The 54,873-nt window shown below is 68.9% G+C and carries 54 protein-coding genes (2 of these 54 running past the window's edge); 34 read left to right on the top strand and 20 right to left on the bottom strand.

Annotation, left to right across the window (positions count from 1 at the left end):
- The 3 genes in view from CAL15_RS01820 to CAL15_RS01810 are tightly spaced (at most 45 nt apart) and all read left to right on the top strand, a layout consistent with a single transcriptional unit that may run on beyond the window.
- Window positions 1-808 carry the 3' portion of an HvfC/BufC N-terminal domain-containing protein gene (locus CAL15_RS01820; RefSeq protein ID WP_086077068.1) on the top strand. Its footprint begins 38 nt before the window's first position, so 808 of the gene's 846 nt are visible here — the last part of the coding sequence; its start codon lies off the left edge, out of view; the stop codon is at window positions 806-808.
- The gene (locus CAL15_RS01815) at window positions 759-1,235 is read left to right on the top strand and encodes a DoxX family protein (RefSeq protein ID WP_420042528.1); all 477 of its coding nucleotides are present in this window, start codon (window positions 759-761) and stop codon (window positions 1,233-1,235) included. Before CAL15_RS01820 ends, CAL15_RS01815 begins: the two co-directional genes overlap by 50 nt.
- 45 nt (window positions 1,236-1,280) lie before the next feature.
- Window positions 1,281-2,954, top strand: a complete 1,674-nt coding sequence (locus CAL15_RS01810) for a methyl-accepting chemotaxis protein (RefSeq protein ID WP_086077066.1) — start codon at window positions 1,281-1,283, stop codon at window positions 2,952-2,954.
- Here CAL15_RS01810 and CAL15_RS01805 read toward each other — a convergent pair.
- Genes CAL15_RS01805 through CAL15_RS01795 form a run of 3 tightly spaced genes read right to left on the bottom strand, consistent with a single transcriptional unit; the run spans window position 2,942 to window position 6,012 of the window.
- Window positions 2,942-3,943, bottom strand: coding sequence for a Bug family tripartite tricarboxylate transporter substrate binding protein (locus tag CAL15_RS01805; RefSeq protein WP_086077065.1), 1,002 nt, complete (start codon window positions 3,941-3,943; stop codon window positions 2,942-2,944). The two genes, CAL15_RS01810 and CAL15_RS01805, sit on opposite strands and share 13 nt — an antisense overlap.
- A gap of 46 nt (window positions 3,944-3,989) precedes the next feature.
- The gene (locus CAL15_RS01800) at window positions 3,990-4,808 is read right to left on the bottom strand and encodes a citryl-CoA lyase (RefSeq protein WP_086077064.1); all 819 of its coding nucleotides are present in this window, start codon (window positions 4,806-4,808) and stop codon (window positions 3,990-3,992) included.
- Window positions 4,809-4,818: 10 nt separating this feature from the next.
- Window positions 4,819-6,012 carry a CaiB/BaiF CoA transferase family protein gene (locus CAL15_RS01795; RefSeq protein ID WP_086077063.1) on the bottom strand — a complete coding sequence of 398 codons (1,194 nt, stop codon included), beginning with the start codon at window positions 6,010-6,012 and terminating at the stop codon, window positions 4,819-4,821.
- 135 nt (window positions 6,013-6,147) lie between these two features.
- Here CAL15_RS01795 and CAL15_RS01790 point away from each other — a divergent pair, with 135 nt between their 5' ends.
- Complete coding sequence (locus CAL15_RS01790) at window positions 6,148-7,089, top strand: LysR substrate-binding domain-containing protein (RefSeq protein WP_086077062.1); 942 nt, start codon at window positions 6,148-6,150, stop codon at window positions 7,087-7,089.
- 21 nt (window positions 7,090-7,110) lie between these two features.
- On the opposite strand, the gene CAL15_RS01785 is transcribed toward CAL15_RS01790, so the two are convergent.
- Entirely contained in the window at window positions 7,111-7,542 is a 432-nt protein-coding gene (locus CAL15_RS01785; protein WP_086077061.1) for a hypothetical protein, read from the bottom strand.
- A gap of 314 nt (window positions 7,543-7,856) precedes the next feature.
- Between CAL15_RS01785 and CAL15_RS01775 the strand changes: the two genes are divergently transcribed.
- From CAL15_RS01775 to CAL15_RS01755, 5 genes are all read left to right on the top strand, one after another.
- Window positions 7,857-8,996 (top strand): TauD/TfdA family dioxygenase, encoded by a 1,140-nt coding sequence (locus CAL15_RS01775; protein ID WP_086077059.1) that lies wholly within the window; start codon window positions 7,857-7,859, stop codon window positions 8,994-8,996.
- Between the two features lie 305 nt (window positions 8,997-9,301).
- Complete coding sequence (locus tag CAL15_RS01770; protein ID WP_086077058.1) at window positions 9,302-9,868, top strand: aminodeoxychorismate/anthranilate synthase component II; 567 nt, start codon at window positions 9,302-9,304, stop codon at window positions 9,866-9,868.
- Window positions 9,869-9,891: 23 nt separating this feature from the next.
- Complete coding sequence (trpD, locus tag CAL15_RS01765; protein ID WP_086077057.1) at window positions 9,892-10,920, top strand: anthranilate phosphoribosyltransferase; 1,029 nt, start codon at window positions 9,892-9,894, stop codon at window positions 10,918-10,920.
- Window positions 10,917-11,705: an indole-3-glycerol phosphate synthase TrpC gene (trpC, locus tag CAL15_RS01760; protein WP_086077056.1), complete on the top strand. Its 789-nt coding sequence runs from the start codon at window positions 10,917-10,919 to the stop codon at window positions 11,703-11,705. The genes trpD and trpC overlap by 4 nt, the downstream gene beginning before the upstream one ends.
- 247 nt (window positions 11,706-11,952) lie before the next feature.
- Window positions 11,953-12,156 (top strand): cold-shock protein, encoded by a 204-nt coding sequence (locus tag CAL15_RS01755; protein ID WP_086077055.1) that lies wholly within the window; start codon window positions 11,953-11,955, stop codon window positions 12,154-12,156.
- A 221-nt stretch (window positions 12,157-12,377) separates the two neighbouring features.
- Here CAL15_RS01755 and CAL15_RS01750 read toward each other — a convergent pair whose 3' ends face one another.
- Window positions 12,378-14,336 (bottom strand): sigma-54-dependent Fis family transcriptional regulator, encoded by a 1,959-nt coding sequence (locus tag CAL15_RS01750; protein WP_086077054.1) that lies wholly within the window; start codon window positions 14,334-14,336, stop codon window positions 12,378-12,380.
- A gap of 229 nt (window positions 14,337-14,565) precedes the next feature.
- Between CAL15_RS01750 and adh the strand changes: the two genes are divergently transcribed.
- A complete protein-coding gene (adh, locus tag CAL15_RS01745) occupies window positions 14,566-16,095 on the top strand; it encodes an aldehyde dehydrogenase (protein WP_086077053.1) in 1,530 nt (509 codons plus the stop codon).
- A gap of 21 nt (window positions 16,096-16,116) precedes the next feature.
- A complete protein-coding gene (locus CAL15_RS01740) occupies window positions 16,117-16,446 on the top strand; it encodes a DUF779 domain-containing protein (protein WP_086077052.1) in 330 nt (109 codons plus the stop codon).
- Window positions 16,447-16,526: 80 nt separating this feature from the next.
- On the opposite strand, the gene CAL15_RS01735 is transcribed toward CAL15_RS01740, so the two are convergent.
- The 3 genes from CAL15_RS01735 to CAL15_RS01725 form a co-directional block, all read right to left on the bottom strand.
- Window positions 16,527-17,297: an SDR family oxidoreductase gene (locus CAL15_RS01735; protein WP_086077051.1), complete on the bottom strand. Its 771-nt coding sequence runs from the start codon at window positions 17,295-17,297 to the stop codon at window positions 16,527-16,529.
- Window positions 17,298-17,399: 102 nt separating this feature from the next.
- Window positions 17,400-18,032: a 2-hydroxychromene-2-carboxylate isomerase gene (locus CAL15_RS01730; protein WP_086077050.1), complete on the bottom strand. Its 633-nt coding sequence runs from the start codon at window positions 18,030-18,032 to the stop codon at window positions 17,400-17,402.
- Window positions 18,029-18,292, bottom strand: a complete 264-nt coding sequence (locus tag CAL15_RS01725) for a DUF2917 domain-containing protein (protein WP_232468099.1) — start codon at window positions 18,290-18,292, stop codon at window positions 18,029-18,031. Before CAL15_RS01725 ends, CAL15_RS01730 begins: the two co-directional genes overlap by 4 nt.
- Before the next feature lie 111 nt (window positions 18,293-18,403).
- Here CAL15_RS01725 and CAL15_RS01720 point away from each other — a divergent pair, with 111 nt between their 5' ends.
- From CAL15_RS01720 to CAL15_RS01665, 12 genes are all read left to right on the top strand, one after another.
- The gene (locus CAL15_RS01720; protein ID WP_086077049.1) at window positions 18,404-19,336 is read left to right on the top strand and encodes a LysR substrate-binding domain-containing protein; all 933 of its coding nucleotides are present in this window, start codon (window positions 18,404-18,406) and stop codon (window positions 19,334-19,336) included.
- 72 nt (window positions 19,337-19,408) lie between these two features.
- Window positions 19,409-19,915: an acyl-CoA thioesterase gene (locus CAL15_RS01715; RefSeq protein WP_086077048.1), complete on the top strand. Its 507-nt coding sequence runs from the start codon at window positions 19,409-19,411 to the stop codon at window positions 19,913-19,915.
- Window positions 19,916-20,038: 123 nt separating this feature from the next.
- On the top strand, window positions 20,039-21,085 hold the full coding sequence (locus tag CAL15_RS01710) for a hemin-degrading factor (RefSeq protein WP_086077047.1): 1,047 nt from the start codon (window positions 20,039-20,041) through the stop codon (window positions 21,083-21,085).
- Window positions 21,086-21,102: 17 nt separating this feature from the next.
- Entirely contained in the window at window positions 21,103-21,948 is an 846-nt protein-coding gene (locus CAL15_RS01705; protein WP_086080871.1) for a heme/hemin ABC transporter substrate-binding protein, read from the top strand.
- Between the two features lie 10 nt (window positions 21,949-21,958).
- Window positions 21,959-22,942: a FecCD family ABC transporter permease gene (locus CAL15_RS01700; protein WP_232468195.1), complete on the top strand. Its 984-nt coding sequence runs from the start codon at window positions 21,959-21,961 to the stop codon at window positions 22,940-22,942.
- Entirely contained in the window at window positions 22,942-23,739 is a 798-nt protein-coding gene (locus CAL15_RS01695) for a heme ABC transporter ATP-binding protein (RefSeq protein ID WP_086077046.1), read from the top strand. The genes CAL15_RS01700 and CAL15_RS01695 overlap by 1 nt, the downstream gene beginning before the upstream one ends.
- A 64-nt stretch (window positions 23,740-23,803) precedes the next feature.
- The gene (locus CAL15_RS01690) at window positions 23,804-24,496 is read left to right on the top strand and encodes a 2OG-Fe(II) oxygenase (protein WP_086077045.1); all 693 of its coding nucleotides are present in this window, start codon (window positions 23,804-23,806) and stop codon (window positions 24,494-24,496) included.
- A gap of 5 nt (window positions 24,497-24,501) precedes the next feature.
- On the top strand, window positions 24,502-25,152 hold the full coding sequence (gene alkB / locus CAL15_RS01685; RefSeq protein WP_086077044.1) for a DNA oxidative demethylase AlkB: 651 nt from the start codon (window positions 24,502-24,504) through the stop codon (window positions 25,150-25,152).
- A 95-nt stretch (window positions 25,153-25,247) separates the two neighbouring features.
- A complete protein-coding gene (ada, locus tag CAL15_RS01680; RefSeq protein ID WP_086077043.1) occupies window positions 25,248-26,321 on the top strand; it encodes a bifunctional DNA-binding transcriptional regulator/O6-methylguanine-DNA methyltransferase Ada in 1,074 nt (357 codons plus the stop codon).
- Window positions 26,318-26,794 (top strand): 2OG-Fe(II) oxygenase, encoded by a 477-nt coding sequence (locus CAL15_RS24830; RefSeq protein WP_420042527.1) that lies wholly within the window; start codon window positions 26,318-26,320, stop codon window positions 26,792-26,794. Before ada ends, CAL15_RS24830 begins: the two co-directional genes overlap by 4 nt.
- 171 nt (window positions 26,795-26,965) lie before the next feature.
- Window positions 26,966-27,370 (top strand): DUF4168 domain-containing protein, encoded by a 405-nt coding sequence (locus tag CAL15_RS01670; protein WP_086077042.1) that lies wholly within the window; start codon window positions 26,966-26,968, stop codon window positions 27,368-27,370.
- A gap of 200 nt (window positions 27,371-27,570) precedes the next feature.
- Window positions 27,571-28,578, top strand: coding sequence for a zinc-binding alcohol dehydrogenase family protein (locus tag CAL15_RS01665; protein ID WP_086077041.1), 1,008 nt, complete (start codon window positions 27,571-27,573; stop codon window positions 28,576-28,578).
- Here the strand turns inward: CAL15_RS01665 and CAL15_RS01660 are convergent.
- Both CAL15_RS01660 and pdxR read right to left on the bottom strand, forming a co-directional pair.
- A complete protein-coding gene (locus CAL15_RS01660; protein WP_086077040.1) occupies window positions 28,575-29,030 on the bottom strand; it encodes a carboxymuconolactone decarboxylase family protein in 456 nt (151 codons plus the stop codon). The two genes, CAL15_RS01665 and CAL15_RS01660, sit on opposite strands and share 4 nt — an antisense overlap.
- 103 nt (window positions 29,031-29,133) lie before the next feature.
- Entirely contained in the window at window positions 29,134-30,570 is a 1,437-nt protein-coding gene (pdxR, locus tag CAL15_RS01655; RefSeq protein ID WP_086077039.1) for a MocR-like pyridoxine biosynthesis transcription factor PdxR, read from the bottom strand.
- Window positions 30,571-30,684: 114 nt separating this feature from the next.
- Here pdxR and CAL15_RS01650 point away from each other — a divergent pair, with 114 nt between their 5' ends.
- Entirely contained in the window at window positions 30,685-31,131 is a 447-nt protein-coding gene (locus CAL15_RS01650) for a GNAT family N-acetyltransferase (protein WP_086077038.1), read from the top strand.
- On the top strand, window positions 31,128-31,745 hold the full coding sequence (locus CAL15_RS01645) for an FMN-dependent NADH-azoreductase (RefSeq protein WP_086077037.1): 618 nt from the start codon (window positions 31,128-31,130) through the stop codon (window positions 31,743-31,745). The genes CAL15_RS01650 and CAL15_RS01645 overlap by 4 nt, the downstream gene beginning before the upstream one ends.
- 60 nt (window positions 31,746-31,805) lie before the next feature.
- Here CAL15_RS01645 and CAL15_RS01640 read toward each other — a convergent pair whose 3' ends face one another.
- The 3 genes from CAL15_RS01640 to CAL15_RS01630 all read right to left on the bottom strand — a co-directional run bounded on the left by CAL15_RS01640 (window position 31,806) and on the right by CAL15_RS01630 (window position 34,510).
- A complete protein-coding gene (locus CAL15_RS01640; RefSeq protein WP_086077036.1) occupies window positions 31,806-33,218 on the bottom strand; it encodes a PepSY-associated TM helix domain-containing protein in 1,413 nt (470 codons plus the stop codon).
- Window positions 33,219-33,292: 74 nt separating this feature from the next.
- On the bottom strand, window positions 33,293-33,856 hold the full coding sequence (locus tag CAL15_RS01635; RefSeq protein WP_086077035.1) for a hypothetical protein: 564 nt from the start codon (window positions 33,854-33,856) through the stop codon (window positions 33,293-33,295).
- A gap of 33 nt (window positions 33,857-33,889) precedes the next feature.
- Window positions 33,890-34,510 (bottom strand): TetR/AcrR family transcriptional regulator, encoded by a 621-nt coding sequence (locus CAL15_RS01630; protein WP_086077034.1) that lies wholly within the window; start codon window positions 34,508-34,510, stop codon window positions 33,890-33,892.
- Window positions 34,511-34,757: 247 nt separating this feature from the next.
- On the opposite strand from CAL15_RS01630, the gene CAL15_RS01625 reads away from it, so the two are divergent.
- The 6 genes from CAL15_RS01625 (at window position 34,758) to CAL15_RS01600 (ending at window position 44,278) form a co-directional block, all read left to right on the top strand.
- Window positions 34,758-35,813: an efflux RND transporter periplasmic adaptor subunit gene (locus tag CAL15_RS01625; protein ID WP_232468194.1), complete on the top strand. Its 1,056-nt coding sequence runs from the start codon at window positions 34,758-34,760 to the stop codon at window positions 35,811-35,813.
- Window positions 35,810-38,986 carry an efflux RND transporter permease subunit gene (locus tag CAL15_RS01620; protein WP_086077032.1) on the top strand — a complete coding sequence of 1,059 codons (3,177 nt, stop codon included), beginning with the start codon at window positions 35,810-35,812 and terminating at the stop codon, window positions 38,984-38,986. The genes CAL15_RS01625 and CAL15_RS01620 overlap by 4 nt, the downstream gene beginning before the upstream one ends.
- Before the next feature lie 2 nt (window positions 38,987-38,988).
- Window positions 38,989-40,458, top strand: coding sequence for an efflux transporter outer membrane subunit (locus CAL15_RS01615; protein WP_086077031.1), 1,470 nt, complete (start codon window positions 38,989-38,991; stop codon window positions 40,456-40,458).
- Window positions 40,459-40,570: 112 nt separating this feature from the next.
- Window positions 40,571-41,431: a cysteine hydrolase family protein gene (locus CAL15_RS01610; RefSeq protein WP_086080868.1), complete on the top strand. Its 861-nt coding sequence runs from the start codon at window positions 40,571-40,573 to the stop codon at window positions 41,429-41,431.
- Between the two features lie 71 nt (window positions 41,432-41,502).
- Window positions 41,503-43,203, top strand: coding sequence for an NAD+ synthase (locus CAL15_RS01605; RefSeq protein WP_086077030.1), 1,701 nt, complete (start codon window positions 41,503-41,505; stop codon window positions 43,201-43,203).
- A gap of 13 nt (window positions 43,204-43,216) precedes the next feature.
- Complete coding sequence (locus tag CAL15_RS01600; RefSeq protein ID WP_086077029.1) at window positions 43,217-44,278, top strand: bifunctional nicotinamide-nucleotide adenylyltransferase/Nudix hydroxylase; 1,062 nt, start codon at window positions 43,217-43,219, stop codon at window positions 44,276-44,278.
- A gap of 108 nt (window positions 44,279-44,386) precedes the next feature.
- On the opposite strand, the gene CAL15_RS01595 is transcribed toward CAL15_RS01600, so the two are convergent.
- From CAL15_RS01595 to CAL15_RS01585, 3 genes are all read right to left on the bottom strand, one after another.
- A complete protein-coding gene (locus CAL15_RS01595; protein WP_086077028.1) occupies window positions 44,387-45,892 on the bottom strand; it encodes a tripartite tricarboxylate transporter permease in 1,506 nt (501 codons plus the stop codon).
- Window positions 45,893-45,903: 11 nt separating this feature from the next.
- Window positions 45,904-46,326 (bottom strand): tripartite tricarboxylate transporter TctB family protein, encoded by a 423-nt coding sequence (locus tag CAL15_RS01590; protein ID WP_086080867.1) that lies wholly within the window; start codon window positions 46,324-46,326, stop codon window positions 45,904-45,906.
- A 440-nt stretch (window positions 46,327-46,766) separates the two neighbouring features.
- Window positions 46,767-47,471, bottom strand: a complete 705-nt coding sequence (locus CAL15_RS01585) for a glutathione S-transferase family protein (protein WP_086077027.1) — start codon at window positions 47,469-47,471, stop codon at window positions 46,767-46,769.
- A gap of 119 nt (window positions 47,472-47,590) precedes the next feature.
- Here CAL15_RS01585 and CAL15_RS01580 point away from each other — a divergent pair, with 119 nt between their 5' ends.
- The 3 genes from CAL15_RS01580 to rraA all read left to right on the top strand — a co-directional run bounded on the left by CAL15_RS01580 (window position 47,591) and on the right by rraA (window position 49,531).
- Window positions 47,591-47,935 carry a winged helix-turn-helix transcriptional regulator gene (locus tag CAL15_RS01580; RefSeq protein ID WP_086077026.1) on the top strand — a complete coding sequence of 115 codons (345 nt, stop codon included), beginning with the start codon at window positions 47,591-47,593 and terminating at the stop codon, window positions 47,933-47,935.
- 158 nt (window positions 47,936-48,093) lie between these two features.
- A complete protein-coding gene (locus tag CAL15_RS01575) occupies window positions 48,094-48,963 on the top strand; it encodes a glycosyl transferase (RefSeq protein WP_086077025.1) in 870 nt (289 codons plus the stop codon).
- A 4-nt stretch (window positions 48,964-48,967) separates the two neighbouring features.
- Window positions 48,968-49,531, top strand: coding sequence for a ribonuclease E activity regulator RraA (rraA, locus tag CAL15_RS01570; protein WP_086077024.1), 564 nt, complete (start codon window positions 48,968-48,970; stop codon window positions 49,529-49,531).
- Between the two features lie 43 nt (window positions 49,532-49,574).
- Here rraA and CAL15_RS01565 read toward each other — a convergent pair whose 3' ends face one another.
- From CAL15_RS01565 to CAL15_RS01550, 4 genes are all read right to left on the bottom strand, one after another.
- A complete protein-coding gene (locus tag CAL15_RS01565) occupies window positions 49,575-51,557 on the bottom strand; it encodes an aconitase family protein (RefSeq protein WP_086077023.1) in 1,983 nt (660 codons plus the stop codon).
- 10 nt (window positions 51,558-51,567) lie between these two features.
- Entirely contained in the window at window positions 51,568-52,551 is a 984-nt protein-coding gene (locus CAL15_RS01560; protein ID WP_086077022.1) for a Bug family tripartite tricarboxylate transporter substrate binding protein, read from the bottom strand.
- A gap of 130 nt (window positions 52,552-52,681) precedes the next feature.
- Window positions 52,682-53,584 (bottom strand): LysR family transcriptional regulator, encoded by a 903-nt coding sequence (locus CAL15_RS01555; RefSeq protein ID WP_086077021.1) that lies wholly within the window; start codon window positions 53,582-53,584, stop codon window positions 52,682-52,684.
- A gap of 59 nt (window positions 53,585-53,643) precedes the next feature.
- Window positions 53,644-54,873 carry the final stretch of an indolepyruvate ferredoxin oxidoreductase family protein gene (locus CAL15_RS01550; protein WP_086077020.1) on the bottom strand. Its footprint extends 2,310 nt past the window's final position, so the window shows 1,230 of its 3,540 coding nt (coding positions 2,311-3,540); its start codon lies beyond the right edge, outside the window — the gene reads right to left on this strand; the stop codon is at window positions 53,644-53,646.

Here is a 54,873-nt window from a genome sequence, read left to right as displayed (position 1 = left end):
GGCCTTGCTGCATCCGGGCGATGAGCCGGTGTCGATGGCGGCCCTGACGGCGCAGCCCGGCTTCGCGGTGTACCGCAACACGGTCATCAAAGGATGCGTCGACGCATTGCAGGCGAACTTTCCCAGCGTCGCGCGCCTGGTGGGCGACGATTGGTTCCGGGCCGCGGCTGCGATCCACGTGCGCATTGAACCGCCGACAACGGCGGCATTGCTGGACTATGGCGCCGGATTCGCCGACTTCCTGGAAGGGTTCGAGCCTGCGCGCGAACTGCCGTACCTGCCTGGCGTGGCGCGGCTGGACCGGCTGTGGACGCAATCCCATTGCGCGGCCGACCTGCCGCCATTGAGCGGCCAGGCGCTCGCCGGAATGTCTGGCGAGACGCTGGGCGGCCTGGTCGTACGCCCTCATCCGGCTGCCCGATGGGCTTGGCATGCCGAGCTTCCCGTGTATGCCATCTGGCAGGCCAACCGCTCAGCCTCGCCAATGACTGACGAACTGCGCTGGCAAGGCGACGGCGTCTTGATGACACGCCAGGATGGCGTCGTGGGCGGGCAGGCTGCCGGGCCGGGCGCCTGCGCGTTCCTGGACGCCTGCGCGGCGGGACTGGCGCTGGCGACGGCCGCCGAGCACGCCGTAGGTGCGGAGCCGGCACTGGACATCGCACGATTGCTTGCCGGCCTGATCGAATCGGGCGCGTTGGGCTCGATCGACCTCTCATGCACGCCGGGCGATGGTCCGGTCAACTCGAGGCTCTCACATGATGAATACCGCCACTTCCATCACCCGAAGCTCACGCAACGGGCTTAGCGAACGCTGGAACGACTGCGCCGGGGTCCTGTCGCGGCTGCTGGGCGACTCGCTGCTGGCGATGACCGCGCGCCTGGGCATCGCGGCGATCTTCTTTCTGTCGGGCCGCACCAAAGTGACCGGGCTGCTGACGGTGACCGACGGCACCTATGCGCTGTTCCGGGAGGAATACCGACTGCCGCTCATCGCGCCGGAACTGGCGGCGCACCTGGCCGCCTACGCCGAGCATCTTTTTCCGTTGCTGCTTGTCGTGGGCCTGGCCACGCGCGCCTCGGCGCTGGCGCTGCTGGGCATGACCGCTGTCATCCAGACGTTCGTCTATCCCGATGCCTGGCCCACGCATCTGTCATGGGCCGCGCCGTTGCTGTATCTGGTAGGCCGCGGCGCCGGCGCATGGTCTCTGGATCGCGCACTCGGAATCAAGTAGTCGTCCACTGTCCCCCGGGCGCCGCCCGTACGGAGCTGTCTTGCCATGCTAGCCAAGTTGAAGCTGCGCACCGGATTATGGCTGGTGCTGGGCGTTTTCTCGATCGCGTTGTGGCTGTCGGCCGGGCTGGCCTGGCGCGACGCGCGCCAGTCCGCCCGCGCGGTCGACGCGATGGCGCGCCTGTCCAGCGATCAGATGCAGCCGTTGCAGGATAGCGGCCGGCTGTTGCTGTCCGCGCTGGTCAACATGAACAACGCCTACATCAACCTGCAGCGCGGCGACCAGATCGGCGCCAACGACTACACGCGCAAGGCGTCCGCTGCAATCCAGCAGGCCCGCAAGACCTTCGAGGCCTACCGCCACGCCGCGGCGCCCGACGATCCGTGGGCGGCGCGCGCCGTGCAGGCCTACGACCGCTACGCGCAGGTGCTGGGCCTGCGCGAGGAGGCGCTGTACGAGGTCTCGCTGGACAGCTATGCCGCGGCAACGCAGACGGCGGACCAGGCCGACGCGGACTTCGGTGCCGTATTGCACGACGTGCTGGTCCAGGCCAAGTCGAAACACCAGGCCTTGCAACGGCAAGCCGATACCCTGGCGGCGCGCGCCGCGTGGCTCGCGCTCGGCATGCTGGGACTATCCGCGGTGTTGGCCATGCTGGGCGCGGCGTTCTTCCGACGCGGCCTGTTGGAGCCGCTGCATCGGACCGCGCGGCACTTCGACCGCCTCGCCAGCGGAGACCTCGTCGAAATGGTATCGGCGAACGGCCGCGCCGACGAGATCGGTGCGCTGCTGTCCGCCTTGCAACGCATGCAGCGCGCGCTCACCCAGACTGTCTCTTCCATCCGCACGGGCGTCGCGGCGGTGGACGACGGCGCGCGCCACATCGCCGACGGCAACGTGGCCTTGGCGGCCCGCACCGAGCAACAGGCCGCGGCCCTGGAGCAGACGGCGACGACGCTGGAGCAGCTGTCGGGCGCGGTGAAGCAGCATGCGGCTCACGCGCGGCATGCCAGCGACCTGGCGCGGGGCGCCGCGGACGAAGCGGAACTCGCGGGCCAGGCCGTGACGCAGATCACCCAGACCATGGAGCGCATATCCGCGCATTCGCGCAAGATCGAGGACATCGTGGGCGTGATCGACGGCATCGCGTTCCAGACCAACCTGCTGGCCTTGAACGCGGCCGTCGAAGCTGCGCGCGCCGGTGGCCATGGCAAGGGCTTCGCCGTCGTGGCCGCCGAAGTTCGCGGCCTGGCGCTGCGCAGCGCGGAAGCCGCGCGCGAAGTCAGGGCGCTGATCGAGGATTCGGCCGCCGAAGTGGCCCGGGGCGCTGCACGTGCCACACAGGCGGATCAGACCATGCGGCAGATCGTCGGGAGCGCGCACCAGGTCATGGAAACGCTGGACGAGGTCGCGGCAGCCACGGCCGAGCAGTCCGACAGCATCGAGCAGGTCAGCCTGGCCGCCAGCGAGATGGAGCGGGTCACGCAGCAGAATGCCCAACTGGTCGACGAGACGGCGACCGCCGCCACCGCGCTGAAATCGCGGTGCGATGAGGTCGTGCAAGCCGTGTCGACGTTCCGCATTCCGGAGGGAGAACCGCCGGCACGGGTCGGCCTGGTCGGCACAGCAGCGGGACTGCTGTCCGACCAGACGCGCGGCCGGCCCGGCGAAGGTTATGTACCGGCCGCGCGCCGGCGGACTCAGTCTCAGTCGACCTGAGCGCCGGACTTCTGCACCAGGTCGGCCCACTTGGCGACCTCGGCCTTGCCGAATGCGGTCAGATCCGTTGCTGCGCCCTTTTCCAGGCCCTGCGCGCTCAGCTTGGATCGCACGTCCGCGCTGGCCAGCGCGGCGGCGGCGGAATTGCGCAGCTTCTGCAAGGCAGGCGCCGGCGTGGCCTGCGGCGCGTACAGCATGAACCAGGCCACCAGGTCGAAATCGCCGCCGACCTGTTCGGCCACCGTCGGCACCTCGGGCGCGGCCGAGCTGCGCTGCGCGCTGGATGCGCCCAGCGCACGCAGCTTGCCCGCGCGGATGTGCGGCAGCACGGCGGTGGGGTGATAGAACATGAATTGCACCTGGCCCGACATCACGTCGGACACGGCCATGCTGCCTTCCTTGTACGGCACGTGCACCATCTCGCCGCCCAGTCGCGACTTCAGCAGTTCGCCGGCCAGGTGGCCCGACGTGCCGCTGCCCGCGGAGGCGAAGCTGACGCCGGGCGACTTGGCGGCCGCGGCGCCCAGGTCCTTCAGCGTCTTGTAGGGCGAGTTGGCGCTGACCACCAGCAGCGTCGGCGTCTGCCCGACCAGCGAGATGGGCGCGAAGTCGTTGATCGGATCGTAGGCCAGCTTGCGGTAGAGCGACTTGTTGATGGCGTGCGTGCCGACGGTGCCCATCACGATGGTGTAGCCGTCGGCGGGCGCGCGCGCCACGAAGTCCGTGCCGATGGTGCCGCCCGCGCCGGCGCGGTTCTCGACGATGACGGTCTGGCCCAGCGACTTGCCCATCGCCTCGGCCATCACGCGTGCCACGATGTCGGTGGAAGTGCCCGCGCCGAACGGCACGACCATCCTGATCGGACGCGATGGGAAATCCGGCGATTGCGCGGCCGCGGGCAACTGGGCCAGCAGTCCCGTAGCCAGCGTCAGGCCGAGCAGCGACCGGCGCAGCGCACGCGCACCGGTGGGGGATTTGATGATTGCCATGTGTCTCTCCTCTCTCTCTCTTCTTGGATTGCCCGGATGGGTGGAATCAGTGCGGGTCCGCAGCCGTGCCGAACCCTGGCGGCAGTGCGCCGTCGTACTGCACTTCTCGCGCGGCCTGGTACGACAGCGCGAAGCCGATGGACTGCTCCAGCTCTTCGTTCAGATGTGCGATCAGGCCCGCGGTGCGGGCCAGGATGGGCACGCCCTTCAGGGCAAGCAGCGGAAAGCCCACGCCCAGCAGCACGGCCGGGATGGCGGCCGACACGTTGAGCTTCAATTCCTTGCCCAGTATCTGCGGGATGGCGCGCTCGACCGCCTCGGCGATGTGCACGTAGGCCAGCGAGGCGCCGCATTCGCGCGCCACGTCGAACAGGCGGCCCACGCGCGGATCGCGCTCCTTGTGCAGTGGATGTCCATAGCCCGGAATCGCGCGGCGCGCGGCGCGGTACTCGCGCAGCACGGCCAGCGCGGCGGCATCGAGGTCCGTGCCGTCCGCCTTGGCGCGTTCCTCGATCTCGTGGAACATCCTGCCGGCCGTCTCCGATGCGCCCAGTATCACCGAGCCGCAGCCCAGGATGCCCGCGGCGACGGCGCCCTGCAGTGCGTCGGGCGCGGCGGCCAGGGTCATGCGGCTGGCCTGCACGCTGGGCACCAGCCCGTGCTCGGCGATGGCCACCAGCGTCGCGTCGATGACCGCGGTGGCCGCCGCGTCGGGGCGCCTGCCCGTCAGCAGCAGGTGGAAATAGTCGGTGAACGAGATCTTGCCGATCAAGTCCTTGCACAGGTCCTGGCCGCGCACCACTATGGTGTGCGCGTCGGACGTGCTGATGGAAGTATGCGGAACAGTGGTCTTGCCGATCTTCATCTCGAGTCCTTCATTCAGTGGCGGACGCGTCGCGCGCACGCAGTTCGGCTCGCACCTCGTCGTTGTGCTCGCCCAGGATGGGCGGCGGCACCACGTGCGTGTCGCGCACGCCATCGAAGCTGACGGGCGAGCGCACGGTGCGCCATTCGCCCATCACGGGATGGCGGCCCACGACCTCCAGCTCGAGGTGGCGCGCCTGCGGATCCCGCAAGGCCTCGCTGGTGTCGTACATGGGCGCATGCGGCACGTCCTGCGCCAGCAGGCGCTCGCACCATTCGTCGCGCGTGCGCGTGGCGAAGATCTCGCCCAGCAGTTCGATCAACTGCTCCTGGTGCTCGATGCGGCCCTCGCGCGTGGCATAGCGCGGATCGTCGAACAGCGTCGGACGCTCGATGGCGACGGCCAGGCCGCGCCAGAACTTCTCGGGCGAGGACATGTGCAGCGCCACCCAGCGGCCATCGCCGCAGCGCAGCGTGTACGACTGCGAGACGCTGGGGCGGCTGTAGGGCCCCATCACCTCGCCTTCGGAGAAGTAATGCGTGAAGGCGTCGAGGTTGAAATGGCACATGGCCTCGAGCATCGAGACCTCGACGCTGCGGCCCACGCCGGTGCGCGCGCGTTCCACCAGCGCGCCCAGGATGCCGTAGGCGGCGTAGAAGCCCGTCAGCGAATCGGCGATGGCGGGGCCCACGACGCGCGGGTTCGCGGGATTGACCAGCAGGTTCAGGAAACCGCTGGCGGCCTGGGCCACCGTGTCGTAGGCCGGGCGCCCGGCCGAGGGGCCGGTCTGGCCGAATCCGCTGATGGCGCAATAGATCAGGCGCGGATTCAATTCCCGCAGCCGCGCCTCGCCCGCCCCCAGACGTTCGGCCGCGCCGGGACGGAAATTCTGGATGTAGACGTCCGCACGCTGCACCAGCTCGTCGAACACCGCAGCGTCCTCCGGCGTCTTGGTGTTCAGCGTGATGCTGCGCTTGTTGCGGTTGTAGGTCTGGAAGTGCGGGCTGTACAGGCCGCCGCGAAACGCGCGGAACGGATCGCCCGCACCCGGCTGCTCGATCTTGATGACGTCCGCGCCCAGGTCGGCCAGCAGCATCCCCGCCGCCGGTCCGGTAATGAACGTGCCCTGCTCCAGCACGGTAATGCCCTCCAGAACCTTGGCAGTCCTGGGCGGGTCCGTCTGCGGGGTACGGTCGTGATGCATGGTGTGTCTCCTGGCCGCCGGCTCGTGTGGCGGCTGGCATTGCGGAGACCGCAGCGTAAAGGGCGGCTACAAATTGTGGAAATGGTTAATTTTGCTGATTATCATTGATGGCATCGATCATTCGGACGGCCATTGATGGAATTGCGGCATCTCCGGTATTTCGTGGCGGTGGCCGGCTCGCTGAACTTCACGCGGGCCGCGCAGCGCGTGCACGTCACGCAATCCACGCTGTCGCACCAGATCCGCCAGCTCGAAGACGAGATCGGCTGCCGGCTGTTCGACCGCGTGGGCAAGCGGGTGGCGCTTACCGAATCAGGCGAGGCATTCCTGGGCTATGCCACGCGCGCCCTGCAAGAGGTAGACCAGGGCCTGGGCGAACTGAAGGCGGCGGAATCGCCGATGTCGGGCTCGATCCGCGTGGCGGCCACCCACACATTCAATCTCAGCATCGTTCCCGAATGCGTGGCGCTGTTCCTGTCCCGCAATCCGACCGTGCGCATTTCCGTGGAAGAGCTGTCGGCCGATGGCATCGTCACGCGCCTCACCAACGGCCAGCTGGACCTGGGCGTGGCCTATCGGCCCATACTACCGCTGGGCCTGCGCTTCGAGCCGCTGTTCAACGAAGAGCTGATGCTGGCCGTGGGCGCCAGGCATCCTCTGGCACGCCGCAAGCGCATTCGCATGATCGAATTGCACCGCGAGCCGATGGCGCTGCTGCCCGCCTCGTTTTCCACGCGCCGCATGCTGGACGAGTGCTTCGCGGCCGCGGGCGCGCAGCCCCTGGTGTGCGCCGAGATGAACAGCCTGCCGGCCTTGCTGGGCCTGGCCGCGCGCATGCGCATCGCGACCATCGCCGCGGCCAGCGGGGTGCCGCCGGGACTGGACGTAGTGCTGGTGCCCATGGAAAGCCCCACGCCGATACGCACGCCGGGCTTGCTGGTGCGTGCCGACGTGGAACAGACGCGCCTGTCGCGCGCCTTCGCGGCGCTGCTGCGCCAGACCGCGGCGCGGCACGGGCGCCAGGCCGAGGCCCGGACCCGCGCGCCGAAGGCAGCCGCCAAGCCGCCGTCGACCTGACGCCAGGCAACCGCCGACGCGTCAGGTCGGCCCCGCCCACGAGAACTTCATCGACGCCGCGCCCTTGTCGGCCACGGTGGCCTTCCTGGTCTGAGGCTTGCCGCCATAGGTCGCGGTGACCTCATACGTGCCGGCAGGCAGCTTCGCATAGAACATCGGCCCGTCCGACTTCACCGCCATCAATTCCTGTCCCGACTCGCTCTTGATGCGGACGTCCACGTCGGACACGTAGGCGCCGCCATCCGACAACGCGAACAGCAGCTGAAGGTTGTACTGGGAACTGATCGAGCGCATGTAGGTGACTTCCTCGTGCCCGACCCCACCGCTGACATAGCTGATAGCGCCCAGCGTGCGCACTTCGGGCTTGCCGTCCTGGGACCACGCTGCCCCCGAAGCAACCAGCATCGCCACGGCGACGCACGCGAGCTTGGCTTGATGAAACCTGGATGACATCGATCGCTCCTTCGAGTGGAAAACCTGACGGCCAGTCTACGGCGGCATGCAGGATGCCGCCAGCCAGCCCCTGGGAGACCGGATCGCCCACAGGGCTTTCGTCATGCACCGCACGAAACATTCCCAAAGAGACGGACATTTGTCGAGTCTCTTCGTCGCCAGGCGAATTCCGTTGATGGCGCGGACCCTGGCCGCAGCCGCTGCCGCTGCCTGCATCTGTTCAAATTTTCTTATGAAGTTCGTCAAATAAGTTCGCTTTTTTAATCTAACGACGTTGCCTAGACTGCTTGCATACGACATGCAGGACACAGCCTATGCAAACCGAAACGCAACGAGAACGCCCCCAGGCCTGGACGGCGGAACAGGTCCGCCAGGACAACTCGTGGATGCTTCGCCTGACGCCACAGGCGATCCAGGGCGTGCGCGATGCGCTGGCCTATGCGAAATCGCATCCCAAGCCGCTGCTGGCCATGGAGCAATCAGATTTCCCCTTGCCGCCAGCCAGCCGCGACGCGTTGGCCCGCGCCATCGCCACCACGCAAGGTCGCTGGGGCATGTGCCTGGTGAAGGGCTTTCCGGTGGACGAATGGACGGAAGACGAATCGCGACTGGCCTACTGGGGCATGAGCCTGTACGTGGGCGTGGGCCGCACGCAGAACCGCGCCAGCCAGTTCATCAACGACGTGCGCAACGAGGGCGGCGAGTACAAAGTGAAAGGCGGCCGCGGCTACAACACCAATGCCGGCCTGGACTTTCATCAGGACTCGTGCGACGTGGTGGCGCTGCTGTGCCGCCGCACCGCCAAGTCGGGCGGCCAGAGCAAGGTGGTGAGCTCCATCGCCCTGCGCGACGCGGTGCGGCGCCGCCGTCCCGACCTGATTCCGGTGCTGGAAGGCCCCTTCTTCCACAGCTACCAGGGCACGCAGGACCCCAGCCAGCCGCCCTACTATCGCTGCCCGATCTTCGGCAGCCATCCCGAGTTCTTCTCGGCGCGCACCAACCGCAAGAACACCGTGGCCGCCCAGCGCGACTTCTCCGAGGTGCCGCGCCTGACGCCGCAGCAGGAAGAAGCCCTGGACCTGCTGGACGAGCTGCTGCCCAGCGACGAGCTGTGCTATTCGATGGAACTGGAGCGCGGCGACCTGCAGCTGCTGAACAACTACGTGACCCTGCATTCGCGCACGCCCTTCGAAGACCACGACGATCCCGACCAGAAGCGCCATCTGTACCGCCTGTGGCTGGCGGTGCCGGGTTCGCAGCCCCTGCCTGACGATTGGGCCGAGTATTACGGCGACGTGCGTGCCGGCGCGGTGCGCGGCGGGGTGCGCGGCAGCGCCATCACCCAGGAGTTCCTGGACTACGAGAAGCGCCAGGCGGCGACCCTGGGCATGCCGCTGAGGCCCTGGCGCCCTCTGGTGCTGAAAGAAGACGTAGCTCCGGCTGTTGCCGCGTAAGACGCCAGCCTGTCGAACGAAGCTCGACATGACAAGTTCGACAGGCTAGAATCCCACGCAACGTACGTCCGCCTGGCAGTCTGGCGGCGGGCTGACGAAGCCGGCAAGCCCGCGCGACGACACCATCCACCTCATATCTGTCATGCCTTTTATCGCTACGACCCCTGTCTCTCAGTGGTGGCGCTTCCGCTAGGAAGCGGCATGTCGTTGCGGTTTCACACTGCATCCTGCCGCCGGTACCGGTGACAGGTTCGCATCTCAGATAGCTCTCCGGCACGGCGGCTCCAGGAACAAGGAGATTGCCCATGCTGTTGATGCTAGACAACTACGATTCGTTTACCTACAACCTGGTCCAGTATTTCGGCGAACTGGGCGTGGACGTGCGCGTGGCGCGCAACGACCAGATCACGCTGGACGAGATCGCCGCGCTGCGGCCATCGCGCATCTGCGTCTCGCCCGGCCCCTGCTCGCCGGCCGAGGCGGGCGTGTCGGTGCCGCTGATCCAGCGCTTCGCCGGGCAGGTGCCCATCCTGGGCGTGTGCCTGGGGCACCAGGCCATCGGAGCGGCCTATGGAGGCGACATCGTGCGAGCCCGGCAGATCATGCACGGCAAGACGGTGCAGATCTCTCACCGCGGCACAGATGTCTTCGAAGGGCTGCCCACGCCCTACACGGCCATCCGCTACAACTCGCTGACGATAGACCCGGGCACGCTGCCCGACTGCCTGGAAGTCACCGCCACGGCGGACGACGGCGACATCATGGGCGTGCGGCACAAGACGCTGCCCATCTACGGCGTGCAATTCCATCCCGAATCCGTCCTGAGCGAGCATGGCCACGCCCTGCTGCGCAACTTTCTGCAGATCCAATAATCACACGCACAGAGGCAACGTCCATGACCATCTCTCCCACCGAAGCGCTGACCCGCTGCATCGAGCACCGCGAGATCTTCCACGACGAGATGCTGCACCTGATGCGCATGCTGATGCGCGGCGAGATGTCGCCGCAGATCGCCAGCGCGCTGCTGATGGGCCTGCGCGTGAAGAAGGAGACCGTCGGCGAGATCACCGCGGCCGCGCAGGTGATGCGCGAGTTCGCCACGCCCGTCATCACGCCGAACCCCGACCAGTTGCTCGACATGTGCGGCACCGGCGGCGACGGGAGCCATACGTTCAACATCTCGACCACGTCGATGTTCGTGGCCGCCGCGGCCGGCGTGAAGATCGCCAAGCATGGCAACCGCAGCGCGTCGTCCTCTTCGGGCAGCGCCGACGTGCTCGAGGCGCTGGGCGCCAACCTGCAGCTCACGCCCGCGCAGGTCGCGGAATGCATCGAAGAGACGGGCATCGGTTTCATGTTCGCGCCCGCGCACCATGGCGCCATGAAGAACGTGGCGGCGGTCCGCAAGGAACTTGGCGTGCGCACCATATTCAATATCCTTGGGCCCCTGACCAATCCCGCCGGCGCGGGCAACCAGTTGATGGGCGTATTCCACCCCGACCTGGTCGGCATCCAGGTGCGCGTGCTGCAGCGGCTGGGCTCGAAACACGTGCTGGTGGTGCATGGCAAGGACGGCATGGACGAAGCCTCGCTGGGCGCCGCAACATTGGTGGGCGAATTGAAAGACGACGTCGTGCGCGAGTACGAGATCCATCCCGAGGACTACGGACTATCCATGATGTCCAACCGCACTATCAAGGTGTCCAATCGCGAGGAGTCCCGCGAAATGGTCATCGAGGCGTTGGATAATGTCGAAGGCGCCGCCCGCGACATCGTCGCGCTGAACGCAGGCCTGGCCATCTATGCCGGGAACAAGGCCGACTCGATTCCGCAGGCGCTGGCACTGGCCTTCGAACTGATTGCTAACGGCGCAGCCCGGGCCAAGCTCGAGGAATTCTGCGCACATACCCGGAAATACCCATGAACGACATACTCGCGAAGATCCTGGCCGTGAAGGCCGAGGAAGTCGCCGCTGCACGCCAGATGCGCAGCGAAGCCGAGCTGCTGCGCGAGGCGCAGGCGCGCCAGGACGTGCGCGGCTTCGCCCAGGCTATCGAAGACAAGATCGCGCAGGGCAAGGCCGGCGTCATCGCCGAGGTCAAGAAGGCCTCGCCGTCCAAGGGCGTGCTGCGCGAGCACTTCGACCCGGCCGAGATCGCCGCCTCGTACGCAGCGCATGGCGCGGCCTGCCTGTCGGTGCTGACCGACGTGCAGTTCTTCCAAGGCTCGCACGACAACCTGCGCCGCGCCCGCGCCTCGTGCCCGCTGCCCGTGCTGCGCAAGGATTTCATCATCGATCCCTACCAGATCGTCGCGGCCCGCGCGATGGGCGCCGACGCCGTGCTGCTCATCGTGGCGGCGCTGTCGCCGGCGCAGCTGGCCGAGATGGAAACGGTGGCGATGGAGCTGGGCATGGACGTGCTGGTCGAGGTGCACGACGCGCAGGAACTCGACGTCGCGCTCGCGCTGAAGACGCCGCTGGTGGGCATCAACAACCGCAACCTGCGCACCTTCGAAACCAGCCTGCAGACCACGCTGGACCTGCTGCCCTCCATTCCCGCCGGCAAGCGCGTGGTGACCGAAAGCGGCATCCTGTCGCGTGAAGACGTGCAGCTGATGCGTCGCAATAAGGTCGACGCGTTCCTGGTGGGCGAGGCCTTCATGCGCGCGCCCGAGCCGGGGGCGGAACTGGCGCGACTGATGGGTTGAGAACGGCGTTCGCTTTCCGGTGCTGCTCAGGCCGTCGAGTGCACGACGACGGCGGGCCGGCCGGGGCCGATGCAATTAATTCGAAACTTCGGTTGACAGGCGGGCCCCAGACCCCCATAGTGGCCAAGATCCTCAAGCATTGTGATTTTCGTTCGGTCCTGCGCCACTGCCGGTGCATATTGTTCGTCATCCCTTCCTTGATTGTCGTGTGGGCAATTTTTCCCACGTCTTACAAAGGAACTCCTATATGGAAACCGGCATCGTCAAGTGGTTCAACGCGGAAAAGGGCTTTGGCTTCATCATGCCCGAGAACGGCGGCAAGGACTTGTTCGCGCATTTCTCCGAAATCCAGGGCGGGGGCTTCAAGACCCTCGAGGAAAACCAGCGGGTAAGCTATACCGCCGGCGAAGGCCCCAAGGGTCCGCAAGCCACGAATATCCGCGCGCTGTAACGCGCGGTTGGCCTCAGCCCCTTCGCTTTGCGCAAGGGGCGGGCGCCAGGCAAGGCGCTGCCCACGTCAGGCTGCTAGGCCGAGCCGACACGGCGCCCCTGCCTCAACGCTTCGAATACATCCGGCGGCCCCATCTGGCCGCCTTTCAGCATCAGCTCCACGCATCCAGCGCCGTGTCCGCCGCGTGCATCTTGCACACGGCCACGCCGAGATTGAGCGCGCTAGTTGCGGCCGTCGGGCCTCGCGCCCGTCGCGCCGCAGCGCCGATACAGCGTACTGCGGTGCACGCCCAGCGCGCGCGCGGCCCGGCTGATGTTGCCTTCGCATGCCGCCAGCGCGCGCTGGATGGCGGCGTCGGTCAGCGCCTGCAGCGTCGTGGCCGTCTGCACGGGCCTCACGGGCGATGCCAGGCTCGCGATCTCGGGCGGCAGCATATCGGCACGCACCTCTCCGGCGGGATCGGCCAGCACCCGCAAGGTGCGCAGCGTACTGGCCAGCTGGCGGAAGTTGCCCGGCCATCCATATTGCGCCAGCAAACCCAGCACCTCGGCCGGCAGCGCCGGCGCGTCTCCCGCCGACTGCCACAATGCGCGCACCACCGCGCCGCGGTCGGCGCAGTCGCGCAGGGCCGGCAGCCGCACGGTGTACTCGGCAATGCGGAAATACAGGTCGGCGCGCACGGCCTGCGCGCCCGAAGGATCGAGCGGACGGTTGGTGGCGCACACCAGCGCGAAATCCACCGGCACGGCGCGTCCCGCACCCAGCGGCGTCACCTCGCGCGCCTGCAGCACGCGCAGCAGGCGGGCCTGCAAGGCCATGGGCATGTCGCCGATCTCGTCCAGGAACAGCACGCCGCCCTGGGCCTGGCGCAGCAGGCCCTTGCTGCCCTGGCGCCGCGCGCCGGTGAAGGCGCCCTCTTCGTATCCGAACAGTTCCGACTCGATCAGGCTCTCGGGCAGCGCCGCGCAGTTCACCGCCACGAACGGCCCGCCCGCACGCGCGCTTTGCGCATGCAGACGGCGCGCGAACACCTCCTTGCCCGAGCCCGTCTCGCCCTGCAGCAGCACCGACACGCCGGCATCCAGCAGTCGCACGGCGCGCGCGAGTTCGGCCAGCGCGCCGGTGTCGAACCACGGCATGCCGGGGCGGGCATGAGAGGGATGAACAACAGCGGCCGCGGCGTCATTGCCGCGCCGGGGCGCCGACCGCGACGGCGATGATCGTTCCGCGACGGCCTCTGGTTGCCCGACCGACGCAGCCGGCAACGACCGCGGCTGCGCCGATCCGCCGGGCCAGCGCAGGCGCGCGTGCAGCGCGCCGCCACCGCGCAGCGGATGCAATACGCCACGCGCGACAGCCTGGGCGGGAGTATCCAGGAACAGGTCGCCATAGCGGTACACGCCCAGCGCGGCGCCGTCCAGGCTCAACAGGTGCAGGGCGTGGCGATTGGCCGCCACCAGCCGCTCGCCGTCGAAGGCCAGGATGCCCTCGCGCACAGTGCCCAGCACGTCGCGATCGGCGTGCAGGCGCACCAGCAGGCAGTCGCCGTAGCCTTCGTCGTACATACGATGCTCGATCTGGTCCACCGCCATGCGCACCAGCCCCAGCGCGTGGCCATGCGCGTCGGTGGCCTGGCCGGACAGGTCGAGCAGCCCCGCCGTGCGCCCCTGCGGATCGGTGATGGGCACCGCCGCGCACGTGAGGATGCGGTTGGGTTCGAAGTAGTGTTCCGAGCCGTGCACGACGATCGGCCGGCGCTCGACCAACGCTGTGCCGATGGCGTTGGTGCCGGCCGCGGTCTCGCTCCACGCCGCGCCGGGCATCAGCGAGACCCTCGAGGCCCGGTCCGCGAAATCCGCGCTGCCTTCGGTGTCCAGCACCAGCCCGTCCGCATCGGTCAGCACGACCAGGCCGCCGCTGTGACGCGCCTCGTATCGCAACTGCTGCAGCACCGGGCGGCACAGGCGCCGCAGCGTCTCGTGGCGTTCGCGCGCCTCTCGCAGCTCCGCCTGCGTCAGGGGCTGCGGCCGGAGCAGGCCCCGCATGTCCTGTCCCAGGTCGGCGCAGCGGCGCCACGAACGCAGGATGGATTCGGCAACGAGATGCTCGGGCACGGAGCCCTGCTGGCTGAACAGCCGGCGTGCGCTGGCCAGCGCCTGCTGGCGGGATAGCGTGGACATGGTCGTCTCCGGTAGGCGTTCTGCGACACCTGTTCCAGCGGGCCGTCGCGAAACGCGACAGTCACCGGCGTGCAGCATTGTGTCGCCGGGCGCCGGCCGCGGACAGACCTACTTTCGCACGCCTGCGCCGGGCTTGTCCATGCGTGAAACCTTCGCATACCGGCGGCTGGCACGCTTATTGCATCGTGCAGGCCGGGCCATCCCCACTCAAACGACACCAGGAGACAACATGGACACTTCCACCCGAATCGCGCCGGGCGCATACGGCTCTCCCATCGAGATCAAGAAGGAGTACGGAAACTTCATCGGCGGCAAGTGGCAGGCGCCCGCCGATGGGCAGATGTTCGACAACATCACGCCGGTGACGGGCCACACGCTGTCGCGCCATGCGCGCTCCAACGCGCGCGACATCGAACTGGCGCTGGACGCCGCGCACGCCGCCGCGCCGGCCTGGGGCCGCACCTCCGTGGCCGACCGCTCGCGCATGCTCAACCGCATCGCCGACATCATCGAGGAGAACCTGGAACTGCTGGCCACGGCCGAGACCTGGGACAACGGCAAGCCGATACGCGAGGCCCGCGCCGCCGACATTCCGTTGGCCGTGGACCACTTCCGCTACTTCGCGTCCGCGATACGCGCACAGGAAGGCGGCCTGTCCGAGATCGATGCGGACACGGTGGCCTATCACTTCAAGGAGCCGCTGGGCGTCGTGGGACAGATCATTCCCTGGAACTTCCCCATCCTGATGGCCGCATGGAAGCTGGCGCCCGCGCTGGCCGCCGGCAACTGCGTGGTGATCAAGCCCGCCGAGCAGACGCCGCTGGGCGTGCTGGTACTGGCCGAGCTGATCGCCGACGTGCTGCCCCCCGGTGTGCTCAACATCGTCACCGGGTTCGGGCTGGAGGCGGGCAAGCCGCTGGCCTCGAACAAGCGCATCGCCAAGATCGCGTTCACGGGCGAGACCACCACCGGCCGGCTCATCATGCAGTACGCCTCGCAGAACCTGATTCCCGTCACGCTGGAACTGGGCGGCAAGTCGCCCAACATCTTCTTCGCCGACGTAGGCGCGCAGGACGACGACTTCCTGGACAAGGCCATCGAGGGCTTCGTGATGTTCGCGCTGAACCAGGGCGAAGTGTGCACCTGCCCCAGCCGGGCCCTCATCCAGGAATCGCTGTACGACCGTTTCATGGAACGCGCATTGCAGCGCGTCGCGGCCATCAAGCAGGGCAACCCGCTGGATGCCGACACCATGATCGGCGCGCAGGCCTCCAGCGAGCAGCTGGAGAAGATTCTGTCGTACCTGGACATCGGCAAGCAGGAAGGCGCGCAAGTGCTGGCCGGCGGGTCGCGCGCGGCGCTGGACGGCGACCTGAAGGACGGCTATTACGTGCAGCCCACCGTGTTCAAGGGCAGGAACAACATGCGCGTATTCCAGGAGGAAATTTTCGGACCCGTCGTGTCGGTGACCACCTTCAAGGACGAGGCGGACGCGCTGCAGATCGCCAACGACACGCTGTACGGACTGGGAGCGGGCGTGTGGTCGCGCGACGGCAATACCTGCTATCGCATGGGCCGCGGCATCAAGGCCGGCCGGGTATGGACCAACTGCTATCACGCCTATCCCGCGCATGCGGCGTTCGGCGGCTACAAGCAGTCGGGCATCGGCCGCGAGAACCACAAGATGATGCTGGACCACTACCAGCAGACCAAGAACCTGCTGGTCAGCTACCGCCCGCAGAAGCTCGGGTTCTTCTGAACCTCAGCGTAGGGAGACATCATGGCCAAGGTATCGGCTACCCCGGCGGCGCTGCGACTGATTGCGGAACTGACGGCCGAGTACGGCCCCATCATGTTCCACCAGTCGGGCGGGTGCTGCGACGGCTCGTCGCCCATGTGCTATCCGCAAGGCGAATTGCTTGTGGGCGACAGCGACGTGCTGCTGGGCGAGATCGGAGGCGCGCCGTTCTACATGGGCGCCGCGCAGTTCGAGGCCTGGAAGCACACCGACCTCATCATCGACGTGGTGCCGGGCCGCGGCGGCATGTTCTCGCTGGACAACGGCCGCGAAGAGCGTTTCCTGACGCGGTCGACGGTCTGCATGACCTGAGGCCGCCGGCAGCGCGGCGTTGCGGCGCGCCGTGGCTCATGCCACGGCGCGTGGCTGCGCCTGGGGCTTGTTAACAGGCCCTAGCGTCCCCCGGACACGTCGATGAACGATCCCGTGGTGAAGCCCGATTCGTCGGAACACAGCCACAGCACGGCGGCGGCCACCTCTTCGGGCGTGCCTCCGCGCTTGAGCGGCAGCGAGTCTTTCAGGCGATCGACGCGGCCGGGTTCGCCGCCGCTGGCATGCATCTCGGTGTAGATCAGGCCGGGCCGCACGCCGTTGACGCGTATGCCGTCGGCGCCGACTTCCTTCGACAGCCCGATGGTCAAGGTGTCGACGGCGCCCTTGGAAGCGGCATAGTCCACATATTCGCCCGGCGCCCCCAGCCGCGACGCCATGGACGACAGGTTGACGATGGCGCCGCCGCGCCCGCCATGCCGCGGCGCCATGCGCCGCACCGCCTCGCGGCAGCAGAGGAACGTGCCCACCACGTTCGTGGCCAGGACGCGCGTGATGCGATCCGCGTCCAGGTTCTCGACGGTGGTCTGCTTCTCGAGGATGCCGGCATTGTTGACCAGCGCGTCCACCCTGCCCAGTTCGCGATCGACCGTCTCGAACATCGCCTGCACCTGGTCCTGCCTCGACACGTCCGCGCCCACGGCCAGCGCCGTGCCGCCCGCGTTGCGTATGGCCTGCACCACGCCATCGGCCGCCGCGCTGCGGCTGTGGTAATTCACGCAGACGGCGTAGCCGCGGCGTGCCGCGAGCAGCGCGACGGCGGCGCCGATGCCGCGGCTGGCGCCCGTGACGATCATCACTTTGGAAGCGGAACTGGATTCAGCGGAACTCATTACGATCTCCTTCGAGCGGCCGCACAGGCCATATTGTTATGAAGGTGTTGAAGGTGGCGCGCGCGATCCCGTCGCCCCGCCACGCCCGCAAACCGGGCAACATTACCACCGATCCCCGCCGCCGCCCGCATGCCGGACGGCCCATTGCAGCGCATCCTCGAGACGGTCGTTGCCCCAGAACATCTCGTCGCCGGCGAGCATGGTCGGCGCGCCGAAAATGCCGAGTTGCTGCGCCTGCTCGACCTGGCGCCGCAGCGCCAGCTTCGTGCCGTCGGCCCGCGCGGCGGCCAGCAATGAATCGGCATCGAGATCGAGCCCACGCAGCAGCTCGCGCACCGTGTCCTCGGACTGCATGTCGCGGTCATCGGCGAAGTTGGCATGGAACACCGCCCGGCAGAAATCATAGGCCCACGGCTGGTCCTGGCCCAGCAGGGCGACGCGCGCAGGCAGTATGCCCATACGAGGAAATACGGAGGGCCGGCGATACGGGACGGCGTACTTGTCCGCCAGTCGGGCGACGTCTCGCATCACATAGGCGCCCTTCGCCGGAAACAGCTTGACCGGCGTGTCGTTCCAGCCCTGCGCCTGGAATATCGGGCCCAGCAGGAACGGGCGCATGGCGACCCGCACGCCGGCCTGGCGAGCCAGGTCGGGCAATCGCGCGACGGCGAGGTAGCTATAGGGACTGGAAAAGTCGAACCACATCTGCAGGGATGGCTGGGCTGGCAGGCTCATGGACGTGACTCCGGTTGCTGTATCTCGACCTCCGCGCTAGGCAGGCCGCTGAGGACTATGGCGCTATCGCTGCCGACCTGGGCACACTGCCCGGCCTGCAGCACCAGATCTTCGGCGCGCCGGTACTCCGACACCCACAGCGTACCGGTACGACACAGTATGCGCACGCCCACCGCGCGCCTCAATTTCACTGCGGCGCCGGGCGGCAGCGAAAATGACATTCCCTTCATGCATATGAAGCTGATCGTTCCGGCAGTCATGGGGACCTCCTTGCCTATGATTCCATAGCCCTGGTTCATATGGCTTATTGAACGCGCGTGCCGTAAGATCGATCAAGCGACATTTGGGTCGCCTTCGCATGATCGACACGCATGTCAACTGACCTGGCTCGTCTTCCTCCGCTGGACCTGCTGCGCGGCTTCGTCGCCGTGGGCCGGCGCATGAGCATCACGCTTGCGGCGCAAGACCTGCACCTTACGCAGTCGGCCATCAGCCGGCAGGTGCGCGCCCTGGAAGACCACCTGGGCGTGGCCCTGCTGACGCGCGGCTTCCGCTCGGTGTCGTTCACGGCCGAGGGCGCGCGGCTGTTCCGGTTGGCCGATCCGTGGATGACCGAGCTGGGCGAACTTACCGCGCTGTACCGCGAGCCACAGCGCCGCGCCGCGGTCACCGTCACCACCACGATAGGCGTGGCCTCGCTGTGGCTGCTGCCGCGGCTGGGGGAATTCCAGGCCGCGCATCCCGGCGTGGACGTACGGGTAGCCGCGGACAACCGCCTGCTCGACCTGAGCCGCGAGCACATCGACATCGCGATCCGCTATTGCACGCCGGCCCAGGCGCCGCGAGGCGCGAGGCGCATGTTCGGCGAAGCGCTGGCGCCGGTGGCGCATCCGTCATTGGGGCTGCGCAAGCTGGATCGCGCCGCCCTGGCGCGCCATACGCTGCTCGAATTCGACGGCCAGGACTGGCCGTGGCTGCACTGGCAGGAATGGCTGGCCGCCCACGGCCTGGCCAAGGCGCGGCCCAAGGCCATGCTGCGCCTGAACCAGTACGACCAGGTGGTGCATGCCGCGCTGGCCGGACACGGCATCGCGCTGGGCCGGCTGGCGCTGGTCGAGCCCATGCTGCGCGATGGCAGGCTGGTGGCGGTGGGACAGGCGCATCCCATCGACGCCGACGGCCCAGCCTATTGGCTGGTGCGCAGCCCGCTGGCACGCGGCGCCGAAGCGGGCGTGGTGGCCGACTGGCTGCACGAGCAGGCCAAGGCCATGACGACCTCGGCGGCGGCCTCGCGGGCGCGCTGACGACGTCGCGGCGCATCGACGGATGGCCGCGCTGCGCTTACATTACGGGTTTTCAACGCGCCCGCAGCAACCATGGACGACGCCTTCAGCCACCAACTGTCGATGACCATCCTGATGACGCCGGACATGGCCAACTTCTCCGGCAATGTCCACGGCGGCACCATCCTGAAATACCTGGACCAGGTGGCCTACGCCTGTGCCAGCCGCTACGCCGGCCATTACGTGGTGACGCTGTCGGTCGACCAGGTGGTGTTCCGCCAGCCCATTCACGTGGGCGAGCTGGTCACGTTCCTGGCATCGGTGAACTACACCGGCCGCACGTCGATGGAGATCGGCATCAAGGTCGTCACGGAAGACATCCGCAAGAAGCTGGTGCGCCACACCAACAGCTGCTACTTCACCATGGTGGCGGTGGATGACAAGGGACAGCCCATCGAAGTGCCTCAGCTGCAGCTGCGCACCCTCGAAGAGCGGCAGCGTTTCGAGGCCGCCAAGCAGCGGCGCGCGCTGCGCCAGGAAATGGAAAAGCGCCACGAGACCATCAAGCAGGAAATCCAGGACGCCGGCCCGTTGCGCTGACCGTTCCTGTTAACAGGGACAGCGCGAGGCATCGGGAACTGATATCGTTTCTCATGCGGGCCGGCTCATGATCGCGGGCGGTCCGGCGCACCCCGCGCCTGCATGCATCCAGGAGCCCTCGCGATGACAGACCCGACATACGCCCGACGCGCCGCCGAACTGCGGGCCCGCCACGACGCCCTGGCTGCCGCCGGCACGGCGGCCCGCGCCCGAGCGCAGGCACAGGCGCTGGGCGTTTCCGAAGCCGAATGGGTGGCCGCGGGCTGCGGCGGCGTGCGCGCGGTGCCGCTGTCCGGCAAGCCGCAGGCCATCTTCCGCCAGCTGGGCACGCTGGGCGAGGTGATGGCGCTGACCCGCAACGAGTGGTGCGTCCACGAGCGGCACGGCCGCTACGAAGACATCCAGGCCGAAGGCCCCGTCGGCCTGGTGCTGGGGCCGGACATCGACCTGCGCGTGTTCTTCGCTCAATGGCGCCATGCCTGGGCCGTCGAACAGGACGGCCGCCACAGCCTGCAGTTCTTCGACGCCGCGGGCCAGGCCGTGCACAAGGTCTACCGCACCGAGGCCAGCGACGGCGCGGCCTTCGAGACGCTGGTGGCGCGCCATGCCGGCGAGCCCTATTGGCCCGACGTGCAGGCCTACCCGGCCGCCGAGCCGCCGACTCCCATCGCCGATGCGCACGCGTTGCGCCAAGCCTGGCTTGCCATGCAGGACACCCATGAATTCGTGCCGCTGCTGTGCAAATTCAAGGCCGCCCGGCTGGACGCCCTGCGCGCGGCCGGCGCCGACCTGGCGCAGCCCGTGGCCGCCGATACCGTCGAGCGCATGCTGCAGGGCGCCGCCGACACGGCCTTGCCCATCATGTGCTTCGTGGGCAACCGCGGCATGATCCAGATCCACACCGGCCCCGTCGCCAATCTGCGCCGCACCGGCCCCTGGTTCAACGTGCTGGATTCCCGCTTCAACCTGCACCTGGACACCACGGCCATCGATTCGGCATGGGTCGTGGCCAAGCCCACCAGCGATGGCTGGGTGACGTCGCTGGAGCTGTATGCCGCCAACGGCGAACTGATCGTGCAGTTCTTCGGCGCCCGCAAGCCCGGCAAGCCCGAACTGGCGCCCTGGCGCGACCTGCTGGCGGGCATGTGCGGCCAGCCGCTGGCCGCCTGACGAGAGGACCGCACATGATGCATCGAGCAATCGCCCTGCTGCTGGGCGCGTGCCTGGCCTGGGCAGTGCCGGCCCATGCGCAGCAGCGCGTGGTGACGCTGGGAGGCAGCGTCACCGAGATCGTCTACGCGCTGGGCCAGGGCTCGCGCGTGGTGGGCGACGATCTCTCCAGCCTGTATCCCGAGGCCGCCACCAAGGTGCCGCGCGTGGGCTATTACCGGGCGGTGCCCGCCGAAGGCGTGCTCGCCCTCGATCCCGACCTGGTGCTGGCTTCGGAGCAGGCCGGTCCGCCCGAGGCGATGCGCCGGCTGTCCAGCGTGGGCGTGCGGGTCGAGACCGTGTCCGATCAGCCTTCGGTGCAGTCGCTGCATGCGCGCATCGAGCACATCGCGCGCGTGCTGGGCGCGGAAGCGGCCGGCCGCGAATTGGCCGAATCGGTCGATCGCGAGCTGCGCGCCGTGCAGGCGCTGCCCGCGTCGAACGCCCGCGCGCTGCTGATCATGAACCGCACCGGCACGCCGCAGGGCGCCGGCGGCGGCACGGCGGCGGCGCTGGTGCTGCAGCTGGCCGGGCTGACGAACGTGCTGCAGGACCAGCGGGGGTACAAGCCGCTGTCGGCCGAAGCCATGGGCGCGCTGCGGCCGCAGGTGCTGGTGGTGACCAGCGCTTCGCTGCAGGCCTCCGGCGGCCTGGAGAAGCTGCGCGCCATGCCCGGCGTGGCGGGCACGCCCGCCGCGTCGTGCATCGTGGTCATGGACGACCTCCTGGCGCTGGGCACCGGTCCGCGCCTGCCCCAGGCCGTGCGCCAACTGAAGGAGACCGATTGTGTCGCTGGCCAGGGCGCGCGCGGCGGGCAGGCCTAGCGCACCGCGTATCGACGCGACGCTGGTCGGCCTGGCGCTGGCGGTCGTCGCGACGGCGCTGCTGGCCGCGGCCAGCGGCGCGGTGCGCATTCCGCCGGCCGATGCGCTGCGGCTGCTGTGGTCGGGCGCGTCGCAGCAGCCCGACGATGCCCTGTGGCGCAATGTACTCATCGACATACGGCTGCCCCGCGTGCTGTTCGCCGCGGTGGCGGGCGCCGGGCTGGCCGTATGCGGCGCGGCGCTGCAGGCGTTGTTCCGCAATCCCCTGGCCGAGCCGGGCCTGGTGGGCATCTCCGCCGGCGGCGCGCTGGGCGCGGTGGCTGCCATCGTCCTGGGCAGCGGGGGGTATGCCGTCATCGCGCCGGCCGCCTTCGCGGGCAGCCTGGCGGCCACGGCGTGCGCATACCTGGTGGGCCGGCGCGCGCCCGGCGTGGCGGGCCTGCTGCTGGCGGGCGTGGCCATCAACACCGTGGCGGGCAGCCTGATCGGGCTCTTGACCTACCTCGCTTCCGACAGCCAGCTGCGCGACCTGACGTTCTGGAGCATGGGCAGCCTGGCCGGCGCGGACTGGCGGCTGCTGGCCTTCCTGGGGCCGTGGACGCTGCTGTGTTCCGCCTGGCTGCTGGCCCAATGGCGCGTGATGAACGCGCTGCTGCTGGGCGAGCGCGAGGCCGGACACCTGGGCTATGCGCTGGTCGCGGTGCGCCGCCGGCTCATCGTGGCCACCGCGCTGATCGTCGGGCCGCTGGTGGCGGCGACCGGCGGCATCGGCTTCGTGGGGCTGGTGGTGCCGCATCTGGTGCGCATGACGCTGGGCGCGGATCATCGCCGCCTGATGCCCGCATCGATGCTGGCCGGCGCGCTGGCGCTGCTGCTGGCCGACTGGCTGGCCCGCGTGGCCGTCATCCCGGCCGAACTGCCCATCGGGCTGGTCACCAGCCTGATCGGCGGCCCCTTCTTTCTTTGGCTGCTGGCGCGCGGGCGCAGGTTCTGATGACACTGCAGGCCGACCACCTCGACGTCCGGCGCGGCACGGCGCTGGTGCTCACGGGCGTGTCGTTGACGATCCGCCCTGGCAGCGTGCTGGGCCTGCTGGGGGCCAACGGCGCGGGCAAGTCCACGCTGCTTGCCGCGCTGGCCGGCGAACTGCGTCCCGCGTCCGGGCGCGTCGCCATCGACGGCGCCGACCTGATCGACCTGCCCGCGCGCAAGCAGGCGCGCCGCCGCGCCGTGCTGCCGCAGACGCCTTCGCTGACCTTCGACCTGGGCGTGCGCGACGTGGTCTCCATGGGCGCCTATCCCTTTCCCGAACTGGGTCCGGACACGGTCGGCGCCTTGATCGACGAGGCGCTGGAACACGCCGGCGTGCCGCATCTGGCGACGCGCCGCTATCCCGAACTGTCGGGCGGCGAACAGCAGCGCGTGCAGTTCGCGCGTGTGCTGGCCCAGTGCCGCGCCGCCGCGCGCCAGGGTCCGCCGCCGTATCTGCTGCTGGACGAGCCGATCTCCAGCCTGGACCCCAAGCACCAGGTGGAACTGCTGCGCACCGTCTGGAGACTGGCTCACGAAGACGGCCTGGGCGTGCTGGTGATCGTGCACGACATCAACCTGGCGGCCCGCTGGTGCGACCGCCTCGTGCTGCTGGCCGAAGGCACTTCGGTGGCCGAAGGCGAACCGGCCGCGGTACTGACATCGGCACTGCTGCGCCAGGTGTACGACATCGACGCCGACGTGCTGCCGCATCCGCGGCTGCCCGGCAAGCTGCTGGTGCTGCCGCGCGACGGGAACTGAGCCGGCGGAATTCGGCCGCAAGTCCCGGAGTGTGCCTGCGCGCGCGCGGCGCTAGACTCGGTGCATGGACATTCCCGCCATTCCGCCCGGGCTGGAGCGCGAGCTGGACCTGCATGGCCATGCGATCCTGCCCAATCTGCTGGACGAGGCCGTCTGCGATGCGCTGGCGGCGCGCTACGACGACGAGGCGCTGTATCGGTCGCGCATCGTGATGAAGCGGCACGGCTTCGGCAGCGGCGAGTATCGCTATTACGCCTATCCGCTGCCGCGGCCAGTGCAGCGGCTGCGCCAGTCCCTGTATCCCTTGCTGGCGCCGATCGCCAACCGCTGGAACGCGCAGCTGCGACTGCCCGCGCGCTATCCCGCCACGCATGCCGAATACCTGCTGGCCTGTCACGCGGCCGGCCAGCAGCGGCCCACGCCCCTGATCCTGCGCTACGGACCCGGCGACTACAATTGCCTGCACCAGGACCTGTATGGCGACTGGGTATTTCCGCTGCAGGTGGCCATTCTGTTGTCCCGGCCCGAACGCGACTTCCAGGGCGGCGAGCTAATGCTGACCGAGCAGTGCGCGGGCCAGCCGGCACGCGCCGAGGTCGTGCCGCTGCAACAGGGCGACGGCGTGGTGTTCGCCGTGCATCACCGGCCCGTGCCGGGCGCGCGCGGCAGTCGCCGCGCCTCGATGCGGCACGGCGTCAGCCGCCTGCACGAAGGCAGCCGCCACACATTGGGCATCATCTTTCACGACGCGCTCTGATCGCCATGTTGTTTGCCGACTGGTTCGAGTCCCCGCAACCCGGACGCCGCGAGGCGCTCGGCCCCGAAGCGTATGTGCTGCGCGGCTTCGCGCTGGACTACGTGCCCCGCCTGCTGCCCGAGCTGCGCGCCATCCAGCAGGCCGCGCCGGCGAGGCATCTGGTCACCCCGGGCGGCCGCACCATGTCGGTGGCGTTGAGCAATTGCGGGCAACTGGGCTGGACGTCCAGCCGCGACGGCTACCGCTATACAGCTCACGACCCGGACACCGGCAAGCCCTGGCCGCCCATGCCTGCGGTCTTCCTGGAACTTGCGCAGGCCGCCGCCGCGCAGGCGGGCCATCCGGGCTTCGCGCCGGACGCCTGCCTGGTCAATCACTACGTGCCGGGCGCGCGCCTGACGCTGCATCAGGACCGCGACGAGAACGACCTGGGCGAACCCATCGTGTCCGTTTCCCTTGGCATCCCGGCCACGTTCGTGTTCGGCGGCCTGCGCCGCACGGATCCCACGCAGCGGGTGCCGGTGTTCCATGGCGACGTGGTGGTGTGGGGCGGCGTGGACCGCCTGCGGTATCACGGCGTGCTGCCCGTGAAGGAAGCCGAACACCCCGAGCTGGGCCGGCTGCGGATCAACTTCACGTTCAGGCGCGCACGCTGACCGCCATGCCGAATTCGACCGCAAGCGCCGGAGTGCCCACCCTCGAGCGGCGCACTACAGTAGTCGAACAGACACCGCCCTCTTCCGGAACCGCCATGCCGAGCCCCTCCGCTCCTGTCGACACGATCGAACGCGACCCGCGCTGGGCCGCCGTGCGCGCACGCGATCGCGCGGCGGACACGCAGTTCGTCTATGCCGTCAAGACCACGGGCATCTATGCGCGGCCCAGCAGCGCCGCCAGGCTGCCGCGGCCCGAGAACGTGGAATTCTTCGATACGGCCGAGGCCGCGGAAGCCGCGGGCTATCGGCCCAGCCGCCGCGCGGCGCCGGACCGCACCGAGTCGGCACAGCGCCAGTCCGCTCTGGTGGCCGACAGCTGCCGCTACATCGAACAGGCCGAGACGCCGCCCACGCTGGACGAACTGGCCGCGCGCGCCGGCATGAGCCCCTATCACTTCCATCGCGTGTTCAAGGCCGAGACGGGCCTCACCCCCAAGGCCTATGCGGCCGCGCACGTCGGCCGCCGCATGCGCGCGCGGCTGGGCCGGGCGGACGCCACCATCACGCAGGCCATCTACGACGCGGGCTTCAATTCCAACAGCCGCTTCTATGAGCGCGCCGACCGCATGCTGGGCATGCGGCCCAGCGACTACCGTGCCGGCGGCAGCAATACCGAAATCCGCTTCGCCGTGGGGCAATGCAGCCTGGGCGCCATACTGGTGGCGCAAAGCCCGCGCGGCGTATGCGCGATCCTGCTGGGCGACGATCCCGACGCGCTGGTGCGCGAGCTGCAAGACCAGTTCCCCAAGGCCACGCTGATCGGCGGCGACGCGGACTTCGAGCAGGTAGTCGCGCAGGTGGTGGGCCTGGTCGAACAGCCGTCGCGCGGCTTGAACCTGCCGCTGGACGTGCGCGGCACGGCATTCCAGGAACGCGTGTGGCAGGCGCTGCGCGACATTCCCGCGGGCCGCACCGCAAGCTATGCCGAGATCGCGCAACGCATCGGCAGCCCCGGCGCGGTACGCGCGGTCGCGCAGGCCTGCGGCAGCAACAGGCTCGCCGTGGCCATACCCTGCCATCGCGTGGTGCGCAGCGACGGCGCGCTGTCGGGATATCGGTGGGGCGTGGCGCGCAAGCGCGAACTGCTGGATCGCGAGGAGCCCGCGTGAGGCTGGCCGAGCTGCTGCGCGGCCGCAACCTGGCGCAAGTACGCGCCTCGCTGGACGCCGAGGGCCATGCCCCGCTGCCGGCCTTGTTCAGCGCCGCCCGATGCGGGCAACTGTTGCGCGACCCCGAGCCATGGTTTGAACTGACGCGCCTGGTCAAGGACGAGTGCCAGCCCTTGGCCTGCGATGAAGCGCCGGACGAAGGGCATGCGCTGGTCCTCGTCGCGCTGCTGTGCGATGCGCACGCGTTCTCCGGCGGGGAAATCGTCATGACCGAGCAGCGCCCGCGCATGCAGTCCCGGCCGATGGTATCGCCTTTGCAGCGAGGCGACGCCGTGCTGATCGCGGCCGGCGCACGCCAGGTCCAGGGATCGCGCGGCGCCTATCGGGCCATCGTGCGGTATGGCGTTGCCCGCGTGCGCGAGGGGTGTCGTCAGGGGCTGCATGCCGTGTTCGCCGCCGATCCGCATTTTTGATGTTCCGAAATGCAAGCGGGCATTGCCGCACTGCCGCATCGCCCCCTGAAAGTCCCTCGATGCGACGCGTCCGCCCCCTCGCGGACACATGCGCAAACATCGCGAAACTTGAACCGGTGGCCATCGCTTGCGACCATGAAAGGCCGAGCACGTAACGCATAAGGAGCTCTCATGCAGCGAACCAAAGCCCTCTTGTCGGCAGCCATCCTGGCCGCCGGCCTGACCGTCGCCCCCGCGATGGCTCAAAGCGCAGCAACGCCCAGCGAGACGCCCCAGCAGCCGCAAGCCGCAGTCCAGCCGTCCGAGGCGCAACTGCAGAAGTTCGCCGGCGCGTCGCAGAAAGTCGCGCTGGTAGCGGACGAATACCGTCCTCGCGTGCAAGCCGCGTCCAACGACGCGTCGCGCGAGCAATTGCTGAAGGAAGCGGACGAGAAGATGGTCCGCGCGGTGAACGCCGACGGCATGACCGTCGACGAGTTCAATGGCATCAGCCAGGCGATCCAGCAGGATCCGCAGCTGCAGCAACGCGTGATGGCGATGGTGCAGCAGCGACAGCAGGGCGGCGGCGTCCGCTGACCTGCGTCCCGACGTGCAAGGACCTCGGCCTGCGCGGCGGCCGCGAGCGCCTTGCGTCATCGCGGCACTGACCATTTTCACTTCCACAGTGAAAGTGTTGCCGGATCGGGATGCTTTCCGGCCGGTCCGGCAAAGGGCAACATGGCAGTCAGCACGGGCCGCACACCGCGGCCCGCCCTTACTTCCTCAGGACCACTGCCATGAAAGCCATTGCCTACACCCACCACGCATTGCCGCTGGACGACCCGCGGTCGCTCGACCTGCACGAATTGCCCGCGCCCGCGCCGGGCCCGCGCGACCTGCTGGTCGCCGTGCGGGCCGTCGCGGTCAATCCCGTGGACACCAAGGTACGCGCGTTCTTTCCGACTGAGGGCGCCCGCATCCTGGGCTGGGACGCGGTGGGCACCGTCGAACAGGTGGGCAGCGACGTCACCTTGTTCAAGCCCGGCGACACCGTGTATTACGCGGGCTCGCTCACACGCCCCGGCAATCACGCCGAATACAGCGTCGTGGATGAGCGCATCGCGGGCCACAAGCCGACGAGCCTATCCGACGCCGAGGCGGCGGCATTGCCGCTGACCTCGCTGACCGCCTGGGAACTGCTGTTCGACCGCCTCGGCGTGCCGGAGAACGGCGGCGCGGGGGACACCCTGCTGGTGGTCGGCGCGGCCGGCGGCGTGGGATCGATCCTGGTACAGCTGGCGCGGCGCCTGACCGGCCTGACGGTGATCGGAACCGCCTCGCGCGAGGAGACGCGCGACTGGGTGCAGCAGCTGGGCGCGCATCACGTCGTCGATCATCGCAAGCCGCTGACCGAGGAACTGGCTCGCATCAACGTCAACCAGGTGCGGTACGTCGCCAGCCTGACGCACACCGAGCGCCACTATGCGCAGCTCGTGCAAGCCCTGGCCCCGCAGGGCCGCCTGGCGCTGATCGACGATCCCGAGTCGCTGGACGCCATGCCGCTCAAACGCAAGTCGGCCTCGCTGCACTGGGAATTCATGTTCACGCGCCCGATGTTCGAGACGGACGACATGCAGCGCCAGCACGACATCCTGGAACGCGTGGCCGCGCTAGTGGACAGCGGCGTGCTGCGCACCACGATGGGCGATCACTACGGCAAGATCGACGTGGCCAATATGCGGCGCGCCCACGCGCGCCTGGAAAGCGGCCTGGCGCGCGGCAAGATCGTGATGGAAGGTTTCTAGGCCGCCTGGGCGGCGGCCGGTGTCTTGCGGAACCCCACGCCCAGCCGGTTCATGCCGTTCATCAACGCGATGGCATACGACAGGTCGGCAAGTTCGCGCTCGTTGAACACCGCCGCCACCGCCTCGTAGTCGGCATCCGGCGCGCCGGTCTGCGGCAGGTTGGTCAGCGACTCGGCCCAGGCCAACGCGGCGCGCTCGCGTTCGTCGAACAGCGACTCGGCCTCGCGCCAGACGGGCACCAGCAGCAGCTTGGAAACGGACATGCCCTGCTTCATCAGGTCGGCGGAATGTTTGTCGATGCAGTATGCGCAGCCGTTGATCTGCGACACGCGCAGGTAGACCAGGTCGATGAGGACCAGCGGAATGCTGCAGTCCTGCAGATAGCTGTGCACGCTGACGAAAGCACGAAACGCATCCGGGGCGGCCTTGGCGTGGTCGATGCGATGACTCATGGTGACTCCTGTTTCGGGGTGGCGACAATGCAGCCATGATGCAGCCGCGGCGTGCGCAGGCCAAGAGCCAAGAATCGCCTCTTCGAATGGGCCATGCGGCGCGCTAGAGCAGATTCAGGATCCGTCTGCCCAGGCGCTCCGCCTCGACCTGTGAAGCAATGTTGGTGAATCCCAGGAGCAGGCCGGGCTCGACCGGTGCCTGCATGGCCCAGTCGGACAGCGCATTGGCGTACATGCCGTCGGCGCGCATGCGCTGCGCCAGCTCTCTGTCCGAAACGCCGCCGGACAGGCGCATGATCAGGTGCATGCCGCCCGGCTGCGGCTCGATGCGCGCATGCGGTCGCAGCACGCGTTCCAGCCCGGCCGCCGCGGCCTTGCGGCGCTCGCCGTACAACCTGCGCATGCGCTGGATGTGGCGCGCGAAATGGCCCTGCTCGATGAAGGCGGCCACCACGGCCTGGATCAACGCGGGGCTGCCGCCCCACACCGCCTGCGTGGACTGATCGAAGCGCTCCACTTCCGCCTGCGGCACCACCAGGTAGGCCAGCCGGATGGCCGGAAACAGCACCTTGCTGAATGTGCCGGCATAAAGCACTCGCCCCGCGCGGTCCAGGCTTTTCAGGGCAGGCAGCGGCCGACTGGCATAGCGATACTCGCCGTCGTAGTCGTCCTCGACGATCCATGCGCCGCTGCGCCCCGCCCAATCGAGCAGCGCCTGCCTGCGCGGCAGCGACAGCGAGACGGACAACGGACTCTGGTGCGCCGGCGTGATCACCACGCCCCGGGCCTTGGGCGCCGTCTTCAGGCCATGCGACACCACCATGCCCTCGCCGTCCACCGGCACGGGATGGGGCCGCAGCCCGGAATGCCGCAGCAGATCGCGCGTGGGCGGAAAGCCGGGATCTTCGACCCATACACGGTCGCCCTGCCTGAACAACGTGCGCGCGATCAGGTCCAGCGTGCTGCGATAGCCCGAAGTGACGATCACCTGCCGCGGCGTGCACGCGATGCCGCGCGCCACCTGCAGATAGGCCGCAACGGCGGTGCGCAACGCGGGCAGGCCGGCCAGCGGCGGATACATCATGTCGGCCGGCTGCATGGCGCGTACGCAGCGCGCGCCCAGCCGAGCCCATATCTTGCGCGGGAATACGTCCAGCGCCGGCGTGCCCATCTGGAACGGCAGCGGCGCCTCGGGCAACGGTTCCGCGGCGCCCGCCGCGCCATAGGGCGCCAGTGCGGGCGGCTCGTGCGCCGCTGCCGGCATGGACGCGCGTCCCAGCAGGCCTGGCGCCACCACGGTGCCGGCCTGGCCCCGCGCCTGCACGTAGCCCTCGGCGGACAACAGCGAATACGCGGTCTCGATAGTGCCGCGCGCCAGGCCCAGTTCGGACGCCAGGGCCCGCGCGGAGGGAATGCGTTGGCCCGGCTCCAGCAGCCCGGACGCGATGGCATGACAGAAGCGCGCGTAGACCTGCCGGTACAGGGGCTCGGCGCAGGCGGGATCCAGAGGCGGCAGGTCGCCGAAGGGCGCGGAAATCATGGCCTAGTCGCAAGTTCAGTTCATGGATCTTCCGATTATGGCATCGGAGCCCTACGATGCCTCCATCAAGAACCTCTGCGCCCCATCATGGGCCGCCCCCAACCGAGCGACGATATGGAAGAACCGGACCTGCGCCACGCCGAGACACTCGAGGAACTGCGCGCCTGCTTCGCCGTCATGCACGAACTGCGGCCCCGCCTGCGCGACGAGGCCGACTTCCTGGACCGCGTAGCGCGCATGCGCGGCTCGGGCTATCGCCTGATGGCCGCCTGGCGCGACGGCCGGCCGGTGGCGCTGTCGGGATACCGACTGGAGGAGAACCTGGTGTACGGCCGCTTTCTGTACGTGGACGACCTGGTGTCAGCCTCGCACAGCCGCGGTCAGCGCTGGGGCGCCCTGCTGCTGCGCGAGATGGAGTCGATCGCGCGCCGCGAGGGCTGCGCGCGGCTCGTGCTGGACACGGCGTTGTCCAACGCCCTGGCGCAGCGCTTCTATTTCCGCCAGGGCCTGGTGTCCGCCGCGATGGGCTTCGTCAAAGAACTCGAGGAAAATCCCGCATGAACATCCTGCACATGACCTTCAGCCCGCGCGGCGCGGCTTCGGAAAGCAGCCGCCTGTCGAACCTGGTCGTCGAGCACCTGCTGGCCCGCCACCCCGGCGCGTCGGTGCATGGCCGCGAATTCGGCGCGGCGGAACTGCCGCACGTCGACGGCGTGTATGCCGTCGAACTCGGCTCGCCGCTGCCGCCCGAGGGGCTTGCCGCCGTGACGGGCACGCTGCGCAGGTCCGAAGAACTGATCCGCGAGCTGCAGGCGGCCGATGCCGTGGTCATCGGCACGCCGATGCACAATTACACCGTGCCCTCGGCGCTGAAGGCCTGGATCGACCACGTGCTGCGCGTGCGCCGCACGTTCCAGCCGACGCCGCAAGGCAAGGTCGGCACGCTGCGCGACCGGCCGGTGTACGTGGCGGTGTCGTCCGGCGGCCTCTATTCCGGCGAGAACGCTCGGCAGCCCGATTTTCTTACGCCATACCTGCGGGCGGCACTGGGCACGATGGGGCTCTCGGACCTGACGTTCTTTTCGGTGCAAGGCACGGCGTCCGGCGACCTGCAGCGGGCCCGCGAGCATGCCCGCACGGAGATCGCGGCCCACTTCGCCCCCGTGGCGGCGTGAGTCGCGGCGGCCGGCCGCGCAACGCGGCCGCGACCGACACGACGCGACGCGCTTTCGCCGCTACGCGCGGCGCAGGCTGCGCAGCACGTCCACCGCCAGGAACGCCAGCAGGCTGGCGCCCATCACGGGCATGCACCAGGCCAGCACGGCGCCCACGGCGATCACCGCCACGCGCAGCGGCCAGCCCAGTACGCGCCATGCCTCGGTCAAGGTCTGGCCCGTCGCCGCGGCAGGCCGGCGCAGCCACCACATGCGATATCCCAGCACGATCATCACCGTCAATGCCGCGCCGACGGCCGCCATCAGCAACTGGTTGGGCCAGCCGAACAGAATGCCCATGTGCATGTCCACGCCCCAGCGGATCAGCTTGGCGATCAACGGAAACGTGTCGAAGTCCGCGCGGCTGGTGATGGCGTACGTGGCCGGATCGATGGCCATGGTGTCGACCTGCGTGGGCCATGCGCGGTCGACCTCCCGCACCATCCAGGCCTGCCCCTGGGCGCGCGGAGGCCGCACCTCGAGCTCGCTGGCGTCGATGCCGCCCTGCCTGGCCGCCAGCAACACCCGGTCGATGTCGCCGGCCTGCGCCGCGGCTGGCGTGGCGCCATGATCGTGCATGCCCGCGTGGTGATGCGCGTGTTCGCCCGCCGCAGCGGGCGCGGGCGCGGGCACGGCAGGCGCGACGCCTGCCGCGGGCAGGGCCAGCGACACCGAAGGCGTGATCCATCCCAATTGCGCGCGCAACTGGTCCACGCGCGCCCCCGCCCAGTTCGACCACGTCAGGCCGGTGGCCGACAGAAACAGCAGTCCGATGGCCAGCCACAGCCCCAGCAGGCTGTGCCAACGGCGAGTGCGCAGGCGCGGGCTGCGGGCGGCCAGCGCGGCGTCGCTGCGCTTGCGCGAAGCGAACCACAGCACCAGGCCGCCCAGCGTGCCGATCCACAGCCACGACGCCGCCAGCTCGCTGTAGTTGCGCCCCAGCGCCCCCAGCATCAGGTTGCGATGCAGATAGTCCAGCGTCGTGCGAAACGGCAGCGTGCCGCTGGTGCCGTACACGATCAGGTCGCCCTTGATGTCCAGGGTGACCGGGTCGACGAACAGCGCGCGGCTTTCGGAATCGCCCAGGCCGGGTTGGGAGAACATCACGCGCGTGGTGTCGCCCGGCGCCGGCGCGGGCCGCACCGCGAACAGCCGCGGCCCCGCGCCCATGTGGGCCTGCGCGGCCGCTACCTGCCGCGCCAGCGGCTGGGCCTGGCCTGTGGACGTGGCGCGCAGCTGGTCGGCATACAGCCATGCCTCGATCTGCGGCGTCAGCACGAACAGCGTGCCGGTCACGGACGCCACCAGGATGAACGGGCCGACGAACAGCCCGATGTAGAAATGCAGGCGGGTGACCAGCGCGAGCAACGCGCTGCCGCCCGTGGTCCGCGCCCGCGCGGGCAGCGCGGCGGGGCCCAGGGTTTGAGTAGACATGGAAATTCCCGAAGTACGGACGCCGCCCGTCGCGGGCGGCCTTCATGCGCGCATCGCGCGCACCCTCGTCGGTGTCATCCGTACAGTCGGGGCGGGGCGCGTTGCCCCAATGGCGGACCAGCCGCGGGCAGCGGCGGGCCGGCGTCGAACCGGCGCCAGGCCAGTTCGCGCGGCGCGCGCGGCGGCTCGGCGACGAGCGCCGCCACCGGCGGCAGATCGAGCGCCTGGTGCGCCGTCAGGCCGAACGGGCATTCCTGTCCGGCGGCGCCGTGGGCCCCATCATCGTGGTGGGCCCCATCATCATGGTGAGCCCCATCATCGTGGTGGGCCCCATCATCGCCGTGAGCGGCATCGTGACCGTGGTGCCCATGATGATGATCCGAATTCCGCTCCGCCTGATGCGGGTCCGCATGCGGCATCGCGGATGCGGCGTGGCCGCGCCACGACAGCGGCAGCCCGCCCGCCGCGGCACAGAACTCCAGCGCCCACCGGCCATCGCGCAGGGCCGCCGCGTCCGGCATGTAGCCCACGGGCACCAGCGCACGCAGCGCCAGCGCGAACAGCAGCCAGCCAAACAGGAAGCGGCTTGGGCGGCGGCCAACGTGGCGTGGAAAGGAAGGCGCGTGCATGCGCGGCATTTTACGCATCGCCTTCACAAGGGACGGGCTTGCCTATCCCGCGCAGCGCCCGAACACCACGCGGCGGAAGAAACCGGCCAGCACCGCTTCGGTCAGTTCCTCGGTGACCGCGCCGGGATCGAACGCATGGCAGAACCGCATGCCCTCGCACAGCGCGCTCAGGCCCAGCGCAAGCTCCTCGGGCGACATGGAAAGCGTGGATCCCGAGCGTTGCGCGAAGTGCCGCGCGTACTCGGCCACGGCCGCGCGCTGCTCGCGCATGAAGGCCACGAACGCGGCGCGGAATCGCGGATCGCGGGCGGCCTGCAGCTTGGCCTCGATCCACAGCAGGAAACAGTCGTTGTCGCGGTAGAGCTGGCTGAAGTACGTGATGACGCGGTCCTCCAGCTCGGCGCGCGTCGGCTCGCCATCCAGCAGGACTCGCATCTCGTCGATGACTACGGCGTGATCGCGCCGCAGCAGTTCCAGCAGCATGTCCGGCTTGCCGGAAAAATTCGAATAGAAGGCGCCGCGCGTGTAGCCGGCGGCTTCTGCGATGTCCTCGACGCTGGTCGAGGCGTATCCCCTGCCGGAAAACAGCCGCTGCCCCGCGTCCAGCAAGCGCTGGCGCGTCTGTAGGCGGCTCTGTTCGCGCGTCAGTCGGACTTTTTCCATCGCGGCAGTGTAGCACCGGCGGTGAATTCAGATTCATACTTGTATTCGAATACATGGCTGAATTAGAATCTCGCCATTGCGCCCACCCGGCCTTTCGTCGGGTTCTTTGCGGCAGAGGTCTACGTCCGCATCATCCAGAAGCACTGCCCCGAGGTTCCCCATGTCATCTGCTGGTCCACGCGCCGCCGCGCGTCCGCTCGTGTCCTGCGCGCGCGCTCTCGCGCTCGCGTCCCTGGTGTGCCTTGCCATGCTGGCGGGCTGCGGCAGTGGCGAGACACCCCATCCCGCGCCTCGCCCGGTCGTGGCCATGCCGGCGCAGCCGGACCAGCAAGCGCCGGGCCTGGCGCTGCCCGGCCAGATCGAGGCCCGCTACAACACGCCCCTGTCGTTCCGGGTCGGCGGCAAGATCATCGAACGCAAGGTGCGCCTGGGCGACACCGTGAAGGCGGGCCAGGTGGTGGCGCGATTGGACCCCGCCGACGCCTCGAAGAACGCCGCCGCGGCGCAGGCGCAGCTCGCGGCCGCGCAGCACCAGTTCGATTACGCCCGCCAGCAGCTGGCTCGCGACCGCGCGCAGGCGCGCGAGCAACTCATTGCCGCCAGCCAGCTCGAGCAGACCCAGAATTCCTACGCGGCCGCGCTGGCGCAGCGCGACAGCGCCGCGCAGCAGGCCGCACTGGCCAAAGACCAACTGGCCTACACCGCGCTTACCGCCGACCATGCGGGCGTCATCACGGCCGAACAGGCGGACACCGGGCAGAACGTCTCGGCGGGCGATCCCGTCTACAGCCTGGCCTGGGCCGGCGACGTCGATGCCACCGTCGATATCCCCGAGAACGTGCTGGGCGGCCTGCGCGTAGGCCAGCGCGCCAGCGTCACCCTGCCCGCCGCGCCGGGACACGTCATGCCCGCCACGCTGCGCGAGCTGGCGCCCGCCGCCGACCCGCAGACGCGCACGTTCCGCGCACGCTTCACGCTGCAGGACCCCGAGGCCCGCGCGCGGCTGGGCATGACGGCGACGATCGCGCTGGACGACGCCAAGGCGGCCGGCTCCACCTACACGGTGCCGGCCACGGCCCTGTTCCATGACGGGCCCGCGCCCGCGGTCTGGGTGGTCAAGGCGAAAGAAGACGTGCTCGAACTGCGCCGCGTCACCGTCCAGCGCTACGGCGAGCGCACGGTCACGCTGTCCGAAGGCATACGCGACGGCGAGCGCATCGTCTGGCAAGGCGTGCACGCGGTGTCGGCGGGCGAGAAGGTCCGGCCCGTTCCTCCCCTGCATCCCGAGGATTTCGCATCGTGAGCCAGCCCCCGCAGGCGCGCGCCGCCGCCGTGGCGCACGGGCATGCCGAGGAAGGCCGCTTCAACCTCTCGGCCTGGGCGCTGCGCCACCAGGCGCTGGTGGTCTTTCTCATCGTGCTGGCCACGCTGTTCGGCGTGCTGTCGTATTCGCGGCTGGCGCAGTCCGAGGACCCGCCGTTCACATTCCGCGTCATGGTCATCAGCACCCTCTGGCCGGGCGCCACGGCGCAGCAGGTGCAGCTGCAGGTCACCGACCGGATCGCACGCAAGCTGCAGGAAACGCCGCACACCGACTTCATGCGCAGCTACTCGCGTCCCGGCGAGTCGATGATCTTCTTCACCATGAAAGATTCGGCGCCCGCCTCCGAGGTCGCCGAAGAGTGGTATCAGATCCGCAAGAAAGTCGGCGACATCCAGGGCACGCTGCCGCGCGGCGTGCAGGGGCCCTTCTTCAACGACGAGTTCGGCGACGTCTACACCAACATCTATACGCTCGAGGGCGACGGCTTCACGCCGGCCCAGCTGCGCGACTATGCGGATGCGCTGCGCGTGGTGCTGCTGCGCGTGCCCGGCGTGGCCAAGGTCGATTACTTCGGCGAGCAGGAAGAGCGCATCTACATCGAGATTCCCAACGCGCAGCTGGCCCGCCTTGGCGCGTCGCCCGAGCAGATCGGCCGGGCCATCGATGCGCAGAACGGCGTACTGTCGGCGGGCACGCTGACCACCGCGGACGATCGCGTGTTCGTGCGGCCCAGCGGCCAGCTGGGCGATGCGCAGGCGCTGGCGGAAACCCTCATCTCGGTCAACGGGCGTTCGGTGCGGCTGGGCGACATCGCTGCTATACGGCGCGGCTACATCGATCCGCCTACGTCCGAAATGCGGGCCGGCGGGCGCCAGGTGCTGGGCATCGGCATCACCATGCAGCCGGGCCAGGACGTGGTCAAGCTGGGCAAGTCGCTGGACGAGACCACGGCGCGGCTGCGCGGCAGCCTGCCCGCGGGCCTCGTGCTGACTCAGGTGTCGGACATGCCCGAGGCCGTGTCGCATTCGGTCGACGAATTCCTGCGTTCGGTGGCCGAAGCCGTCGCCATCGTGCTGCTGGTCAGCCTGGTGTCGCTGGGCCTGCGCACAGGCGTCGTAGTAGTCATTTCCATACCAGTCGTGCTGGCGGTCACCGCGCTCTTCATGTCGATGTTCGACATCGGCCTGCACAAGGTGTCGCTGGGCACGCTGGTACTGGCATTAGGGCTGCTGGTGGACGACGCCATCATCGCGGTGGAGATGATGGCGGTGAAGCTGGAACAGGGCTGGAACCGCGCGCGCGCCGCGGCGTACGCCTACACCAGCACGGCCTTTCCCATGCTGACCGGCACGCTGGTCACGGTGGCGGGCTTTCTTCCCATCGCGCTGGCGAAGTCGGGCACCGGCGAATACACGCGGTCCATCTTCCAGGTATCGGCCATCGCGCTGATCGCCTCGTGGTTCGCGGCGGTGGTGCTCATCCCGCTGCTGGGCTATCGCCTGCTGCCCGAGCGCAAGCGCGAGGCGCACCTGCCCGATGACCACGAGCACGACATCTACGACACGCGCTTCTATCGCCGCCTGCGCACCTGGGTGGCGGCCTGCATCCGGCGCCGCTATGTGGTGCTGGGCCTGACGATCGCGCTGTTCGCCGCGGCCATGGCCGCGTTCGGCCTGGTGCCGCAGCAGTTCTTCCCGAACTCCGATCGTCCCGAGCTGCTGGTCGACCTGAGCCTGCAGGAAGGCGCCTCGTTCGACGCCACCAAGCGCCAGGTGCTGCGACTGGAGCAGACGCTGCAAGACCGGCCCGAGATCGAGCACATGGTCAGCTTCGTGGGCACGGGCGCGCCGCGCTTCTACCTGCCGCTGGACCAGAAGCTGCCGCAGCCCAACTTCGCGCAGTTCATCCTTACCGCCAAATCGCTCGAAGACCGCGACCGGCTTGCCGGCTGGCTGGGACCGCTGCTGCGCGAGCAGTTCCCCGCCGTGCGCACCCGCCTGTCGCGCCTGGAGAACGGGCCGCCGGTGGGCTTTCCGGTGCAGTTCCGCGTCAGCGGCGACCACATCGGCACCGTGCGCGGCATCGCCGAGAAGCTCGCGGCCGAGGTGCGCGCCGATGGCCGCACGACCAACGTGCAGTTCGACTGGGACGAGCCTTCGGAACGCTCGCTGCGCTTCGAGATCGACCAGAACAAGGCGCGCGCCGTCGGCGTCACGTCGTCGGACATCGCCAACTTCCTCTCCATGACCCTGTCGGGCACCACGGTCACGCAGTATCGCGAGCGCGACAAGCTGATCAACGTGGCGCTGCGCGCACCGGCCGACGAACGCGTCGACCCCGCGCGCGTGGCCATGCTGTCCATGCCCACGCCCAACGGCCCCGTGCCGCTGGGCAGCCTGGGCAGCGTGCGGCCCGAGCTCGAGTATGCGGTGATCTGGGCGCGCGACCGCCAGCCCACCATCACCGTGCAGGCCGACGTGCTGCCCGGCGCGCAGGGCATCGACGTGACCCGTGACGTCGATGAGAAGCTCTCCGGGCTGCGCAGCGAGCTGCCGGTCGGCTATCGCATCCAGATCGGCGGCTCGGTCGAGGAAAGCCAGAAGGGCCAATCATCCATCAACGCCCAGATGCCGCTGATGATCATCGTGGTGCTGACGCTGCTGATGATCCAGCTGCAGAGCTTCTCGCGCGTGATGATGGTGGTGCTGACCGCTCCGCTGGGCCTGATCGGGGTGGTGATCGCGCTGCTGCTGTTCGGCAAGCCGTTCGGCTTCGTCGCCATGCTGGGCGTCATCGCCATGTTCGGCATCATCATGCGCAACTCGGTCATCCTCGTGGACCAGATCGAGCAGGACATCGCGGGCGGCGCGCCGCGCGTGGACGCCATCGTGGGCGCCACCGCGCGGCGCTTCCGGCCCATCACGCTGACGGCCGCCGCGGCCGTGCTGGCGCTGATACCGCTGTTGCGCAGCAACTTCTTCGGCCCGATGGCCACGGCCCTGATGGGCGGGATCACCAGCGCCACCGTGCTGACGCTGTTCTTCCTGCCCGCGCTGTACGCCGCATGGTTCCGCGTGCGCAACGACGAGCGCGCCGAGCCGCCTGGCGTGCCGCCCGGCGCGGATGCCGGCCATCTGAGGGAAGGAGCCTGATCATGCGTGCCCCGTTGAACCGACCGACACGCTTGTCCATCGCCGCCGCGCTGGCCCTCATGCTGGCCGCCTGCGCGCTGGGGCCGGACGGCACGCCGCCCGCCACGCCCGAACCCATTCAGTACGGCACGGCCGCTACGCCCGACCGCCTGGCCGCCGCGCAGGGCGTGGCGCAGTACCTCGAGGCCGGCGGCACGCCGCTTGCGGACTGGTGGACGCGCTATGGGTCGCCGCAGCTCGATGGGCTGGTGGCCGAGGGCCTGGCGAACAGCCCTGACCTGGCTGCGGCCGGCAAGCGGCTCGAGGCCGCGCGCGAGCAGCTGCGCGCGCAGGTAGGCGAATCCATGCTGCCCTCGGTGGACGCCGGCGTGCAGGCCGACCGCCAGCGCGCGCTGGGCATGCCCAACATGTCGCCGCCCACCGCCCTGTACAACACCTTCGTCGGGCAACTGCGCGCGCAGTACACCTTCGACCTGTTCGGCGCGGCGCGCTACGCCAATGCGTCGCTGGCCGAGCGCGTGAACCAGCAGGCCTATGAGCTCGAGGCCGCGCGTCGCGCGCTGGCCGCCAACATCGTCACCGGCGCCGTCAACTCGGCGGCGCTGAAGCTGCAGGTCGAGCTGACGCAGCGGCAGGCCGAGCTGGCGCGACTGGTGGCGCGCGACGCGCAGCGCCGGTTCGAACTGGGATCGGCCTCGCAGCAAGAGGCGCTGGACGCCGACCAGACCGCTGCCAATCTCGAAGCCGGGCTGCCCGGCCTGCGCAGCCAATGGCGTGCGATGCGGCATGCGCTGGCCGTGCTGCTGGGCCGCACCCCCGACCAGGCGCCGCCCGATCTGGACTACGACAGCTTCAAGGTGCCCGACCGCATCCCGGTCAGCGTACCGTCGACGCTGCTGGCCAACCGCCCCGACATCCTCGCCGCCGAAGCCACCTTCCGCGCGGCCGCGGCCGACATCGGCGCGGCCACGGCCCAGCTGCTGCCGCAGCTGTCGCTGTCGGCATCGCTGGGCAGGGGCGGATTCAACTGGTCGGATGCGCTCGCGGCGGGCACGGGATCGATCTGGAGCATCGGCGCCGGGCTGACCCAGCCCATCTTCCATGGCGGCGCGCTGCTGGCGCAGCGCCGGGCCGCGCTGCGCTCGTACGAGGCGGCCGGCGACCAGTACAGGCAGACGGTGCTGGCCGCCTTCCGCAATGTGGCCGACACGCTGGCCGCGCTGGAGGCCGACAACGAGGCGCTGGCCGCCGCGGAACGCTCGCGCCAGGCCGCCGAGACCTCGTACGCCAACACCGCGCGGCGAGTCGATCTGGGCGCCTTGCCCGGCTACCAGGGCCGCGCCAGCGAACAGCACTTCCTGGATGCGCGGCTGCGCGAGATCCGCCATGCCACCGATCGCATGAACGACACGGCGGCACTGTTCCATGCGATGGGCGGCGGGCCCATCACGCTGCAGGCGCCAGATCGATGACCGACGCCCACCGGACGGTCCGGCAGCACGACGTGCAGCGCATGATCCCGCAGCGTCAACAACACCGCGTGGACCGGATACAGTAGGTGCACGGATGCAGACGGAGCATGGCATGAAAATGAACGTCCAACTTCTGATCATCGATCCGCAGAACGACTTCTGCGACCTGCCCGAATCCTGGCAGCCCGTCGATCCGGGCAGCGGCGCGCGCATCGCGCCTTCGTTGCCGGTGGCCGGCGCGCACGCCGACATGCAGCGCCTGGCCGGATTCCTGCAGGCGGGCCACGCGCTGCTTTCCGACATCACGGTCACGCTGGATTCCCACCACAGGGTCGACATCGCGCACCCCACGTTCTGGACCCAGGGCGATGACACCCCCGTCACCCCCTACACCCGGATCACCGCCGCTCAGGTGCGCGCAGGTCTCTTTCGGCCGCGCGATGCCGCCGCCCTGCCGCGCACGCTGGCGTACCTGGACGAACTCGAGGCGCGGGGCCGCTATACCCTGATGGTGTGGCCCGTGCACTGCCAGATCGGCAGTTGGGGGCACAACGTGCACGCCGCCGTGCAGTCCGCGTGCAGCGCCTGGGAAGACGGCAGGCTGCGCCCTGTACAGTATGTGCACAAGGGCATGAACCCCTGGACCGAACACTACAGCGCCTTGCAGGCCGAAGTGCCCGACGCTGCCGACCCCGCCACGCAGCTCGACCGCGGCCTGCTGCAGCGGCTGGACGGCGCCGACGTGCTGCTGGTGGCCGGCGAGGCCAGCAGCCACTGCGTGCGGGCCACCGTCGAGCACATCGTCGAGCACCTGCCCGGCGGCCGTCCCGAGCGCCTGATGCTGCTGACGGACTGCATGAGCGCGGTGAGCGGTTTCGATCGCGAGTCCGCCGGCTTCCTGCAGACCATGCAGCGCCAAGGGGTACGGCTGGTTACCGCCGCGCAGGCCTTGCGGCAGCTGCGCGACGCCTGAACATGCGGGTCAGGCCCGCCGCATGCGGAGCGCCACAGAACAGGAACCGTCTTCAACGCAGGGAGCGCAACATGATCAAGCTGACGCTGGCCCAGCTCAACTACACCGTCGGCGACATCGCCGGCAACGTCGCCAGGATGACCGAAGCCGCCCGCCAGGCCGTGCGGGACGGATCGGAACTGGTGGTGTTCTCGGAACTCTCCCTTACCGGCTACTACCCCGGCGACCTGCTCGACGATCCGCTCTTCCAGGCCAGGACCGCCGATGGGCTCGAGGCATTGCGCCAGGCCTCGCGGGAACTGCCTGAGCTGGCCTGGGTGGTGGGCGCGCCCATCGGCCGCACGGGGCCGGGCAAGAAGTGGCACAACGGGCTGCTGGTGCTGCGCGACGGCGTAGTGCTGCTGTCGTACGCCAAGCAACTGCTGCCCACCTACAACATCTTCGACGAACGCCGCCACTTCGAGCCGGGCCCGGACGTGGCGCCCGTGCTGCAGATCGGCAAGGCGCGCGTGGGCTTCATGATCTGCGAGGACGGCTGGAACGACCAGGGCGCCGACTACGAGCTCAACCCGTTTCGCCGCATGCAGCAGGCCGCGCCCGACCTGGTGGTGTCCATCAATGCCAGTCCCTCCGAGATCGGCAAGCGCGAACTGCGCCACAAGGTGTTCGCCCAGGCATGTGCGCAGAACGGCCTGCCGCTGCTGTACGTGAACCAGATCGGCGGCCAGGACCAGATCGTGTACGACGGCGCCTCGTTCGCAGCCCAGCCCGCCGAGGGCGTGGTCTTCGAGATGAAGCGCTTCGAGGAAGACGTGGTCACGCTGCGTTTCGAAGGCGGCTGCTTCCTGACGCCGCAGGGGGAATGCCCGCGGCCGGTGGACCCGCGCGGCCTGCCGACAATGGCCTTCTACCAGGCGCAGATCGTGCTGGGCCTGCGCGACTACGCGCGCCGCTGCGGCTTCAAGCAGGTGGTGGTGGGCTCGTCCGGCGGCATCGACAGCGCGCTGACGCTGGCGCTGGCCGCCCAGGCGCTGGGCGCCGACAACGTGGCGGCGGTCACCATGCCGTCGCGCTATTCCTCGTCGGGCTCGGTGGACGATTCGGTGGCGCTGTGCCGCAACCTGGGCATCACGCTCTACACGCATCCCATCGCCGAGGCGGTGGACGTGTATGCGCGGCAGTTCGAGGCCAGTTTCGGCCAACCCCTGCAGGGCCTGCCGCTGGAGAACCTGCAGGCTCGCATCCGCGGCACCATCCTGATGGAATATTCCAATGCCTTCGGCCACCTGTTGCTGACCACCGGCAACAAGTCCGAGGTGTCGGTGGGCTATTGCACGCTGTATGGCGACACCAACGGCGGCCTGGGGCCCATCGGCGACCTGTACAAGACCGAGGTGTTCGCGCTGTCGCGCCACATCAACGAAGCCGCCGGCCGCGAACTGATCCCCGCCGCCATCATCGAGAAACCGCCGTCGGCCGAACTGGCGCCGGGGCAGAAGGACACTGACAGCCTGCCGCCCTACGAAGTGCTGGACGAGATCCTGCGCTTCGTGATCGAAGGCGAGCGGCTGGCGCCCGACGAATACCGGCAGGCGCGCGAGTTCGTCGAGCACCTGCGCGGCACGGACGACGGCCAGGCCCTGATCGCGCGCGTGCGCCGCATGGTCGGCCGCAACGAGTACAAGCGCCGCCAGGCCCCGCCCATCATCCGCGTGCGCGCCCGGGCCTTCGGCGCCGGCCGGCAGATGCCCATCGCCGCGCGCCACGACTGACGCACGAGCCCCCATGAACGCATCCTCCCGCCACGACATCGCGGTCTACATCGGGCGCTTCCAGCCATTTCACAATGGCCACCTGGCCCTGCTGCGGCAGGCCCTGGGCATGGCCGCCCACGTGGCCGTCGTCATCGGCTCGGCGCATCAGGCCCGCTCGCCGAAGAACCCCTTCACCTGGCAGGAGAGAGCGGACGTCATCCGCCTGGCGCTGCCCGAAGCCGACCGGACACGCGTGCATTTCGTGCCGGTGCGCGACTATTACGACGAAGCCCGCTGGGTGCAGGCCGTGCACGCTGGCATGGCCCAGCTGGAAAGCGAACTGCAGCTGCCCGCCAAGGCCGCCGTCTCGCTGATCGGGCACTTCAAGGACGCCACCAGCAGCTATCTGCGCCGCTTCCCCGGCTGGGAGCTGCGGGCCGTCGAACGCGCCGACCCGGTGGACGGGGCGCACATCCGCGACGCCCTGTTCGGCGCGTCCGGCCACGACATCGAGGCCGCGCTGGCCGCATTGCGCCCGCTGGCGCCCTCGACCACACTGGACTTCCTGCGGGCCTGGTCCGCGCTGCCGTTCCATGCCGACCTGGCGCGCGAATGGCGCATGCTGCGCAAGTACAAGCAGGCCTGGGCCGCGGCGCCCTATCCGCCGGTCTTCGTCACCGTGGACGCGGTGGTGCGTTGCGCCGACCGCGTGCTGCTGGTCCGGCGCGGCGAGCCGCCCGGCGTCGGGCTGTATGCCGTGCCGGGCGGCTTCATCGAACAACGCGAGACGGCCTATCAGTCGGCGCTGCGGGAACTGCGCGAAGAGACCGGCCTGGCCCTGCTCGAACCCAGCATGCAGTCGGCGCTGAAGGCCAAGGCCGTATTCGACCACCCCGACCGCAGCCAGCGCGGGCGCAGCATCACGCACGCCTTCTATTTCGACCTGGGCGACCGCGCCCTGCCCGCCATCGAGGCCGCCGACGACGCGCAATCGGCGCAATGGACGCCCATTGCCGACCTGGCGGCGCTGGAAGACCAGTTCCACGAGGATCACTTCCACATGCTGGACCACTTCTTCGGACTGACGAAATAGGCGCACAGCGGCGGAGGCCACCGCTGCGCTGCCCAGGGCCGGCATAAAAAAAAGGCCTGGGATTCATGCAAATCCCAGGCCAAGAGCCAATCAATTCGTTCTTGCGGATCAGTTCTCTTCGACGAAGGTCTCTTCGCGCTTCTTGCGGATCGACGGCAGGGCAACCAGGATCACCAGGATCACGGCCATGCCCAGCAGCGTGGCCGACAGCGGACGCTGGACGAAGGTGGCATAGTCGCCGCGCGACAGCAGCAGGGCGCGACGGAAGTTCTCTTCCATCATCGGACCCAGCACCAGGCCCAACAGCAGCGGGGCGCCTTCGCACTTCAGCTTGGCCCACACGTAGCCGATGATGCCGAAGATGGCGAACATCAGGATGTCGAAGGTGTTGTAGTTCAGCGAATACACGCCGATCGTGCAGAACACCAGGATGGCGGGGAACAGCATGCGGTACGGCACGCGCAGCAGTTTGACCCAGATGCCGATCAGCGGCAGGTTCAGCACCACCAGCATCAGGTTGCCGATCCACATCGAGGCGATCAGGCCCCAGAACAGCTCGGGGTGGCTGGTCATGACCTGTGGGCCCGGCTGGATGTTGTGGATGGTCATCGCGCCCACCATCAGCGCCATCACGGCGTTGCCCGGGATGCCCAGCGTCAGCAGCGGAATGAACGAGGTCTGCGCGCCGGCGTTGTTGGCCGACTCGGGGCCGGCCAGGCCGGCGGGGTGACCCTTGCCGAAGCGTTCGGGATTCTTCGACAGCTTCTTCTCGAGCGTGTACGAGGCGAAGGCCGACAGCACCGACCCGCCGCCCGGCAGGATGCCCAGGGCCGAGCCCAGCGCCGTGCCGCGGATGATGGCCGGAGCCGCTTCGCGGAACTCTTGCTTGTTCGGATACAGCGAGCCCACCTTGTCGGCGATTTCGACGCGCTGTTCCTTCAGCTCGAGGTTGGCCATGATCTCGGACAGGCCGAACACGCCCATGGCCACGATGGCGAAGTCGATGCCGTCCTGCAGCTCGGGGATGCTGAAGTCGTAGCGGGCCACGCCCGAGTTCACGTCGGTGCCCACCATGCCCAGCAGCAGGCCCAGAAGGATCATGCAGATGGCCTTGGGCAGCGAGCCCGAGGCCAGCACCACGGCGCCCACCAGGCCCAGCACCATCAGCGAGAAGTACTCGGCGGGGCCGAACTCGAAGGCCACTTCGGCCAGCGGCGGCGCGAAGGCGGCCAGCAGCAGCGTGGCGACCGTGCCCGCGAAGAACGAGCCGATGGCCGCCAACGACAGCGCCGCGCCGGCACGGCCATTGCGCGCCATCTGGTGACCGTCCAGCACCGTGACCACCGCGGACGTTTCACCCGGCAGGTTGACCAGGATGGCGGTCGTGGAACCACCGTACTGCGTGCCGTAGTAGATGCCCGCCAGCATGATGAGGCCGGCCGTGGGCGGCAGCACATAGGTGATCGGCAGCAGCATCGCGATCGTGGGCACGGGACCGAGCCCGGGCAGAACTCCCACCAGCGTGCCCAGCAGGCAGCCGAGAAAGGCGTAGAACAGATTCTCGGGGGTGAACGCCACCGAGAACCCCAACATCAGGTTGTCCAGCAATTCCATGTCGTATTCCTTCAGTTGCCCAGGAAGCTCGGCCAGAGCGGGAAGATGAGACCGAGGCCGCGGATGAAGGCGACATATGAGAACGTCACCAGGAAGAGGCCGTTGGCGACGGCTACCTTCCAGTTGAACTCATGGCTGGCCAGGCTGCTGATGATCACCAGCAGGAAGATAGAGATGTATAGGCCCAGGAACCGCAGCGCGAAGGCATACACCAGCACCGACCCGATGACCAGGAGCAGGATGCGGAAGTCGAAGCGGCTGACCGTGGTCTCGGCCGCGGTCTTGGCCAGGGAGGTCAGCAGGACGAGCGCCCCCATCAGGGAAAGCACGATGCCCAGCCAGAAGGGGAAGTATCCGGGACCCATGCGAGCGGCCGTTCCCATCGTGTACTGGGTGGCCTGCACTGCGAACCCGATGCCCAACGCGATGAACATCACGCCGGCCCAGAAGTCCTGTTTATCTTTTATCAAGCTGGTGTCTCCAAGGGTACTGCGTCCCGAACCCGGACAGGTCCGGCGGGACTGCCATTCGCCGTTTTCAATCTGCCGTCGTGCCCGACAGCGGAGTGAAAGTTTACAGAAAGGTCTGCATGGTACGCGACATGGTTTTTCCTGAGAACCCGTCGGAAGCACTGAGTTATTGAGGGATATCCCTGATCCACGAAGTGGACACATGCCCGTGCGCAAGCCGGCCAACCATGCGGCTCTCGCGGGCAAATCGCCCGGAAAGCCAAGGCTGGCGCGGGATGCGGCATCGCGGAAAAAAGTTCCGCGAGCCGTCCCTATCGGATGATGAACAGGGTAATTCGAAGGCATCATGGTCACGATGCCGCCGTGGCGCCGCCTCGTCCGGCAGCGCTCGATGACGCCCCGGATTAGCGGCCGTGGCGCTCGATGACTTCGGCCAGCGGCAGGTGTCCACGGCATGCGCCCGTACCGGCCGGGCTTTCACCGCGTTCCAGCGCCGTCGCGTACTGCACCGCGGCGTCCGCCTCCAGGCGCTGGCGCAGCGCCGCCAGCCTGGGCCAGCGGGCCTTGTCGGCGACCTGATGAAAGTCCAGCCAGCGCGCCACGCCGATCAGCACCGCATCGGCCAGCGTGGGCTGCTCACCCAGCAGGAACGGCGTGTCGCCGATCATGGCCTCGAGCTTGTCGTGGCGCTCGGCGATGCGTTCGGCGCCCCACTGCCGCAGCGTCTTCTGCAGGGCCGGGTCGGGAGGGTCCATTTCAAGCGCCATCCAGTGCGGCGTGAAGGCGGCGGTGAAGCCGGTATTGAGGAAGCCGATGAACTGGCGCATGCGGTCGGCCTGCGGCGACATCGGATCGAAGCTGACGCGACGTTCGGTGTCGCGAGCCTCGATCCAGGCGGCGATGGCCATGGTCTCGGTGAAGACGTTGCCGTGCCCGTCGATGAACGCCGGGGTCTCGTGGCGGGCGTTGAGACGGGCATAGGCAGGCTGGCGCATTTCGCCCAGCATGTCGACGCGGCACAGCCTGTAGGGCTTGCCCAGCCACTCCAGCGCGGCGACGAGCCCCATGGAACTCCCCAGGGGGAAGCCGTAGATCAGTATGGGTTCCACGATGATTTCTCCGTGATGATGATGGTCGTGCCGCGCAGCACGACAGGATTCTACGGAGGCTGCCGGACATGTAAATTACGCACATTTATGTCACCACACCGGGACGCAAGGAGGCATGGATGAAAGACCTGGTCTCGCGCTGCCCCATCGAGGAAGTGATGCAGGTGCTCAGCGGTCGCTGGCCCACGCTGCTGATCTATTACCTCAGCCAGGGCACCAAGCGATTCAGCGACCTGCGCCGCGACAATCCGACGATCTCGCATCGCATGCTCACGCTGGAACTGCGCAAGCTGGAATTGGCCGGCATCGTGCAGCGCACCGAGTTTCCCGGCTACCCGCTGCGCGTGGAGTACGAACTGACTGCGGCGGGCCGTGCGCTGGTCCCGTTGATCGACGCGCTGGGCGACTGGTGGGAGGCCAACGCCCCCGCTGCCGATCCCGTGCCGGCCGCGCTGCCGGCCTGAAGCGGCCGGCATCCAGATAAACTTCATTTATCCGATCGAACACACCCCGCCGCGGCAAGACGGCCCCCGCGCCCGCCGCGCCTCCGGTATCGTGGCGCAATAGCCAGATATCCCGCCTTGCCGAACCGGCTCGCACGGCGCTGCTTACGGAGACGACTTTGAACGACACCATCAGGATATTCGTGGGATGCGATCCCAACGATTGCGACCTGGAACAGATGATGGTTCTGGAGTACAGCGCGCGCAAGCACACCTCGCGGCCCATCGAGATCACGTGGATGCGTCTGTCGCACGACCCGGCCAGCCCCTGGTATTCCGATCCCGAAGCCGGCCGCGGCTGGAACACCTACAAGTGGCCCACGCCCTTCTCGGCGTTCCGCTGGGCCGTGCCCGCGGCCTGCAACTTCCAGGGCAAGGCGCTGTACATGGACACCGACATGGTGGTGCTGTGCGACCTGGCCGAGGTCTGGGACATGCCGATGGAGAACGGCGCCGTCATCACGGGCCGCCGGCGTGGCGAGGGCTGGCTGCACTGCGTGGCGCTATGGGATTGCGCCGCCGCCGCCAAGCACCTGCCGGCACTGGACACGTTGCGCCCCGACCGTTATGGCCATCGCAAGATGAAGCAGTTCTTCGCCACGCACACCGAGCTGATCCAACCCATGGACGCCCGGTACAACTGCATCGACGGCGACGGGCTGCCGCAGGAGCAGATCAAGATCCTGCACTATTCCGACATGGGCACGCAGTTCACGCATCGCCTTTCCCTGCCGCGCCTGCGCGCCGAGGGGCGCGCGCACTGGTTCGACGGCGACATCGTGCCGCACACGCGCCCCGACCTGGTGGAGCTGTTCGACCGCTACTACCAGGAAGCGCTGGACGCGGGATACAGCCTGGACAAGTACCGCAACGCAGCGCCGTTCGGCGCCTTCAACAAGGCCACGCAGAAGCACTACACGGGCAACCGGCCCCGCGGCAGCTGGCTGCAGCGGCTGTGGCGCCGGCACGTGGCGCGGCCGACGGCATAAGCCCATGAGCGAACCTTTCACTCCGCCCAGCTACCGCAACGCGCCGGACGTCATCTGGACCACGGCGGATCTCTGCGACCAGGCCCTGCAGGATCCGGGCCTGGGCCTGCGCGTGCTGCCGCCGGTCTACCGTTCTTTCGGCGGCAGGCCCTGGTACTTCGGGCAGGTCCAGGCGGCTCGCGCCGCGCAGCCGGACGGCGCCCTGTCCCTGGCCGCGCTGCTCTCCGAACCGGGCCGCAACCGGGTGCTGGTGGTGGACGGCGGCGCCAGCCTGGCGCATGCCGTGCTGGGCGACCGCATGGCCGCCATGGCCGTGCAGAACGGCTGGAGCGGTGTGCTCGTGCATGGCTGCGTGCGCGACGTGCACGCGCTGGGCCGCATGCCGGTCGGCATACACGCCTTGGCCGCCGTGCCCAACCGGCCGTCCGCCATGCCGCCGGCCATCGCGGCGGATAGGCTCGACCTGCACGGCATCGCCGTACGCACCGGCGACTGGCTGTACGCCGACGACGACGGCATCATCGTGCTGTCGCGCCGGCATACCGACGGCGACGGCACGGCGGACTGAAGCCGCGGACTGAAGCGGTGGGCTGAAGCGGCGGGCCGGAACCTCAGCCCGCCTGCCGCGCCTTCAGTTCCTCGAACGACACCAGTTCCCCGGCCAGCGCGCTTGCCGCCACCGTGGGCGGACTGGCCAGCCACACGCTGCCGGGCCCCGAACGCCCCGGGAAATTGCGATTGATCGCGCTGACGGTGGTCTGCGATGCCTCGGTGGATGAACCCGGACCGCAGTTGGCGCAGGCACCGCACGAGGGCTGCAGGATGCGCGCGCCCACCGCGGCGAACGTGCGGTCGTAGCCCTGCGACACGCAGTAATCGCGCACCGCCGTCGTCCCGTACTGCAGGTACAGCGTCACCCCATCGGGCACGCGCAAGCCTCGCTCGGCCGCCCAGGACAGCACCTGGTGGTAATAGTCGAAATCCTCGCGCTTGCCGGCCGTGCACGACCCTCCGTACGCGATGTCCACTTTCGGCCTTTCCGGCAGGCGCGACAGCGCCATGCCGTTGCCCGGGTCTCCCGGCGCGGCCACCATGGGCTCGAGCCGGGTGCAATCCACCTTCAGCTCCATCGCATAGGCCGCGCCCGGGTCGCTGCACATCCAGGGCTCGATGACGGCGTCCACGCCGCGACGCGCCTTCAGGAAGCGCAGCGTCTCGGCATCGGGCGCGACGATGCCGGTCAGTCCGCCCAGCTCTGCCGTCATGTTCGTCAGCGTGGCGCGCTCGTCGATCGACAGGGCCGCGATCGCCTCGCCGGCGAACTCGAACACCTTGCCCACCCCGCCGCCCGACTTTATCTCGCGCAGGGCCAGCAAGTGCAGCACGACGTCCTTGGCGGTCACGCCCGCGCCCAGCCGGCCCGCCAGCTCGACGCGTATGCATTCGGGCATGGTCAGCCGCACGGCGCCCGTGACGAAAGCATTGGCCATGTCGGTGGTGCCCACCCCGAACGCGGCGCAGCCCAGCGCGCCGCTGTGCGGCGTGTGCGAGTCCGTGCCGACGACGACCTGCCCCGGCAACGCATAGTGCTCGGCCATCATGGCGTGCGAGATGCCCGCCACATTGGCGCCCGCATCCAGCGCCGCCTCGGCCTCGGTCAGCGTGCGGTGCTGGCGCAAGCCGTAGTCGCGCACGAAGTCGCGCTGGGCCTGGCACATCGCGCGCACGTTGGGCACGATGCCCGCCCGTACGTGATTCGGGCTTTCCTCGACATACGAGGTGTGGTCCTCGAAGACCACGATGCGGCCGGCATCCACCAGGCGCAGCGGGCGCCCGAACCGGGCATGCAGCATATGGCTGGCCATGCCCGTGTAGTACTCGTGGATGAAGCGCCAGTCGGCCCGCACGAACACGCCGTTGCCCGGCGCGGGATCCGCGGGCGTGACGTCCGTGCGCAGCAGATGGCGCCGCACGATCTTCTCGAACAGGGTAAGCGGCCTGTCCCGCCGCGGCGCCGGCGCATCGGCGCGGGCGGCATCGCGCAGATGCGCCTGGCCGAACGCCAGCAGGCCGCCGGCCTTGACGATGGCCGCCGCCAGACCGTCGCGTCCCGCGACGATCTCTTCCACGCTGATGGTCTCGCCGCGCCGCAGTCGATCCACCAGCCCCAGGTCCGTGCTGGTGTACAGCCCGATGTTGTCGGCGTTCTGCCGGTAGATGCGCTCGAAGCTCTCCGCGATCACCAGCCGGATGCCGGCGGACCTCTCGGCCATGGGGCTGTGCTCGCGCGACGAGCCCTTGCCGTAGCGCTTGCCGGCCACCACCACGTTGAAGCCGGACAGGCGGATGGCGTCCGGCCCGATGGGGCGCTGCCGGTCCGCCTGCAGGCCGGTGTAGGGATACCGCCCCAGCGTCTCGTCGAAGTGCGTCAGGATCGGAACCGGCGTGATCTCGTCGGTGGAGATGTCCTCGCGCAAGGGCGCCGCAGCGTCGGGCGCCAGTGCCTGACCCCTCAACTGTGCGCTGATGCGTTCGGCCTCGCGCGACAGGAACAGTATCTTCGCGGGTCCTTCGATGATCGGGGTAGACGTCATGGGTATCCAGCTATTCAGGGGTAATGCCGGCGGCCGTCACCAGCGACCGCGTCTTGGCGATCTCGGCGGACAAGGTGCCTGCCGCCTGTTCAGAGGTGCCGCCCATCGCCACGAAGCCCTGCGGCCCCAGGGTGTTCAACACGGTCTTGTCGCGCATGGCCTGCTGCGTGGCGGCCTGCAGCTTCTGCACGATGTCCGCGGGCAACCCGGCCGGCCCGATCAGCGCGATCCATGCGTCGTAAGCGTAGTCGCCCACGCCGGACTCGGCCAGCGTCGGCACGTCGGGCAGCACGGGCACGCGCTTATCGGTGCTGACCGCCAGCGCGCGCAGCTGTCCGGCCTGGATCTGCGCAATGACCGACGGGACGGCAAGGAAGGCGGTCTGCACCTGGCCCGACATCACGTCGGTGACCAGCGCGCTGCCGCCGCGATAGGGAATGTGCACCATGTCGACGCCGGCCTTGGACTTCAGCAGTTCGCCCGCCAGATGCAGCACGCTGCCCGTGCCCGACGATCCATAGTTGATCTTGCCCGGCTCCGCCTTGGCCGCCTTCAGCAGATCGGCTGCCGTGCGATAGGGGGAATCCTTCGCCACCACCAGCACCAGCGGCGTGGTGCCGATCACCGAGATCGGCGTCACGTCGCGCTGGCTGTCGTAGGGCATGCTGCGATACAGGCTGGGATTGATGGCATGGTTGGACGAGACGATGGCCAGCGTATAGCCATCGGGACGCGCCGATACCAATTGGCGCGTGCCCGGTATGCCGGCCGCGCCGGACAGGTTTTCCACCACCATGGGTTGTCCCAGCTGCTTGCCCAGGTTTTCTGCCACCACCCGCGCGACCACGTCGGCCGTGGAGCCTGGCGAGGTCGGCACGATCAGGCGCACCTGCCGATCGGGATAGCCGGCCGCCCAAGCGGCGGGCGCCTGCGACAATGCGCCCAAGGCGCTGAGGGCGAGCGTACAGCCCGCCAGGAATCTGGCGATGTTCATCAAGGGTCTCCTCGGTAGTCACGGCGGGGTCTGTGCGCCCCGTGCCGACATGCAAGGCCTTGACTATAGGAGTCCGCTCATCGCGGTCGAAGTGCCGATTCGGCAGGCCTGTCGTCTCGGTTCGAGATGCCTACGACTGCTGGGAGAGGAACCGCACCAGCGTGCCGGCCGTGGCGGACAGCTGTGCCTGGCCGGGATAGACGATGCAGATCTCGCGGCGCGCCCATTCATCGGACAGCGGCCGCACCGCCACGTCCAGCGCCTGCAGGTACATCTCGGCCACCTGCTGCGGCATCACGGCGATGCCGAGTCCCGCATGGGCCATGCGGCACAGCGCGTCCAGGCTGGCCACGCGTATCTTCACCGCCAGCGTCGTGCCCAGCGCCTCGGCCTGCGCGGCCAGCAACTGCGTCAAGGCGCTGTTCTCGCGCAGCCCCACGAAGGTTTCGCCGGCGATGTCGCGCAGGCTCAGCTGGCGCATCGCGGCCAGCGGATGCCCGGCGGGCAGCATCACCGCCAGGCGGTCCCGCCGATAGGGCCGCACCTCGAGGCCTTGCACAGCAGCGACGCGATTGCAGATGCCGAAGTCGGCATCGCGTTCGCGCACCAGGCGCAGCACGTCGGGGCTGTGCTGTTCCTCCAGGTCGATGTCCACTTCCGGAAACAGCCGCTGGAACGCGGCCACGTCCTCGGGCAGGAACTGCACGATGGCCGACAGATTGGCCACGACCCGTACCCGGCCCTTCACGCCGGCATACAGCCGCGACAGCTCGGCCGTCATGGATTCGACGTCGCCGATGATCTGCCGCGCATGGCGCAGCACGGTCTGTCCGGCGGGGGTGATGTTGACTCCGCGCGCATGGCGCTGGATCAGCGGCAGCCCGATCAGCGACTCCATCTCGGCGATGCGGCGGCTGACAGCCGAGGGCGCGATGAACTCGCGCTCGGCCGCGCGGGCTATGCTGTTTTCCTGGCACACCGCCACGAACAGCCGCAGCGATGTGAAGTCGAGTCTGCGCAGTATGTTTTCCATGGCAGGCGGGCGCCGCGCACCCGGCGTGGCCAGACGGCGATCGTACTACACGCCGTGCGCTACGCCGCCAACGCCTGCTGCCGCGCATGTCGATACCGGTCCAGCAGCTCGACGCGAAGCCGCTCGGCCTGCGCGGCATTGCGCTCCTTCACGTGCCCGTAGCCGCGTATGGCGTCCGGCAGTTCCGCCAGCTCCAGTGCGGTGTCCGCGTTGTGCGCGTCCAGCGTATGCGCGAACTCGTCGGCCAGCGCCAGATAGTCCTCGGCCAGCCGGCGCTCCATGCGCCGTTCAGCGGTCCTGCCGAACACGTCGAAGACCGTGCCGCGCAGGCGCTTCATGGGCGCCAGCGCGCGGAAGGCCAGCTCCACCCAAGGGCCGAAGGCGCGCTTGTGCAGGCGCCCCTGCCCATCGCGGCGGGCCAGGGCGGGCGGCGCCAGGTGGTAGGTCAGGCGATAGTCCTTGCCGGGCTCGCCTTCGAACTGCTCGCGCAGGCTTTCCCTGAAGGCGGGATGCGCGTGCAGGCGCGCCACCTCGTATTCGTCCTTGTAGCTCATCAGCTTCGCAAGATGGCGCGCCACGGCGTGGGTCAGCGGCAGGCCCGGCGACAGGCCCAGCGCGGCTTCGCGCTGGCGCACCGCGTCCACGGCCGCCTGATAGCGCTGCGCATACGCGTCATCCTGATAGTCGCGCAGGTGCGCGGCCAGGCGGCGGATCATGCCGTCCAGCGATTCCGGCATGGCCGCCACCTGCGCGCGCGGCGCGGGCCGCAAGGCTTGCGCGCCATGGTGCGCGGCCTGCCGGCCCAGCTCGAAGGCGGCCAGGTTCTTTTCCACCGACACGCCGTTCAGCTCGATGGCGCGCCGCAGGCTGGCCAGCGCCAGCGGCACCCCGCCCTTCTGCCACGCATAGCCCAGCAGCATCGGGTTCGCATAGATGCCATCGCCCAGCAAGGCCTCGGCCAGCGGGCCCGCCTCGATGAAGTCACAATTGCCGCCGGTGCTGCGCCGCAGGGTCTCCTGCGCCTGCTGGCCCGGAAAGCGCCAGCCGGGCTGCGACAGGAAGGCCGCCGTCGGCGCCGCCGTGCTGTTCACCACCGCGCGTCCGCCCTCGGGCCGGATGCGCGACAGCACCTCCGGCGAAGCGGCCACCAGCGCGTCGCAGCCGATGACCATGTCCGCCTGGCCCATCGCGACGCGCGTGGCATGCAGGTGCTCCGGACGATTGGCCAGCTGCACGTGACTCAGCACAGCGCCCCCTTTCTGCGCCAGGCCCGCCATGTCGAGCACGGT

Origin of the sequence: Bordetella genomosp. 13 (assembly GCF_002119665.1) — a bacterium.
GTDB lineage: Bacteria > Pseudomonadota > Gammaproteobacteria > Burkholderiales > Burkholderiaceae_B > Bordetella.
The sequence above is the reverse complement of the archived record's forward strand: the minus strand, read 5'-3'. Positions and strand labels throughout refer to the sequence as shown.

What these genes read in the sequence shown, in the direction of transcription:
- CAL15_RS01815 (WP_420042528.1), top strand. Translation starts at nt 759, where the DNA reads ATGATGAATACCGCCACTTCCATCACCCGAAGCTCACGCAACGGGCTT.
- CAL15_RS01810 (WP_086077066.1), top strand. Translation starts at nt 1,281, where the DNA reads ATGCTAGCCAAGTTGAAGCTGCGCACCGGATTATGGCTGGTGCTGGGC.
- CAL15_RS01805 (WP_086077065.1), bottom strand. Translation starts at nt 3,943, where the DNA reads ATGGCAATCATCAAATCCCCCACCGGTGCGCGTGCGCTGCGCCGGTCG.
- CAL15_RS01800 (WP_086077064.1), bottom strand. Translation starts at nt 4,808, where the DNA reads ATGAAGATCGGCAAGACCACTGTTCCGCATACTTCCATCAGCACGTCC.
- CAL15_RS01795 (WP_086077063.1), bottom strand. Translation starts at nt 6,012, where the DNA reads ATGCATCACGACCGTACCCCGCAGACGGACCCGCCCAGGACTGCCAAG.
- CAL15_RS01790 (WP_086077062.1), top strand. Translation starts at nt 6,148, where the DNA reads ATGGAATTGCGGCATCTCCGGTATTTCGTGGCGGTGGCCGGCTCGCTG.
- CAL15_RS01785 (WP_086077061.1), bottom strand. Translation starts at nt 7,542, where the DNA reads ATGTCATCCAGGTTTCATCAAGCCAAGCTCGCGTGCGTCGCCGTGGCG.
- CAL15_RS01775 (WP_086077059.1), top strand. Translation starts at nt 7,857, where the DNA reads ATGCAAACCGAAACGCAACGAGAACGCCCCCAGGCCTGGACGGCGGAA.
- CAL15_RS01770 (WP_086077058.1), top strand. Translation starts at nt 9,302, where the DNA reads ATGCTGTTGATGCTAGACAACTACGATTCGTTTACCTACAACCTGGTC.
- trpD (WP_086077057.1), top strand. Translation starts at nt 9,892, where the DNA reads ATGACCATCTCTCCCACCGAAGCGCTGACCCGCTGCATCGAGCACCGC.
- trpC (WP_086077056.1), top strand. Translation starts at nt 10,917, where the DNA reads ATGAACGACATACTCGCGAAGATCCTGGCCGTGAAGGCCGAGGAAGTC.
- CAL15_RS01755 (WP_086077055.1), top strand. Translation starts at nt 11,953, where the DNA reads ATGGAAACCGGCATCGTCAAGTGGTTCAACGCGGAAAAGGGCTTTGGC.
- CAL15_RS01750 (WP_086077054.1), bottom strand. Translation starts at nt 14,336, where the DNA reads ATGTCCACGCTATCCCGCCAGCAGGCGCTGGCCAGCGCACGCCGGCTG.
- adh (WP_086077053.1), top strand. Translation starts at nt 14,566, where the DNA reads ATGGACACTTCCACCCGAATCGCGCCGGGCGCATACGGCTCTCCCATC.
- CAL15_RS01740 (WP_086077052.1), top strand. Translation starts at nt 16,117, where the DNA reads ATGGCCAAGGTATCGGCTACCCCGGCGGCGCTGCGACTGATTGCGGAA.
- CAL15_RS01735 (WP_086077051.1), bottom strand. Translation starts at nt 17,297, where the DNA reads ATGAGTTCCGCTGAATCCAGTTCCGCTTCCAAAGTGATGATCGTCACG.
- CAL15_RS01730 (WP_086077050.1), bottom strand. Translation starts at nt 18,032, where the DNA reads ATGAGCCTGCCAGCCCAGCCATCCCTGCAGATGTGGTTCGACTTTTCC.
- CAL15_RS01725 (WP_232468099.1), bottom strand. Translation starts at nt 18,292, where the DNA reads ATGACTGCCGGAACGATCAGCTTCATATGCATGAAGGGAATGTCATTT.
- CAL15_RS01720 (WP_086077049.1), top strand. Translation starts at nt 18,404, where the DNA reads ATGTCAACTGACCTGGCTCGTCTTCCTCCGCTGGACCTGCTGCGCGGC.
- CAL15_RS01715 (WP_086077048.1), top strand. Translation starts at nt 19,409, where the DNA reads ATGGACGACGCCTTCAGCCACCAACTGTCGATGACCATCCTGATGACG.
- CAL15_RS01710 (WP_086077047.1), top strand. Translation starts at nt 20,039, where the DNA reads ATGACAGACCCGACATACGCCCGACGCGCCGCCGAACTGCGGGCCCGC.
- CAL15_RS01705 (WP_086080871.1), top strand. Translation starts at nt 21,103, where the DNA reads ATGCATCGAGCAATCGCCCTGCTGCTGGGCGCGTGCCTGGCCTGGGCA.
- CAL15_RS01695 (WP_086077046.1), top strand. Translation starts at nt 22,942, where the DNA reads ATGACACTGCAGGCCGACCACCTCGACGTCCGGCGCGGCACGGCGCTG.
- CAL15_RS01690 (WP_086077045.1), top strand. Translation starts at nt 23,804, where the DNA reads ATGGACATTCCCGCCATTCCGCCCGGGCTGGAGCGCGAGCTGGACCTG.
- alkB (WP_086077044.1), top strand. Translation starts at nt 24,502, where the DNA reads ATGTTGTTTGCCGACTGGTTCGAGTCCCCGCAACCCGGACGCCGCGAG.
- ada (WP_086077043.1), top strand. Translation starts at nt 25,248, where the DNA reads ATGCCGAGCCCCTCCGCTCCTGTCGACACGATCGAACGCGACCCGCGC.
- CAL15_RS01670 (WP_086077042.1), top strand. Translation starts at nt 26,966, where the DNA reads ATGCAGCGAACCAAAGCCCTCTTGTCGGCAGCCATCCTGGCCGCCGGC.
- CAL15_RS01665 (WP_086077041.1), top strand. Translation starts at nt 27,571, where the DNA reads ATGAAAGCCATTGCCTACACCCACCACGCATTGCCGCTGGACGACCCG.
- CAL15_RS01660 (WP_086077040.1), bottom strand. Translation starts at nt 29,030, where the DNA reads ATGAGTCATCGCATCGACCACGCCAAGGCCGCCCCGGATGCGTTTCGT.
- pdxR (WP_086077039.1), bottom strand. Translation starts at nt 30,570, where the DNA reads ATGATTTCCGCGCCCTTCGGCGACCTGCCGCCTCTGGATCCCGCCTGC.
- CAL15_RS01650 (WP_086077038.1), top strand. Translation starts at nt 30,685, where the DNA reads ATGGAAGAACCGGACCTGCGCCACGCCGAGACACTCGAGGAACTGCGC.
- CAL15_RS01645 (WP_086077037.1), top strand. Translation starts at nt 31,128, where the DNA reads ATGAACATCCTGCACATGACCTTCAGCCCGCGCGGCGCGGCTTCGGAA.
- CAL15_RS01640 (WP_086077036.1), bottom strand. Translation starts at nt 33,218, where the DNA reads ATGTCTACTCAAACCCTGGGCCCCGCCGCGCTGCCCGCGCGGGCGCGG.
- CAL15_RS01635 (WP_086077035.1), bottom strand. Translation starts at nt 33,856, where the DNA reads ATGCCGCGCATGCACGCGCCTTCCTTTCCACGCCACGTTGGCCGCCGC.
- CAL15_RS01630 (WP_086077034.1), bottom strand. Translation starts at nt 34,510, where the DNA reads ATGGAAAAAGTCCGACTGACGCGCGAACAGAGCCGCCTACAGACGCGC.
- CAL15_RS01625 (WP_232468194.1), top strand. Translation starts at nt 34,758, where the DNA reads ATGCTGGCGGGCTGCGGCAGTGGCGAGACACCCCATCCCGCGCCTCGC.
- CAL15_RS01615 (WP_086077031.1), top strand. Translation starts at nt 38,989, where the DNA reads ATGCGTGCCCCGTTGAACCGACCGACACGCTTGTCCATCGCCGCCGCG.
- CAL15_RS01610 (WP_086080868.1), top strand. Translation starts at nt 40,571, where the DNA reads ATGAAAATGAACGTCCAACTTCTGATCATCGATCCGCAGAACGACTTC.
- CAL15_RS01605 (WP_086077030.1), top strand. Translation starts at nt 41,503, where the DNA reads ATGATCAAGCTGACGCTGGCCCAGCTCAACTACACCGTCGGCGACATC.
- CAL15_RS01600 (WP_086077029.1), top strand. Translation starts at nt 43,217, where the DNA reads ATGAACGCATCCTCCCGCCACGACATCGCGGTCTACATCGGGCGCTTC.
- CAL15_RS01595 (WP_086077028.1), bottom strand. Translation starts at nt 45,892, where the DNA reads ATGGAATTGCTGGACAACCTGATGTTGGGGTTCTCGGTGGCGTTCACC.
- CAL15_RS01590 (WP_086080867.1), bottom strand. Translation starts at nt 46,326, where the DNA reads ATGTTCATCGCGTTGGGCATCGGGTTCGCAGTGCAGGCCACCCAGTAC.
- CAL15_RS01580 (WP_086077026.1), top strand. Translation starts at nt 47,591, where the DNA reads ATGAAAGACCTGGTCTCGCGCTGCCCCATCGAGGAAGTGATGCAGGTG.
- rraA (WP_086077024.1), top strand. Translation starts at nt 48,968, where the DNA reads ATGAGCGAACCTTTCACTCCGCCCAGCTACCGCAACGCGCCGGACGTC.
- CAL15_RS01565 (WP_086077023.1), bottom strand. Translation starts at nt 51,557, where the DNA reads ATGACGTCTACCCCGATCATCGAAGGACCCGCGAAGATACTGTTCCTG.
- CAL15_RS01560 (WP_086077022.1), bottom strand. Translation starts at nt 52,551, where the DNA reads ATGAACATCGCCAGATTCCTGGCGGGCTGTACGCTCGCCCTCAGCGCC.
- CAL15_RS01555 (WP_086077021.1), bottom strand. Translation starts at nt 53,584, where the DNA reads ATGGAAAACATACTGCGCAGACTCGACTTCACATCGCTGCGGCTGTTC.